A 47872-nucleotide genomic window follows, 5' to 3' on the forward strand; every position below is an offset into this window, starting at 1 on the left:
ATGGGTGTCCGATTCATGAGGACGTCATGGGTGAGGGGTGACGGCGTCTCTGGGCGGCGGACGCGCAGTTCAGCAGGCTTGGAGACATGACAGACGTGGTGCGGCTGAACGCCGTGAGCAAGGTGTACGGGAAGGGCCAGGGCGCGGTCGCCGCCCTGCGTGAAGTCTCCGTGGGGATCCCGCGCGGCACGTTCACCGCCGTGATGGGCCCGTCGGGCTCGGGCAAGAGCACGTTCCTGCACTGCGCCGCCGGGCTCGACGTGCCGTCCGCGGGCTCGGTCCTGCTCGGCGGCACGGAGCTGGCGAACCTGGGCGAGACCGAGCTCACCGAGCTGCGCAGGCAGCGCGTCGGCTTCGTGTTCCAGGCCTTCAACCTGGTCCCCGCACTCGACGTGATCGAGAACGTGACCCTCCCGCTCCGCCTGGCCGGCGCCCGCGTGGACCGGAGCTGGCTGGCGGAGATCCTGCGCAGGGTGGGCCTCGAAGGGCGCGAGGGTCACCGGCCCGGCCAGCTCTCCGGCGGCCAGCAGCAGCGGGTCGCCATCGCCAGGGCACTGGTCACCAGGCCGGAGGTGGTGTTCGGCGACGAGCCGACCGGCGCGCTGGACACCATGACCGCCCGCGACGTGCTGCGCCTGCTGCGCGAGGTGGTGGACGGCATGGGGCAGACGGTGGTCATGGTGACCCATGACCCGCTGGCCGCCTCGTACGCCGACACCGTCCTGTTCCTGGCCGACGGCCGGATCGTGGACTCGATGACCGCCCCGACCCCCGAGAAGATCGCCGAGCGGATGACCGGGCTCGGAGCGTGGAAGTGATGATCGGATTCGCGCTGAAGACCCTGCGCCACCGCAGGGCCGCCTTCGCGGGAGCGTTCGTGGCGCTGCTGTGCGCCGCCGCGCTGGTGTCCGCCTGCCTGATGCTGCTGGAGACGGGGCTGCGCGGCACCGTCGCCCCCGAGCGGTACGCGGGCGCGCCCGCGATCGTGGCGGCCGACCAGTTCGTCCGCGAGAGCGTGGACAAGGGCGACGGTAAGACCAAGACGAAGGCCAAGCCGCTGTCCGAGCGGGCCTGGCTGCCCGCCTCCGTCGTCGCGGCGATCCAGGACACGCCGGGCGTGACGAAGGTGGTCACCGAGGTGACGTTCCCGTTCGGGGAGTACACCGGGCACGGCTGGGAGTCGGCCGCGCTGACCCCGTTCACGATCGCCCGGGGTCGTGAGCCGCGGGCCGACGGCGAGATCGTCGTGGACGCCCGCGCCGGGCTCGACGTGGGGGCGCGGCTGCGCGGCCAGCGGGTCGTGGGCGTCACCGCGCAGGCCCTGCCGAGCCAGGACACCGTGTTCTTCAGCACCGCGCAGGCCCGCCGGCTGGCCGGGCGTCCCGGCCAGGTCAGCGCCGCCGGCGTGTTCCCCGGGCTGGCCGCGGCTCCGCGGGGGGCCGTGCTGTACACCGGTGACGAACGCGGGCGGCTGGAGTTCCTCGACGCCGAGCAGGCGCGGGTCAAGCTGATCAGCATGGGCGGCGCGCTGGCGGGCACCTCGCTGCTGGTCGCGATCCTCGTGGTGGTGGGCACGTTCGCGCTGTCCATCCAGCAGCGCCATCGGGAGATCGCCCTGCTGCGGGCCGTGGCCGCGACGCCCAAGCAGGTCCGCGCGCTGGTCGGCGGGGAGGCACTGCTGGTCGGCGTGGCCGCCGGGGTGCTCGGCTCGGCGGCGGGCCTCGGGCTGGGCCTCTGGCTGCACTCCACGTTCGTGTCCCTGGGCGCGACCCCGGCGAACCTGCGCCTGGTCGTCAGCCCGTTCCCCGCCCTGGTCGCGCTGCCGGCCACGGTGGGCGCGGCCTGGGTCGCGGCGCGCGTCTCCGCCCGCCGCCTCACCCGGATCCGGCCCGTGGAGGCACTCGGCGAGGCCGCGCTGGACCACGGGCGGCTGCCCTGGCCACGGCTGGTGGCCGGGCTGGCGGCAGCCGCGGGCGGCGTGGTGCTCACCATCGTCCTGTCCGGGCTGAACACCGAGGCCGCGGCCACGCCGGTGACCATGCTGACCGCGCTGGTCTGGACGATCGCCCTGTCCCTGCTCGGCCCGCTGGTCGCCAGGGCCGTGGTGCGCGCGATCCCGTCGCGCGGCACCGGGGTGAGCGGCTACCTGGCCGCCAGAAGCCTGCGGGCCGCGCCGAAGGGGCTGGCGGCCGTGCTGTCACCGCTGACCCTGATGGTGGCGATGACGTGCACGATCCTGTTCGCCCAGACCACGGCGGAGCACGCGGCGCAGCAGCAGGCCGACGCGGGCAGCCTGGCCGGCCACGTGCTGCCGGGCGCGCCGCGCACGACCGCCGCCGCCCTCGCGAAGGTGCCCGGGGTCGAGGCCGTCACCCAGGTCCTGCGCACGTCGGTCAGGGTCGGCCTGGACAAGTACGCCGCCCAGGCCATCACCTACGATCCCCGCACCATCGACCTGGGGGTCGTGAGCGGGTCGATGAAGGGGTTCGGCGCGGGCTCGGTCGCGCTCAGCAGGACGGCGGCCGAAGGGCTCGGTCTCCCGGTCGGCGGTCAGGTGCGCCTCACGCTGGGCGACGGCACTCCCGCCACCCTGCGGGTCGCCGCCGTCTACAGCCGCGGCCTCGGCTTCGGCGACGTGACCCTCCCCTACGAGGTCGCCGCCGGCCACGTGGACGACCCCGCGGGCACGCTCCTGGTCGCGGCCCCCACGCTGACCACGGACGCCCTCGCCGCGGCGGCGCCCGGCGCGGTCGTGCTGGACCGGGCCCAGGCCGCCGCCGCCGGCGCCGCGAACCCGCAGGTGACGCTCACGGCTCTCGGACTGATCATCGCCTTCACCGCGATCGCCGTGGTCAACACCCTGGCCATGGCCACGTCGGGCCGGTCGAGGGAGCTGGCCGTGCTGCGCCTGGCGGGCGCCACCCGGCGTCAGATCCTGCGCATGCTGCGCATGGAGACGCTCTGCGCGGTGCTGACCTCCGTCATCGCGGGCACGGCGATCTCGTGGGCGACGCTCTCGGCGTTCGGGGCGGGGATGACGGGCTCGGCCACGCCGTACGTGCCGCCGCTGGCGTACGTCCTGGTGCTGGCCGCGGCGGGTGTCCTGGCGCTGGCCGCCACCGCCCTGCCCGCCCGCCTGGCGCTCAGGACGCGCCCGGCCGACGCCGTCTCAACCTCGTGAGCTCCGGCCGACGCCGTCTCAACCTCGTGAGCCGTCGACGACCCGCTCGTACAGCTCCAGGTAGCGGTCGGCCATCACGGACGGCGAGAAGCGGCGACGGGCCTCGCGGCGGCACTCCTCGGGGTCCAGCTCGTCCACCCGCAGGACCCACTCGGCCAGCTCCTCCTCGGTGTCGGCCAGGAAGCCGGTGCGGCCGTGCTCGATGATCTCCGGCAGGCAGCCGCGGCGCAGGCCCACCGGCGGGACGCCGAGCGCCAGGGCCTCGACGACGGCCGTTCCGCCCGGTTCGTCCCACTGGATCGGGAAGAGGGCGGCGCGGGCCGTGGCGTAGAGGTGGTCGCGGGCCGCGCCGCCCACCGCGCCGACCCACCGGACCAGCTCCTCGTCGAGGTAACGGGACACCTGGTCAAGGTGGTAGCGGACGTCCGGGTGGCTGTGCAGCGGGTGATACGGGTTCTGGGTCACCACGTCCAGCTCAGCGGCGGTGTCGCGGCCGCAGACCGGTCCTGCCAGCACCAGCGGGAGCCCGAGCTTCTGGCAGATCCTGGCCGCGACGTGCTGGCCCTTGAGCCCGCAGATGCGGCCCATGACCACCAGGTGCTCGCCCCGATCGACGCGCAGGTCGCGGTCGGCGAGCGGGGTGGCCAGGTAGACGGCCCCGAGCGAGGCCGCGCGCAGCGCCTCCGGGGCGCGGGCGAGCTGCGACTCCGAGACGCCGTTGACCGCGATCGAGGGCGGGAAGGCGCCGTAGAACTCCGGGTGCTTGTGCAGGTCCCAGTGCAGGGTGTGGAGCACGGGCGGCCCGCCGAGCGCGGACAGGACGCCGGGCCCGACGACCTCCAGGTGGTCGTGGACCAGGTCGATGTCGTCGCGGGAGCGCAGCTCGGCGGCCACGCGGGCCTGGTGCGCATGCGCGATGCCCATGACCTGGTTGTACGGCTTCTGCAGCTCGGTGAACTGACCCTCGTCATAGGCGGTGATCAGCTCGTCCACCTCGAGCGTGCTCGTGCCGACGGAGGCCAGGACCACGCTGACGCCGCGCTCGCGCAGGCACGGCACGAGGGTGGCCACCACGTTCTCGATCCCGCCGTAACCGGGAGGCGGGACCTCCAGCCACGGCCCCGCGTTCACCAGAACTCTCATGCCACGTCCTCCTCAAGCACGAGGGAGGCGAGCGGAGGTCGCTCCGCCACGGCCACGTCCACCAGGTCCGCCCGGCCCTCCAGCCCGAACTGCAGGAGCGTGTGCGCCGGCTGCTCCGAGGCCAGCACGCGGCCCTGGCGTTCGAGGCGGGACCAGGCGGTGAGCATGATCTGCCCAGCCATCCGGCCGAGCGCGGCCACCGATTGGTGGGTGTGCGCACGGTGTCCCAGGTCCACCTGTGCCATCGCGTCCAGCCCGACGAGCTGGAGCAGGTCGACGAGGAGCCCGAACTCCACTCCGTACTCGGTGACGAAGGGCACCTGTTCGAGCGCTGCGCGCCTGGCGGCGTACTCGCCGCCGAGCGGCTGGGCGAAGCCGGCCAGCTCCGGCCAGAACATGTTGAGCAACGGCCTGGCCACCAGCTCCGTCACGCGCCCGCCCGCGCCGCGCCGGACGACCCCGTCCTCGCCGGTGTACGGCCGTTCGTACGTCGCCTTGACGAAGTGGGTGTCACCGTTCACGAGGAGCGGCCCCACCAGGCCCGATATGTAATGCGCGCCGAAACTCCGCAGGTCGGCGTCCACGAACACGACGATGTCGCCGCTGGATGCCGCCAGTCCCTTCCAGAGGGCTTCTCCCTTGCCCGTCAGCGGTGGCAGGTGCGAGAGCACCTCATTCTGTGCCACCACCCGCGCGCCGGCCTCGCGCGCTCGCTCCGCCGTCGCGTCGGTGGAGTTCGAATCGACGACGACGATCTCGTCCACCAGCCCCACGCGCTCGACGAGGTCTCGGCGGATGACGGACACGATGTCGCCCACCGTGCGCTCCTCGTCACGGGCGGGTAGCACAACACTAACCGTCGTGGTGTCCTTTGCCAGCATTAAGGCATCCACCGGCCATTCGGCCGCGGTGCTCGAATGCGGGCCATACCACTCCTGGACCCTGGCCAAGGCTCGCAGATCTGTCTCCATGCAGTCAGCCCCCATCTTTTGAGGTCACGACTTCTGCCCGAATCAGACGCGTATGAACATGTTTGTTTGGTCGCGCCGCTCTGTGGCATATGCCGGGTTGTGTCCCCAATGACCCGTGTCGGCATCATAGGTGCCGGAAATGTCGCCGCCCGCCATGCAGACGTCCTGTCCGGATTCCCCGATGTAGCGATCGCTGGGATCGCCGACACGGATCCCCACAGGGCCGAGGCGCTGGCCTCGAAGCATGACACCCCCGCCTATGGCGGCCATGCAGACCTGCTCGATGCCGGCGGTCTGGATGCTGTCTACGTCTGTGTGCCGCCTTTCGCGCACGGCAACCCGGAACGTGATGTCCTGTCGTGCAACCTCCCGATTTTTGTGGAAAAACCCCTTTCGCTAGACCTCCAAACCGCAGAAATGATCGCGTCCGAAATCGAGCGGAGATCTCTTCCTTCCGCGGTCGGCCACCATTGGCGTTATCTGGACATCGTCCGGCAGGCCCGCGACCTGCTCGACGGCCGTCCCGTACGCCTCGCGCTCGGTCACTGGCTCGACAAGGTGCCCCCGGTCGGCTGGTGGCTCGACCGCACCATGTCCGGCGGCCAGATCGTCGAGCAGGCGGTCCACGTGCTCGACCTGGCGCGGCTCCTGGTGGGCGAGGTCACGATGGTGCACGCCGTACCGGCGGACGATGCGGCGGGCGACGAGGTCGATCGGGCCACGGCGGCGGTCATGCGCTTCGCCGGCGGCACGCCCGGCCTGCTCGCCACCTCCTGCCTGCTCGCCCACAAGCACCGGGTGGGCCTGGAGGTGTGCGCGGACGGCATCGCGCTGGAGCTCAGCGAGACGCGGCTGCTCGTGGACGGCGAACGCGTGATCGAGGACGACGGCCAGGCCAAGACGCGCGTGGACCGGGAGTTCGTCAACGCCGTACAAGGCAAGGACGCCGACGTACGGGTGCCGTACGGTGAGGCTCTGCGGACCCACCGGCTGGCACTGGCGCTCGCCAGGTCCGCCGCGGAGCGGAGGCCGGTGATGCTCGATGGGTGAAGTGCTCAGTATCGAAGGACCGGGAAAGGTCACGCTGGTCGAGGAGAAGCTGCCCGATCTGCCCGACGGCGGGTTCATGGTGGCGACCACGCACAGCGGCGTCTCCGCGGGCACCGAGCTCACCTATGTCAAGGGCACCAACCCCTACCTGACCGCGACCTGGGACCCGTCGCTCGGCCTGTTCACGGAGGGCGCGCCGTCGGTGGACTATCCCGTGCGCGGCATCGGCTACATGCAGGTCGGCCTGGTGGTCGAGACGCGCACGCGCGCGGTGCGGGAGGGCACGCTGGTCGCGATGGCGTACGGCCACCGCACCGCGTACGTGGCGGACCCGATGACCGACAGGTTCGTGGAGCTGCCCGAGGACATCGACCCGATGCTCGGCGTCTACGTGGCCCACATGGGCCCCATCTGCGCCAACGGTCTCCTGCACGCCGCCCACGACCTGCACGGCCCGGCCGTGCGGCACCTGGGCGACGGCGTGCGCGGCCGGCGGGTCGTGATCGTGGGCGCGGGCGTGGTCGGGCTGCTGACGGCCTGCTTCGCCATGTCCTGCGGGGCGGCCGAGGTCGTGGTGGTGGACGAGACGCCGGCCAGGCTCGCGGTCGCCGAGGCGCTCGGCGCCGGCGTCCTGGCCGCCGACGACGACCCCGCGGTGACGCTGAAGCGCCGCTGGCGGCACGGCCTCAACGACCGCGGCGCCGACGTGGTCTTCCAGTGCCGCGGCCAGGCCAGGGCCCTGGGGCTGGGGCTCAAGCTGCTGCGCCCCCAGGGCACGCTGGTCGATCTGGCCTTCTACACGGAGGGCGCGCAGGAGGTGCGGCTCGGCGAGGAGTTCCACCACAACGGGCTGACGCTGCGCTGCGCCCAGATCGGCAGGGTGCCCAGGGGCCTGGCGCACGCCTGGGACAGGGAGCGGCTCTCGCACGAGACGATCACCCTGCTCAGGGAGCGCGGCAGGTCGCTACGCCGGCACCTGATCACTGACCTCGTGGGGTTCGACGAGGCTCCCGGCCTGCTCACCGACCTCGCCACCCGCCGTCGCCAGTCCGTCCAGGCCGTGCTCTGCGATCACGTCGAGGATGAGGGCGGCTGACCAGCTGAAGTCCCGGCAGCCGTGACCGCGCAGCGTGAGCGGGTCGAAGTATTCGCGGAAGCCGGATCGGGTGACCGCGTTGACCATCTCGTTCGCGAGCGGGGCGGCCAGGTCGGGACGGCGCTCCTTGAGCCCGTGCCAGACCAGCCAGGTGAGGTTGATCCAGCTCGGGCCCCGCCAGTAGCGGGCGGGGTCGAACTCGGGGGCGGACGGGGAGAAGCTGGGCAGGATCCCGTCCTTCAGCGCGAAACGGTCGAGCGCGGTCCCGATCAGCGCGTTGACGATCTCGCGGGGCAGGCCCGGCAACATGAGCGGGGTCAGCCCGGCTGCGCTGCTCGATCGGATCAGGCAGCCGCTGAGCACGTCGCGGGCGTGGAAGAGACCGTCCTCGTAGAGGTGCTCGACCATGGCCTCGGTGATCGCGGCCGCTTCGCGCTCGTGCGGCCCGGGGTCGGCGCCGCACACCTCCGCGATCTTGGCGAGGGTGGCCTCCGCGACGCCGTACGCGGCGTTGAACAGCGGATCCTCCACCTGGAACGCGCCGGGCCTGCGGTAACCCGAGTCACGGTAGGCCCGCGCGATCGCCACGTAGCGCTCGTAGTCGCGGTCGGTGGGCCGCTCGTCGGCGCTGACCGTTTCGAGGTCCCTGCGCACGAATCCGGACGTGGCCGGCTGGACCGCCTTGAGCGGCAGGTCCCAGGCGGGGCTGTTGTCCATGCCCGACTCCCACGGATGCAGGATCGAGATCAGGCCCTCCTCCGAGCGCCTGGCCGCGCGCAGGAACGCCTGCTGCGCCACGAGCTTGGGATAGATCCTGCGCAGGAACGCCGGATCCGGCTCGGCCAGATGCGTCTTCCACGCCGCCAGCGCGTGGACGGGGGGCTGCACGATGCCGGAGGTCGCCGAGCCCGATGGCGCGCGCGACTCCCAGAACTCCGGGCCGGGGAAGTAGGCGCCCTCCGGCACCTTGGGGTTGAACACGATGTGCGGGACCCTGCCGTCGCGCCACTGGGCGCCGAACAGGCTGAGCAGCTCCGACCTGGCCCTGCGCGGCGCCCAGCGGGCGTTGCCGATCGCGATGAAGGCGGAGTCCCAGCTCCACTGGTGAGGGTAGAGACGACGGGAGGGAACCGTGTAACTGCCGTCCCAGTTGGCGACCAGGACGCGCACGGCGTCGCGGGGGATCATAGGTATTTCCTGATGAAGGCGGCGGTCTGCGGGAGGACGATCTCGGGCTCGCCGCGGAGCCGGCATTCGAGTGCGAGGTAGTCGTCGAAGCCGACGGCGTCGAGCGTGGCGAGCTGCGCGCCCCAGTCGAGGTGGCCGGTGCCCGGCTGGTTCCTGTTCGACTCGCTGATCTGCATGTGCGCGAGATAGGGGGCGGCCTCGGCCAGCGAGTGGCAGGGGTCGTCCTCCTCGATGTTCATGTGGTAGGTGTCGCCGACGACCCTGATCGAGTCCATGGCGCAGTAGGAGACCGCGTCGGCCAGCGAGTTGACCATGTGGTTCTCGTAGCGGTTGAGCGGCTCCAGCATGATCAGCACGCCGTTGCGCTGCGCGTGCTCGCCGAGGATGCCCAGCGCCTCCGCCAGCACCTCGCGGTCCTCCTCCGCGCTGCGCGGCGGCTCGAACGGCGGCAGCCGGCGCGAGAACTGTCCCCAGGAGGCGGGAGTCATGACGCCGATGCCGCCCAGCTCGGCGATCACCGTGAGCTGCGATCTGAGCTGCTGGATGGCGTCCTTGCGTTTGGCCGGGTCGAAGTCGCCGATGAAGTGCAGCATGTCCACGCAGACCGTCGGCATGACCACGCCGTCGGCGAGCGCCCGCTTGAGCTCGGTCAGGCGGCCCGCGAAGTGGAAATCGCCCTTGCCCCGCAGCTCGATCGCGTCGAACCCGGCGTCGACCGCGAACGCGAACTTCTCCTGCAGCGAGCGCCCTGGCAGAAGCTGCTCCTGTACGGCGAGCTTCACTGTGACTCCTCAAATTGGAAGACGAGTTGAAGTACCTCGGACTGGTGCTTGTCGAGCAGGTCGAATGCCTCCTGTGCCTGCTCGACGGGCATGACGTGCGAGATGAGCCGGCCGGCGTCGACCTCGCCGCGGTGGACGAGCTCCATGAACGTGCGCTGCAGCCGTTCGACGTCCCACCGGTGGGCCAGCCACGAGGCGACGCCGCCGATCTGGGAGGAGACGAGCTGGACCTGGTTGTGGTGGAACTCCTCGCCGAGCCTGAGCCCGATGCCGTCGCCCTGGTAGAAGCCGGCGGCCACGACCCTGCCGCCCTTGCGGACGGTCCTGATCGCCTCGTGCAGGCCGAGGTGGTTGCCGCTCAGCTCGATGACCGTGTCGGCGCCCTCGATGCGCTTGCGGGTGAACTCGGCCACCGAGCCCGAGGTCACGTCGAACGTCTCGGCCGCGCCGAAGTCCCTGGCCAGCTCCAGGCGGTCGGGGATGGCGTCGGCCGCGACCACCCTGGCGCCGCTGAGCACGGCCAGCCGGGTGGCGAGCAGCCCGATGACGCCCTGGCCGAAGATCGCGATCTGGTCGCCCAGATGCACGTCTGCGGCGTGCACGGCGTTGAGCGCGATGGCGCCCACCCGGGCGAAGACGCCGGTCAGGGGATCGGCGCCGGGTGGCAGCACATGGCCGACCAGCTTCTCCGCGGGGACGACCGCCTCGGCGCGGTGGCCCCAGATGCCCCAGACGAGGCTGCCGACGGGCGGATCGGCGACATCGGGCGCCGCCTCCACCACCTCGCCGACCTCCTGATAGCCCCAGCCGGTCAGCGGATAGGCGTGCGTCTGCCTTCGACGAAGAGCCGGCGCTCGGTGTCCCACTTGCTGGCGAGATAGGGATTGGTGCCGCGATAGGCGGTGAGTTCGGTGCCCGCTGAGACTCCGGAGTAGAGCGTACGGATACGTACTGAGCCCGGCACGAGATCTGCGGGCGACTCCAGGCTCACGCGGACTTGGCCTGGCTCTTCGAAGGTGATGACGCGCATTCCCCACACTTACGCTTTTTGATCAAACAAAAGTCAAAGGTTTAGTGCTTGTTTGCACACGATAGTTGCGCTTGAAACACTCTTAAGTCTACGACTTCCGTCGGAGGCGACTGATGGAATTGGGGTTTCTGACAGTGTGTCTTCCGGAAAGCGACCTTACCGGCGTTGCGCACCAGGCCGCGCACCAGGACTTCGCAGCTGTCCGGAGCCGTTCGCTGACGGACTTCGGATGACCGAAATCACATCAGAGTAGATCGTTTCGGCGAAGCCGCGAAGGATCAAGCCGGACGAATTTTCGCGCAGAGCGGACTGACGCTTTCCCCGATCGCTTCCCGCGAGAGCAATCCGCGCCCTCACGGAGGGGTGCAGGTGAACGCTTACCTCAGGCGGGAGCCGCAGCACGGAGTGGGTACAGAGCGGTCTCGGTATCGCCTACCGCACGTTGCGCCAACTGATCGTTGGGTAAGGGCGGGCGTATCCCCATCCAGAGGAGCGTGCCATGCCGAAGAAGGTAACCGCTGTCCTCTCCGTCGCGCTGCTGGCCACCGCCTCATTGGCGGCGTGCGGCGACGACGGTGGCGAGCAACCGTCCGCGAGCAATCAGATCACGGTCTGGACCGAGGAGAACCTCGGCGACCGGATGGCCGTGCAGGAGACGATCGTCGCCGAGTTCACCAAGAAGACCGGGATCCAGGTGAAGCTGGTCGGCGTCGGCGAGGACCAGTTCAGCCAGACGATGACGGCCGCGGCGGCGGCCGACGACCTGCCCGACGTGATCGGGGCGCTGCCGCTGTCGGCGGTGCGCGAGCTGGAGGCCAACGACCTGCTCGACACCGAGACTCCCGGCAAGGTCGTCGATCAGCTCGGGAAGGACACGTTCTCACCGCGTGCCCTGGAGCTCGACACCTCGGGCGGCAAGCTGCTCGGAGTGCCCAGCGACGGGTGGGCGCAGCTCATCCTGTATCGCAAGGACCTGTTCGAGAAGGCCGGGCTGCAGGCGCCGGACACGTACGAGAAGCTTCAGGCGGCCGCGGCGAAGCTGAACACGGGCGGGGTCGCGGGCATCACGCTGGCGATCGCGCCGAAAGACTCGTTCACCGCGCAGAGCTTCGAGCACGTGGCGCTGGCGAACGGGTGCCAGCTAGTCGACAATTCCGGAAATGTCGCCCTTGACTCGCCGCAGTGCGCGAAAGCGTTCGAGTTCTACGCGAACCTCGCGAAGAGCTACTCGGTCAAGGGCAAGCAGGACGTCGACTCCACCAGGGCCACCTACTTCTCCGGCAAGGCCGCCATGACGATCTGGTCCTCGTTCATCCTGGACGAGATGGCGGGGCTGCGTAAGGACGCGCTGCCGAGCTGCCAGGAGTGCCGCGCCGACCCCGAGTGGCTGGCCAAGAACACCGGCGTGGTCACCGCGCTCAAGGGGCCCGACGGGAGCGCGCCCGCACAATACGGCGAGATCGTCTCGTGGGTCGTCACCCGCAACGCCGCCAAGGACCCGGCCGCCAAGTTCGTCGCGTACATGATGAACGAGGGCTACGAGCGCTGGATCGGGATGGCGCCCGAGGGCAAGTTCCCAACCCGCAAGGGCTTCGAGGACAAGTGGAACAAGCTGCCCGCCGGGGTCGACTCCAAGAAGCCGCTGGCCGACGTCTACCCGGCCGACGTGCTCGACGCCCTGCGCAAGAGCCCCGACACGTTCGCCCGCTGGGGCATCCCGCAGGGACAGGGCAAGCTGGTCGGGGCCACGATGGGCGAATTGCCGGTGCCCAAGGCGCTGAGCGCGGTAGCCGACGGCTCACTGACCCCGCAGGCCGCCGCCGCCCAGGCCAAGGCCGACGTCGAGACCATCAAACGCGGGATCCGGCAGTGACCGCATCCGGCAGATCGACCACCACGCCGCCGCGCACGACGGGGCCCTCCTCCCCTGTCGCGCGCAAGCGCACGAGAACGCTGCGCGCGCAGGAGGGCCGCGCCGGGCTGGCGCTCATCTCGCCCACGCTGATCATCACCCTGGTCGTGGTGGTGCTCCCGCTGCTGTGGGCGGTCATGCTGGCGTTCCAGGACGTCCGGCTGATCAACATCCGGCGGGCGGGCGTCTTCGGCCACTACACGCTGGAGAACTTCTCGTACGTCGTCTCCGAGCCCGGCTTCTGGACCGCCCTGGTCAACACGCTCGTCTACACCGTCGCGGGAACGGCGTTGTCGATCGTGATCGGGCTGGTGACGGCGCTGGCGCTGCGCGACAGGTTCAGGGGGCGGACCCTGATCAGGGCCTCGATCCTGATCCCGTACGTGGCCCCGGTCGTGGCGGTGGCGTTCCTCTGGGAGACGATGCTCAACCCCCAGTACGGCATCGTGAACTCCTGGCTCAAGGAGCCGATCGCGTTCCTCACCCAGGCCAAGGGCGAGTTCCTGGGCCTGGAGGTGCCGGTCGCGCTGCTGACGGTGATCGCGTTCGAGGCGTGGCGGTATTTCCCGTTCGCGTTCCTGTTCATCCTGGCCAGGCTCCAGGCGCTGCCGGCGGAGCTGGATGAGGCCGCGGTGGTGGACGGTGCCACGCCGACCCAGCGCTTCCGATACGTGATCATGCCGCAGCTCTGGCGGATCATCGCGCTGCTGTCGGTGCTGCGGTTCGTGTTCACCTTCACCAAGTTCGACGACGTCTACCTGCTGACCGGCGGCGGGGCCGGGACCGAGGTGGTCAGCGTGCGGGTCTACAACTTCCTGACCGCGCGTGACGACATCGGCGCCTCCGCCGCGCAGGCGATCGTACTGGCGATCTTCCTGGTCGTGTTCCTGGCCATCTACCTGCGCTTCTTCGCCGGAGGTGCCGATGAGCAGAGATAGGTTCGAACGCGGGCTGCTCAGGGTGCTCAAGCCGCTGGTGATCCTGTTCCTGTTCCTGATCACCGCGTTCCCGTTCTTCTACATGGTGATGCTGTCCGTACGCGACATCCAGGAGCTCATCCTGGAGCCGGGCTCGCTGTGGCCGCGCAGCTTCACCCTGGACACCTACGTGGACGTGCTGACCAGGCAGGGCTTCCTGACCTTCCTCAAGAACAGCGCGATCATCGCGGTCGCCTCCGTGGCGGTCACGCTGCTGATCTCGATCCCCGGCGCGTACGCGGTCGCGCGGCTGCGCTTCTTCGGCCGGCGGCAGGTGCATTTCCTGTTCCTGGCGGTGTACCTGTTTCCGGCGATCGTGCTGGCCATCCCGTTGTTCGTGCTCTTCACGATGCTCGGGCTGCGCGGCTCTCTGGTCGGCTTGATCCTCGTCTATATCGCGCAAACGGTGCCGGTCACGGTATACATGCTCCGCAACTACTTCGAGACCGTGCCGCAAAGCGTGGAAGAAGCGGCCGCGATCGACGGATGCACGAGACTGTCGACCATCTGGCGCGTGGTGCTGCCGCTGTCCAAGCCCGCCCTGATGGCCACCGGCCTCTACGCGTTCATGATCGCCTGGAACGAGTTCCTGTTCGCCCTGCTCTTCCTCGTGGAGCGGCGGGAGAGCTGGACGGTTTCCCTGGGGCTCTCTCAACTGGCAGGGAGCATCGAGATCCCGACGACGGTCCTGATGGCAGGATCGGTGGTGCTGACGCTGCCCATCGTGATCGTGTTCTTCGCCAGCGAGCGACTGCTGACGGAGGGGCTCACGGCGGGAGCAGAGAAGGGATAGACCATGCTGACGGCAGGGCAGATCCTCCAGCTCATCCGCAATGGCTCCTGCCGTACGCGCAAAGAACTCATCGAGTACACCGGCCTGTCCCGGTCGACGATCACCGACCGGGTCGACCGGCTCATCGACGCCTGCTACATCCACGAGTCCGGCGTCGGCACCTCGGGCGGCGGGCGGCCGCCCTCGGTGCTGGACGTGGACGCCACCAGGCGGCTGCTGCTGGTGGCCGATCTGGGCGCCACGCACGCCAGGGTGGCGCTGACCGACCTGGCCGCCCGGCCGATGGCCGAGGAGAGCACCGAGATGCGCATCGAGCTCGGTCCCGACGCGGTCCTGTCGTGGGTGCGGCAGGCGTTCCAGCGGATGCTGGACCGGGCCGGCCGGCCGGCCTCCGAGGTGTGCGGCATCGGCCTGGACCTGCCCGGCTCGGTGGACCACACCACCGGCCGGGTGATCAGGTCGTTCCTGATGCCCGGGTGGGACGACTATCCGGTGGGCGCGGCGATCGGCAGCACGTACGACGTGCCCATCCTGGTCGAGAACGACGCCAACGCGATGGCGCTGGGCGAGTGGTGGTCGTCCTGGCGGCAGACCGACTCGCTGATCCTGATCAAGGTGTCCACCGGGATCGGCACCGGCATCGTCCTCGACGGGCAGATCTACCGGGGCGTCGAGGAGGCCGCGGGCAACATCGGGCACGTACGCCTGCGCGAGACCGACGACCGGGTCTGCACGTGCGGCTCGCGCGGCTGCGTGGCCTCGCTGGCCAGCGGCCACGCCCTGGCCACCGACCTCGGCCGGGACTCCAGCCGGGACGTGGTGCGCCTCGTCCACGCGGGCGACCCTGGGGCCATCGCCCGCGTCCAGGAGGCGGGCCGCACGCTGGGCATCGTGCTGGCCACGGCGGTCAGCCTGCTCAACCCCGGCGTGCTGGTGCTGGCCGGGGACATGGCGGAGACCCGTGAGCACTATCTGACCGGGATCAGGGAGATCGTCTATCGGCGCAGCCTGCCGTACACGACCAGGAACCTGGAGATCGTCACGACCTCGCTGGGCGGCCGGGCGGGGATCGTGGGGATGGCGGTGATCGTCATGGAGCACGTGCTCTCCCCCGCCTCCGTGGACGCCGCCCTGGCGGACTCGGGGCCGGGCAAACGCACCAAGACCGGCGCGGTCGGATGAGCCGGACCCTCAGCCGAGTGCCTGTCGCAGCAGGGCGGGCGCGTCCACGAGCGAGGGCCCGTACCAGGTGAGCAGCCGCCCGCTCACCAGGGCGCAGGGCAGGCCGGGGAAGGACTCGGGGCCGTCGTCCGGCGCGAAGGCGTAGGGCTCGTCGGGCAGCACCACCAGGTCGGGCCGCCGCTCGACCAGCTCGGCCAGCGGGATCTTGGGGTAGCGCTCCGCGTGCCCGGCGTACAGGTTGTCCACGCCGAGACGCCTGAGCACGTCCCCGGTGAACGTGTCGCGCCCCACGACCATCCAGGGCCGCCGCCAGATCGGGACGATCGCCGTGCGCCGCGGGCCCGCGGCGGGCGCGCGCCACGCCCGCTCGGCCGCGTCCAGCCACTCCGGCCTGCCGGTACGGCACGCGTACGTGAACATCCGCGCCAGCGAGGCGAACGCCTCCTCCAGGGTCTCGATCCTGGTCACCCAGACCGCAACGCCCGCCGCGCGCAGGGCCTCGATGTCGGGCGCGCGGTTCTCCTCGGCGTTGGCCAGGACGACGTCGGGCCTGAGCTTCCTGATCGCGTCGAGGTCGGGGTTCTTGGTGCCCCTGACCCTGGCCACGTCCAGGTCGGCCGGGTGTGAGCACCAGTCCGTCGCCCCGACCAGCGCGGCGGGCATCGTCGCCGCCACCGACTCGGTCAAAGAGGGCACGAGGGACACGATTCGCCGCACGGTCTGGGGAATCTTCACGGGCACACCGGTGTCGTCCACACCAGCAGCCTAGATCGGCGAGTAATCGTGACGGGATGTCGGTATAGATCCGTAGAATCCACAACAAAGATCATCAGTTTGTGATCGGGGGATTGACGGTTGGAGCGAGAGTCACCAGGCTTCGATCCGCGTACACCCAACGTGGCCCGGCTCTACGACTACTATCTCGGCGGTAAAGATCACTTTCCCGCCGATCGCGTGGCGGCGGAGAAGATCCTCAAGGTGGCTCCCGAGTTACGGGCGGCGGCTCGGGCGAACCGGGCGTTTCTGGCGCGGTCCGTGCGCTTCCTCGCCGAGGCCGGCATCACGCAGTTCCTCGATCTCGGCACCGGGCTGCCGGCGCAGGGCAACGTGCACGAGGTCGCCGCGAAGGTGCGTCAGGGCGCGCGGGTGGTCTACGTCGACCGGGATCCGGTGGTGCTGGTGCACGCCAGGGCGATGCTGGCCGGGCAGGGTGACACGACCGTGGTCGAGGGCGACGTCCGCGATCCCCACCAGATCCTGAAAAATCCGGACGTGACGCAGGCCATCGACTTCGGCCGTCCCGTCGGCGTGCTGCTGCTGGCGGTCCTGCACTACCTCAGCGAGTCCGAACGCCCTCAGGAGATCGTCGCGAGCCTACGCGATGCCCTGGCCCCGGGCAGCTACTTGGTCATGTCCCACGGCACCGGCGACGCCGCCCGCGCCGCCGCCGTCCAGAAGGCCACCGAGGTCTACCGGCGGGCCGGCGCCCCTCTCACCCTGCGCGGCCGGGCCGGGATCACGGCCCTGTTCGAGGGATTCGACCTGGTCCGTCCGGGAGTCGTCTGGCTGCCCGAATGGCATCCCGAGCAGGCCGACCTGATCGACTTCGCCGGTGGTCCCGAGTCGTCACTGCTCCTGTGCGGCGTGGGCAGGAGGAGCTGAGCCATGGACCTCGGCCTGGCCGTTCCGCAGTACGGCAGGTTCGCCGCGCTGCCCAGCGTGCTGCGGGTGGCGCGGGAGGCGGAGTCGCTCGGTTTCACGTGCCTGTGGGCGGGCGACCGGCTGATGACGCCGCTGCGCCCGAAGGACCGCTACCCGGGCGGCGACGGCCGGATCCCCGAGGCGCACCGGGTGTTCCTGGACCCGTTCGCGGTGCTGTCGGTGGCCGCCTCCGTGATCTCCACCGCGACCTCCGCCGTGCGGCTGGGCACCAGCGCGCTGAACGCCTGCTGGTACCCGCCGCCCGTGCTGGCCCGCTCGCTCACCACGATCGACCACCTCAGCGGCGGGCGGCTGAACGTGGGGCTCGGGCTGGGCTGGTCCTCCGACGAGTACGCCGCCGCCGGCGTGCCGTGGCGGGATCGGGCCAGGCGTTACGACGCCACCCTCGACGCGCTGGAGGCGATCTGGGGCACCGATCCGGTGGCGTTCGAGCACGAGCTGTGGACGATCGCCCCCAGCCACATCGAGCCCAAACCGGCCCGGCGGCCGCCGCTCTACCTGGCCGGGTTCGCCGAGGACGCGTTGCGGCGGATCGGCCGCAGGGCCGACGGCTGGCTCACGGCCGCGCTGCCGATCCCGGCGCTCACGTCGATGTGGCGGACCGTGGGCGAGAGCGCCGAGCGGGCCGGGCGCGACCCGGGGGCGCTGCGCATGGTCCTGCGCTCCAACCCCGTCGTCACCGGCCAGGGCACTCCGCCGCGCAGCGGGACGGTCGCGCAGATCTGCGCGTACCTGGCCGACGCGGCGGAGGCCGGGGTCCACGAGGTCATCCTGGACCTCCAGCACACCGCCACCGGCGACCAGCACCTGCTGGAGCTGGCCGAGGAGTTCAGGACGACCCTGAACGGGCTTGCCCGAGCTTGAGCGGGCTTGCCCGATCTTGAGCGGGCTTGCCTGAGCCTGAGCGGGCTTGCCCGAGCTTGAGCGGGCTTACTTGAGCGCGGAGAGCGCGCCCTCGTAGTCGGGCTCCTGCGTGATCTCCGGCACCAGCTGGGAGTAGATCACCTTGTTGTCGCCGTCGAGCACCACCACCGCGCGGGCGGCCAGCCCGGCCAGCGGCCCGGACTCCTGCGCCACGCCGTAGTCGCCGAGGAACTCGCGGCCCCGCATGAGCGAGAGCGTGGTCACGTTGTCGAGCCCCTCCGCGCCGCAGAACCGCTTCTGGGCGAAAGGCAGGTCGGCGGAGATGCAGAGCACGGCCACGTCGGGGTGGTCGGCGGCCACCTGGTTGAAGCGGCGCACCGAGGCCGCGCAGACGCCGGTGTCGAGGCTCGGGAAGATGTTGAGCACCTTGGTCGCCTGGCCGTAGTCGTCGAGGGAGCGCTCGGCGAGGTCGGCGCCCACCAGGCGGAACGCGGGCGCGTCGTCCCCGGGCTTCGGGAAGGTGCCGCCCACGGTGATGGGGTTGCCCTTGAAAGTGACGTCAGACATGAAAACCTCCGGATAACGATGTTCCCCAGATCGCGATCCTATCGGCGCGGGCTCACCCGCCCGGCGGGGGCCGGTGCGCGTGTCAGGCCCAGGTTGGCGCTGGGTGCCGGGCCGGTGCGGGTCCGGCGTCCGGCCCGGCGCTCGCGCCCGCGTCAGGCCCAGTCGTGGCGGGCGGCGTGCCAGCCGAGCTGCACGCGCGTACGCACGCCCGCGAGGTCCATCAGCGCACGGAGCCGCCGCTGGAGGGTGCGCAGCGACAGGTCGAGCTGGCCGGCGACGGTCTCGTCGGTCAGCCCGGCCAGCAGCAGGGCGAGGATCTTCCTGTCCAGCTCGGTGACGACCGCCTCCGGTTGCTCGTCGAGCGCGCCCGCGCCGTCCACGCGCAACGGGTAGGCCCGCAGCCACACCGCCTCGAACAGCGCCTCCACGGCGGCGAGCAGGCCGCTGCGGTGCAGGAGCACGGCCGCGGGCTCGCCGGGCTCGGTGGTGAGCGGGACCAGCGCCAGCTCGCCGTCGGCCATCATCAGCTTGATCGGCAGCTTGTCCACCACCCTGACCTGTACGCCCCTGCGCACGGAGTCGATCGTGCCCGCGGCCACCCCCGGCGCGGCCAGCACCTCGCGCTCGACCACCACGCGATACGTCACGCCGCGGTCGACGCCCTGGTTCTCGGCGGTGTTGTCACTCGGCGACACCGCCACGAACGGCACCGTGGAGAACGAGCGCACCTGCTTCGTGGCCGCCCACTGGATCTGCAGGAAGCGTTGCCGTACCGCCTCCACACCGGTGACCACCTCGATGAGATCGCCGACGGCGCGGTCGGTCGCGGCCATCCGGTGCTGCTCGGTCAGCGCCACGATGGCCAGCTCCGCCGTGCGGAGCTCCTCCCTGCGGGCGGTGAGCAGGCCGCCGAGCCCGACCGAGGGCGGTGCGGCGACGTACCGCACGGGGCTGCCGGCCACGCGCGAGACGAGACCGCGGCCGATCAGCGCGAGAAGGTCCTCCTCCACGGAGGGCAGCGGCCGGTCGAGCGCGGCGGCCAGCTCACGGGCGGCGCTGGGCGCGTCAATCAGGAAGCGATAGACGGCCTCCTCACCATCGGTGAGCCCTAACGCCTCCAGCACGGTGCCCGTCTCCCTCTGCTCGGCCGGAACGCCGACCAGTATGGGAGAGAAGACCGGGCCGAAGGCGACATAGCCCCCTTCGGCCCCGAATCGTGACTTCACGGTTATTTAGCTAACTTACGAGACCGACAGCGTCGCCTTGCCGGCCTTGCTCGGCCCGGCCAGCCACTCCTGCGTGGTCGCCGACAGCCCGAGCTTGACGACCGGCCCGAGCACCTTGACGTCGGTCAGCCTTCTGGCGGGTGGTGTGCGGGGCATGGACGGATTTCACCTCTTCCGGCAGGTGGCGGGAAAGATGATCCGGCTGGCGAGAACCCGCCCTGACGCAACTTCGCCAGGCGCGGGCGGCGGGTCCAAGGGGCGGCGGGTCAGGGAGTAAGGCAGGGGTCAGGACGTGAGGCAGGCGGCCAGGGCTGGGCGTAGCTCCGGGTAGGCGAAGGTGTGGCCGGCTTCGCGCAGCCGCGCGGGCACGCAGCGGCGGCCGGTCAGCGCCAGCTCGGGGTCGGTCCGCAGCACCCACGCGCCGGCCCTGGCCAGGAGCGCGGGGGTGGGCGGGGCGACGGGCCGATGCAGGAGGTCGCGCAGGGTGGCCATCAGCTCGCTGTTGCGCACCGGGTTGGGGCTGGTGGCGTGGACGACCCCGGCGAGCCCGGGATCGTCGAGCGCGCGGCGGACGATCGCCAGCAGGTCGGTGATGTGCAGCCAGCTCACCCACTGCCGCCCCGAGGCGATGCGCCCGCCCAGGCCCCAGCGGACCAGCCCGGTGAGGCGGCCGAGCGCCGGCGTGCCGGGGTCGAAGACGACGGCGGTGCGCAGGACGACCGTACGCCCGGCCCGCACCCCGTCCGCGGCCGCCTCCCACGGGCGGGCGACCCCGGCCATCTGCGGCGGCCCGTCCGCCACCGGGTGCGTCTCGTCGATGACGTCCTCGCCGCCGTCGCCGTAGATGGCCAGCGTGCTCATCTGCACCCACACCTCCGGCGGCGCGCCGAGCGTCGCGGCCGCCTCGGCGAGCGCCCTGGTCGGCTGCACCCGCGAGCGCGTGAGCAGCTCGATCCCGGCCCTGGTCGGAGGCCGGTCGACCAGCTCGCCGGCCAGGTTGACGACCGCCGCCCCGGCCAGCTCGCCCGCCCACTCCCCCACGGTGACGCCGTCCCAGGCCACCTGCCGCCAGGGGCTGCCGGGACGCGGCGAGCGGGTCAGGATGACGACCTCGTCTCCCCTCTCCGTCAGATCGGCGGCGATCCGCCTGCCGAGCGCGCCGCTCCCGCCCGCGAGCACGACCTTCATGGCAACCTCCCACGTTTGAGCACCTGCTCAACTAGTTAAGCAGATGCTCAAACTCAGACGTTGCGCCGGTACTGGCCCCCCGCTTCGAACAGGGCCTCGGTGATCTGGCCGAGCGAGCAGACGCGGGCGGCGTCCATGAGCACCTCGAACGCGTTGCCCTCCGACATCGCCGCCTCGCGCAGCCGCGCTAGCTCGGCCGGGGCCTCGGAGCGGTTGCGGTCGTGGAAGGCGTGCAGGCGGTCGAGCTGCGAGCGCTTCTCTTCCTCGGTGCCTCTGGCCAGCTCCAGCTTGTGCGGCTCCGGCTCGTCGTCGCCGCGTGGGTTCCTGAACGTGTTGACGCCGACGATGGGTAGCGACCCGTCGTGCTTGCGCATCTCGTACAGCATGGACTCGTCCTGGATCTTGCCGCGCTGGTAGCCGGTCTCCATCGCGCCCAGCACGCCGCCCCGGTCCGACAGCCGCTCGAACTCGCCCAGCACCGCCTCCTCCACCAGGTCGGTCAGCTCTTCGATGATGAACGAGCCCTGCAGCGGGTTCTCGTTCCTGGCCAGGCCCCACTCGCGGTTGATGATGAGCTGGATCGCCATGGCCCTGCGGACCGAGTCGGCCGACGGGGTGGTCACGGCCTCGTCGAAGGCGTTGGTGTGCAGGCTGTTGCAGTTGTCGTAGACGGCGATCAGGGCCTGGAGGGTGGTGCGGATGTCGTTGAAGTTCATCTCCTGGGCGTGCAGGGACCTGCCCGAGGTCTGGATGTGGTACTTCAGCTTCTGCGAGCGCTCGCCCGCGCCGTACCGCTCCCGCATCGCCACCGCCCAGATGCGGCGGGCCACCCGCCCGAGCACGCTGTACTCGGGGTCCATGCCGTTGGAGAAGAAGAACGACAGGTTGGGCGCGAAGTCGTCGATCTTCATACCCCTGGCCAGGTACGCCTCCACGTACGTGAAGCCGTTGGCGAGGGTGAAGGCGAGCTGGCTGATCGGGTTCGCCCCGGCCTCGGCGATGTGGTAGCCGGAGATCGAGACCGAGTAGAAGTTGCGCACCCCGTTCCTGATGAACCACTCCTGGATGTCGGCCATCATCCGCAACGAGAACTCCGTGGAGAAGATGCAGGTGTTCTGCCCCTGGTCCTCCTTCAGGATGTCCGCCTGCACCGTGCCCCTGACGGTGGCCAGCGTGCGGGCGCGCAGCTCGCCGTCCTCCCGCTCGTCCGGCACGCGGCCGTACTCGGTGTGGAAGCGGTCCCTGGCCTGGTCGAGGGCGGCGTTGAGGTAGAAGGCCAGGATCGTGGGGGCCGGGCCGTTGATCGTCATGGAGACCGACGTGTTGGGCGCGGCCAGGTCGAACCCGCCGTAGAGCACCTTCATGTCGTCCAGCGTGGCGATGGAGACGCCCGAGGTGCCGACCTTGCCGTAGATGTCGGGGCGCAGGTCCGGGTCGTGGCCGTACAGCGTCACGGAGTCGAACGCCGTGGACAGCCGCGTCGCGGGCTGGCCCTCCGACAGCAGCTTGAAGCGCCTGTTGGTGCGGAACGGGTCGCCCTCCCCCGCGAACATCCTGGTCGGGTCCTCGTCGTCGCGCTTGAACGGGAAGACGCCGGCGGTGAAGGGGAAGGCCCCCGGCAGGTTCTCGGCCCGCAGGAACCGCAGGAGGTCGCCGTGGTCGGTGTAGCGGGGCAGGGCGACCCGCGGGATGCGGTTGCCCGAGAGCGTCTCGCGCCAGAGCGGGGTGTGGATCTCGCGGTCGCGGATCTTCACGACCAGCTCGTCGGAGGTGTAGCGCTCCTTGACGGCGGGCCAGGCATCGAGCAGGGCACGGCTCTCGTCGCTGAGCTCGCCGTCCGCCCGCGCGGCCAGCTCCGCCAGCCGCGGGTCCCCGTCCAGCATGGCCTGTACGGCCGTGAGCTGCTGGCGGCGGCGGGCGATCTCCGCCTGGGCCAGCGTCTCCGCGTGGTAGCCGCGGACGGTCTCGGCGATCTCGGCCAGGTAGCGCACCCTGGCGGGCGGGACGATCGCGGCCGACGCCTGCGAGGTGCGGCCCTGGACCTGCGCGAGCAGCCCGGGGCTCTCCCCGGTCGGCAGGAGCCCCTTGAGGTGGTGGTAGAGGGCCGTGACGCCGGCGTCGTTGTAGCGGGCGGCGATGGTGCCGTAGACCGGCATCTCGTCGGGGGACACCCCGAACGCCTCGCGGTTGCGTACGAGCTGGCGGCGTACGTCGCGCAGGGCGTCCTCCGCGCCGCGCCGCTCGTACTTGTTGATCACCACGGCTTCGGCGAAGTCCAGCATGTCGATCTTCTCGAGCTGGGAGGCAGCGCCGAACTCGGGCGTCATCACGTAGATGGGCACGTCCACGTGCGGGACGATGCCGGCGTCGCCCTGGCCGATGCCGGGCGTCTCCACGATCACCAGGTCGTATCCCGCGGCCCGGCAGGCGGCGATCACGTCGTCGAGGCAGGCGGGCACCTCGTTGGGTGCGCCTCTGGTGGCCAGGGAGCGGAAGTAGGTCTGGGAGCCCAGGCTGTTCATCCTGATGCGGTCGCCGAGCAGGGCGCCGCCGCCGCGCCTGCGGGTGGGGTCGATGGCGATGATCGCGATGCGCAGCTTGTCGTCGTTGTCCACGCGGAACCTGCGGACCAGCTCGTCGGTGAGCGAGGACTTGCCTGAGCCGCCCGTACCCGTGATGCCGAGCACGGGCGCGCGGCGCTGCACGGTGCCGCGCAGGCCCTCGACCAGGTCTGCGGGAGCGCGGCCCGACTCGATGAGGGTGATCGCGCGGGCCAGCGCCGTCTGGTCGCCCGAGGCCACGGCCTCCACCGAGGGGGCGTCGCCGAGCTCGACGTCGCAGTCCTCGATGAGCTTGTTGATCATGCCGGGGAGCCCGAACCGCTGGCCGTCCTGCGGCGAGAAGATGCGCGTGACGCCGCGCGAATGCAGCAGCTCGATCTCCTCGGGGACGATCACGCCGCCTCCGCCGCCGTACACCTTGACGTGTCGTGCGCCGCGCTCGCGCAGCAGCTCCACCAGGTAGGAGAAGAACTCCACATGCCCGCCCTGGTACGAGCTGATCGCCACCCCCTGGGCGTCCTCCTGGATGGCGGCCGTGACGATCTCGTCGACCGAACGGTTGTGACCGAGGTGGATCACCTCGGCGCCCTGCGACTGGAGGATTCGCCGCATGATGTTGATCGCCGCGTCATGGCCGTCGAACAAGGCCGCGGCGGTCACGAAACGGACTGGGTGTACCGGAACGTGCACGCCTGTTCACTCCTTCGTGAGGGGCTACTCCTTCCGAAGATACTAGGACGTCCTACTATTTCCCAAGAGCGTCCCGGGTAGAGAGGGGGTTAAGGGGGTGACGGCGATGCGTGCGCTGACGTTCGTGCCGGGCAGCAAGGGGACGCTGGACGTGGAAGAGGTGCCGGATCCGGTGCCGGGCCAGGGCGAATTGCTCGTCCAGGGCCTGGCCTTGGGGATCTGCGGGACCGACAGGGAGCTGGCGGCGGCCGAGTACGGCTGGCCGCCACCCGGCAGGGAACGCCTGATCATCGGCCACGAGTCGCTGGGCCGGGTGCTCGAAGCCCCGGAGGGCTCCGCCTTCTCCCCCGGCGACCTGATCGCGGGCGTGGTCCGCCGGCCCGACCCCGAGCCGTGCGGGGCCTGCGCGCGGGGCGAGTTCGACATGTGCCGCAACGGCCGCTACACCGAGCGCGGCATCAAGGACCTCGACGGGTACGGCAGCGAGCGCTGGGTCATCGAGGCCGGCTACGCCGTACGGCTCGATCCGGCGCTGGAGCGGGTGGGCGTGCTGGTCGAGCCCACGTCCGTGGTCGCCAAGGCCTGGGACCAGATCGAACGGATCGGCTCGCGCGGCTGGTTCGAGCCGCAGACGCTGCTGGTCACGGGGGCGGGGCCGATCGGGCTGCTGGCGGCCCTGCTCGGGCGGCAGCGCGGGCTGGAGGTGCACGTGCTGGACCGGGCTCCCGAAGGGCTCAAGTCGAGCCTGGTGACCGATCTGGGCGGGACCTACCACTCGGGCTCGTCGCTGGCCGAGTTCGCCGGCGCCAAGCCGGACATCATCATCGAGTGCACCGGGGCCGGGGCGCTCGTCATGGAGGCCATGACCACCACGACGCCGGTGGGGATCGTCTGCCTGGCGGGCCTGTCGCCCGGGGGGCGTACGCACCGGGTGGACGCCGGGGTGATCAACCGGGACATCGTGCTGGAGAACGACGTGGTCTTCGGGACGGTCAACGCGAACCTGCGGCACTTCAGGGACGCGGCGGCGGCGCTGGCCCAGGCCGACGCGGGGTGGCTGGAGCGGCTGATCACGCGGCGGGTGCCGTTCACGCGGGCCCTGGAGGCTTTCGAGCCCGGCCACGACGACGTCAAGGTCGTCCTCGACCTGACCACCTGACCCGCCCTCCGTCCCGCCCGCGCTCCGACGGATCGCTCAGTCGGGCTCGTAGGGTTTGCGCCGTGTCGGGGTGGCGTGCTTGGCCGCCGCGTGCGCCGAGCCGGCCGGGACCCGGGTCCTGGCCGGGCGTCCCGGCTGCGCGGGAGCCGGGTGCGGTGGCGACTCGGCGGGCTCCGGAGCCGGGGACTTGTGGCGCGCCGACGTCTTGTCGCGCGCGGAGGCCTTGGCACCGGCCGCGGTCTTGGATCCGGACGCAGCCTGGGAACTGGACGCGGTCTTGGTTCCCGACGCGCTCTTGGTTCCTGACGCCGCCTTGGGCCCTCCGGGCGGTTCGGCGGCTGCGGGGACCTTGGCGTTCGAGGTGCCCGCGGGGGACCTGTCGAGGGGGTCCTGGCCGGTGCGACCGGTGGTTGGCGCGTTCCATGGCCAGGTGAAACGGCGGTGAGTGCCACGGCGGCGGCCCGACACGCGTAAGGAGAGGACGATGGTCATGAGCACCATCGCGGCCAGCAGCGCGGGCGGCGTGCCCAGCACGTCCAAGGGCGACCCGTGCGCGGATTCGTCGCGCGGCGCGGCCACGAACGGCTGCTCGGTCGAGCGGATCTCGTCGAGCTTGCCGGCCTCGGCCTTGACCATGCGCGGCAGGCCGTACCCGACGACCTTGTCCGTCTCCCTGGTCTTGCGCTTGAGCCAGACGCGATCGACGTTCGCCTCAATGGTGTGGATCTTCGTGCCCTCGACGCGCTCCACGACCCCGACATGGTCGATGCCCTTGTAGCTCTTGCCGCCGCCCCAGTCGAAGAAGACCAGGGCCCCGGGCTCGGGCTGTCGCGTCCAGGCGCCCTGCTTGATGAACCAGGCCGCATGGGAGGGTGTCCAGGCGAACTGGCCGACATAGTCGCTGACGCCGGCTTTGTCGGCGGCCCAGGCGATGAACATGTCACACCACGGCGCGTCGCGATACTGGGTGTCTTGGACGCGATCCGCGTACCACTGGCCGAACTTGGTGAACTGGCCGCTCTTCTCCTTATAGCCGAGTTCCTGCCGCACCGTCTTCAGCAGCTCGTCAGCGATCGGGTCCAGGGTGGCTCCTCCCAGAAAACCGACAAATCACGATGGACTGTAGTAGCGCCGTCGCGATTTTGCGCGCATCACCCGGAAAGTGTCTTGTTATGTGCCGAAATTTCGGCTATGTGACCGCTGAGGCTGGTGAGACTTACTATTATCCTGCCTAGGAGCCGGCGCCGACTCGGTAGACGCCCGCGTCTCCCGCGCCGGGCGCGACCACGTCGGCCACGATCACGGTCACGTTGTCGGGCGAGCCACCCTCGTTGGCCAGGTCGATCAGCCGCTGGACGGCCGAGCCGGGGTCTGCGACCGTGGTCAGCACCTCATGCAGGACCTCGGGCCCGAGCACGGTCGTGAGCCCGTCGGAGCAGAGGAGGTAGCGATCATCAGGCTCGGCTTCGCGCAACGCCATGTCAGGCTCGGCCCTGCCCTCGCTGCCCAGCACGCGGAGCACCATCGACCGCCGGGGGTGCACAGCGGCCTGATCCTCCGTTATCCGTCCTTCGTCCACCATCGACTGCACAAGTGTGTGATCCTTGGTCATCTGGTAGAGAGCACCATCGCGCAGCAGATATCCGCGGGAGTCACCGAGATGAGCCAGGGCGAACTGGTAGCCGTCCCACAGCATGGCGGTCACCGTGGTCCCCATCCCCCTGCGCGCGGGGTCGATGTCGGCCAGCTCGACCAGTCTGCGCGCCGCCTCGTGCACGGCGCCCTCCAGCGCCGCCTCCAGGTCGGAGCCGGTCTCGGGAAGCGTGGCATCCAGCTCGCGCATGACGGCGATCGCCGCCGAGCTCGCCAGCTCGCCGGCCGCGTGTCCGCCCATTCCGTCAGCCACCACGAGCAACCGGCCACTCGCGTAGCCAGAATCCTCGTTCTGCTCCCTGCGGCGGCCAACGTCTGATCCGGCGGCATAGCGGATGTTGTGCTTCATACCCTGCAGTAAATCATTGGTTGAAAGACTTCACAAGCAGATGCGCTGAAGACTCTTGTGAACTACTGTGGGCTTCATGAGCCACGACCCGACCGTCAACGCCGGGGACATCGCCCGGCTCGCCGGTGTCGGGCGTGCCGCGGTGAGCAACTGGCGCCGTCGCCACGACGACTTCCCCCAACCCGTTGGCGGCACCGCCAACCAGCCGCTGTTCTCGCTGCGCCAGGTCGAGTCCTGGCTGCGGCGCTATGGGAAGTCCTACCAGGTCTCGCTGGGAGATCGGGTATGGCAACGCCTGAAAGCGGCGGGTGATTTGCGCCTGGGTGAGCTGGTTGCCCAGGCCGGCGTCCTGCTGACGCGCCTCGCGGAAACCCGCGGCGCCGACCCCGCCACCGGCGAAGCCGCCCCCGGCGCCCGCCCCGGCGACGCCGCGCCCAGCGTCGGCGCGAACCCCTCGGCCTCCGACGACCTCCCGGGCGTGGCGGGTCGCCATGCCACGGCCGCTCCGAGCGCAGGTGTTCCCGGCTCGGGCCGAACGGGCGCTCCAGGGGTACGGCGCGCCGCCGAGGGCCACCCCCAGTCGTCCGGCAGCACTTCCGACGCGGCCGGCGACGGTTCCGGTGTGGCAGGCGGCGGTTCCGGCATGATGGGTGAGGGCTCGGATGAGCTGGATCCCGAGCTGGTCGCGCTCGTCACCGAGCTGGCCGAGGAGCACGATCCGCTGACCGCGTACGAGTTCCTCTGCGAGCGTTATCTCGAGGCGCACTCCAGGCAGCTCTCCGTCACCCGCGACGACGTGGCCGAGCTGATGGTCCGGCTGGTGAGCGCCGACGGCGCGACCATCCTCGACCCGGCCTGCGGAGTCGGCACGCTGCTCCTCGCGCCCGCCCCGACGACCGGCCGGACGGGCAACCCGGCGACCGGCCAGACGAGCGGCCAGACGAGCGGTCCGGCGAGCCGGACGGCGGCCAGCCAGACGGGTAGTCCTGCGGGCGGCCAGGCGAGTGGCCCGGCGAGCCGGTCGGCAGTCGGCCGGACAGGCGGGTCGGCAGCCGGCCAGACGGGTGCTCCGGCGAGCGGGCCGGCAGTCGGCCAGACAGGCGGTCAGGCAAGTGGCCTGGCGGGCAGCCAGGCGGCTGGCCCGGCAGGCGGTCAGACGGCTGGCTCGGCGGGCGGCCAGACGGCTGGCTCGGCGGGCGGCCAGACGGGTGGCCAAGCGGGCAGCCAGATGAGCGGTCCAGCGGGCGGTCAGCCCGGCGGCCAAGCGGGCGGCCAGATGAGCGGTCCGACAGGCGGCCAGCCCGGCGGCCCCGCGGGCGGTCAGATGAGCGGTCAGGCCGGCGGCCCGGCGGGCGGTCAGGTAGACGCTCCGGTGGGCGGGCAGCTGGGCGGTTCGGCGGCGGGTGGCCCGGTGGGGAGCCTGGCCGGAGAGCTGGCGGGTGGGGCGGGTGTGCGGATGCTGGGGCAGGATCTCAGCGAGACCTCGGCCATCATCACCGCCTCCCGGCTGCGCCTGCGCGGCATCGCGGCCGAGGTCGTGGCCGGTGACTCGATGCGCAACGACGGCTTCCCCAATGAGAAGGCCGACGCCGTGGTGTGCGATCCGCCGTTCAACGAACGCGCCTGGGGCTATGAGGAGCTGACCGGCGACCCGCGCTGGGAGCACGGCCTGCCGCCGCGCGGCGAGCCCGAGCTGGCCTGGGTGCAGCACTGCCTCACCCACGTCAAGCCGCGCGGCCTGGTCGCCATCCTCATGCCGCCAGCCGCCGCCAGCCGCAAGGCGGGCCGCCGCATCAGGGCCAACCTGCTGCGCGCAGGCGCGCTGCGGGCCGTCGTGGCGCTGCCCGGTTCGGACCTGTGGCTGCTGCGCCGCCCGGCGCCCGGTGAGCGCCCGCCGTCCGACGTGCTGATCATCGACGCCACCGCGGACCTGTCGGCGGTCGAGCCGGCCTGGCAGGCGTACCTGGAGGATCGTTCGGACCAGACGGTGCGCATCATCGACCTGCTGGCCGACGAGGTCGACATGACCCCGGCCCGCCACGAGCGCCGCGACGACGTGGGCAGGGCGTTCGCCGAGGCCCGTGACCGGTTCCTGGCGGCCGCCGCGGTCCCGCCCGACCTCCAGGTCCTGGAGCAGCCGCTCGACCAGCCCGCCACCACGCTCGGCGACCTGATCAAGGAGGGGTTGGTGGCCACCTCGCAGGCCCCGCCCAAGATGTCGGCCGACGGCGGCGACGTGCCCGTGCTCACCACCGACGACGTGCTCAACGGCACGCCGCCGTCCGGCTTCACCACCATGCAGCAGGGCCTGGTCGCCATCCGGCCGGGCGACGTGGTGGCCTCCTACTCCAGCGTGCGCGTCGTGGCCGACGGCGGCGCGGTGCTGGGCCCGCATCTGACCCTCTACCGGGTGGACGCCCGCAGGCTCGACCCCGACTTCCTGGCCGGCTTCCTGCGGGCCGCGGGCGGGCGGGTGACCACCGGCTCCAGCAGGTTCGACGTGCGCCGCACCCGCCTGCCCAGGCTGTCGCTGAAGGAACAGAAAGCGTACGGCGAGTCCTTCAGGCAGCTCGCCGTCCTCGAAGACGCCATCCGCGAGACCTCGACGCTGGGGCAGGCGCTGATCCGGCTGGGGCTCGACGGCCTCGCCGACGGCCACCTGCACCCGCAGTCCTGACGGTGTAGTTTTTCCCGAAAGGCTGCGTGGAGGGGCGAATGGTCATCGGCGACCGCTATGAGCTCGACGACCTCCCTCTGGGCCAGGGAGGCATGGGCGCGGTCTACGCGGGCCATGACCGCCACCTGGACCGCCGGGTCGCGGTCAAGCTGCTCAGGCTGCCCAGCGGGCCCGATCAGGAGCTGGAACGCCGGTTCATCCGCGAGGCCCGCATCCTGGCCAGGCTGGAGCATCCCGGCGCCCCCGTGCTCTACGACTTCGGCACCTATGAGCAGCGGCTCTACCAGGTGATGCAGTTCATCGAGGGCGTCACGGTGGCCGACGTGGTCAGCGAGCACGGCCCGCTGCCCGTGCCGTGGGCGGCGGCGATCGCGGCCCAGGCGTGTGCCGTGCTGTCGGCGGCCCACGCCCTGTCGATCTGCCATCGCGACCTCAAGCCGACGAACCTCATGCTCTGCCCGGACGGCAGCGTGAAGGTGCTCGACTTCGGGCTGGCCATGCTGCGCGACACGGAGGTCACCACGTTCACCAGGATCGGGCAGATCCTGGGCACGCCCGCGTACATGGCCCCCGAGCAGATCCAGCACGGCGTGGCCGAGTCGCGCAGCGACCTGTACTCGCTCGGCTGCGTCCTGCACGAGATGCTGACCGGCCACCAGCTCTTCACCGGCCCCACCGACTACGTGGTCTTCGAGAAGCAGGTCAAGGAGCGCCCGCCGGCCATTCCCGGCCTCCCGGGCGAGCTGGGCGCGCTGCTGGCCCAGCTGCTGGAGAAGAAGCCGGACGCCCGGCCCGCCGACGCCGACGAGCTGTACGAGCGGCTCGACCCGTTCGCCGTCGACCTGCCCATGCTGCCCGGATTCCTCACCGAGGACCCGAGTCCCGGCCGCATGTACGCCAGGATGGCCGGCCGCGCGCTCAGCGCGTAAACACTGCCCCCGTTTCTGAACGCGCTCTCTCGATAACGCCGATCGTTATTTAACACCCGTTGACAGAGCGGTGTGAGCCCCTGGAATCTGTCGAGAGAGCGCTCTCTCACATCCCCCTAGCTCCGAACCCAGGAGGGTTTCCATGACCCCTCGCATCCGGCGGCTCGGCCTGCCTTTGCTCACCGCGTCCGTACTCGCTCTTGCGACGGCGTGCGGCGGTGGTGGCGGTGGAGACACCGCCACGAAGGCGAGCGCCACGCCAGGAGAGAAGATCAAGCTGACCGTCGGCCTCTTCGGCGACTTCGGCTTCAAGCCGCTCTACGCGGAATACAAGAAGACCCACCCCAACGTCGAGATCGTCGAGAACGTCGCGCAGTTCAACGACCACCACAGCAACCTGGTCAAGCGGCTCGCGACGAACGCCGGCGCGGCCGACATCGAGGCCGTCGAGGTCGGCTACGTCAGCACCTTCACCGCCCAGCCGGCCAAGTTCACCGACCTCAAGCAGTTCGGCCTGGACAAGCGGCAGGCCGACTACCTCGACTGGAAGTGGCAGCAGGGCCTGAGCAAGGACGGCTCGCAGGTGCTCGGGCTCGGCACCGACGTGGGCGGCCTGGCCATGTGCTACCGCAAGGACCTGTTCAAGAAGGCCGGCCTGCCGACCGACCGGGCCGAGGTGGCCGCGCTCTGGCCGACCTGGGAGCAGTACATCGCGACCGGCAAGAAGTTCGCCGGAGCGAGCGTGGCCGGCGCCAAGTTCGTGGACAGCCCCGGTGAGATCCTCCGCGCCATGGTCAACCAGGCGCCGATCGGCCTGTACGACGCCCAGGACCAGATCATCGTGGAGTCGAACCCCGAGGTGAAGAAGGCCTGGGACCTGTCGAACCAGCTCACCCAGGAGGGCCTGACCGCCAAGCTGGCGGCCTTCTCGCCCCCGTGGAACACCGGGTTCGCCAAGGGCTCGTTCGCCACGATCATCTGCCCGGCCTGGATGACCGGCTTCATCCAGGAGCAGGCCAAGGACGCGACCGGCAAGTGGGACATCGCGACCGTGCCCGGCGGCTCGGGCAACAGCGGCGGCTCGCACCTGATGGTGCCCAAGCAGAGCAAGCACCCGAAGGAGGCGGCCGAGCTGATCGACTTCCTCACCTCCAAGGACAACCAGGCCAAGGTGTTCAAGGAGGAGGGCACGTTCCCGTCGATCCCGGCGCTCTATGACGACCCGTCGATCCAGAACTTCACCAAGCCGTTCTTCGGCGACGCCCCCATCGGCAAGATCTACTCCGAGGCCGCCAAGGCGCTCAAGCCGCAGCACCTCGGTCCCAAGGAGGCGGACGTCCGCACCGCCATCGGCAACGGCCTCGGCCGGGTCGAGCAGGGCAAGCAGACGCCGGACGAGGCATGGGCGCAGGTGCTCGAGGACGTCAAGAAGATCAAATGAGCACTCTTCCCCTCGCGGTCGTGCGACGGCGTAGGCGCAATGTGCGGCACACCCTCGACGTGAGGGTGTCGCCGTACGCCTACGTGGCGCCGTTCTTCCTGCTGTTCTGTGCCTTCGGGCTGTTCCCGCTGGCCTACACGGCGTGGGTGAGCCTGCACGAGTGGACGCTGCTGTCGGAGACCCAGACGTTCGTCGGTCTGGACAACTTCACCACGCTGCTGGCCGACGGATATTTCTGGAACGCGACGTTCAACACCCTGTCCATCGGCTTCCTCTCGACCGTGCCGCAGCTCGCGCTGGCCATCTGGCTGGCGCACCTGCTCAACCGGCGGCTGCGGTTCCAGACGATGTTCAGGGTCGCGCTGCTGCTGCCGAACGTCACCAGCGTGGTGGCGGTGGTGGTGATCTTCAGCCAGCTCTTCGGCCGGGACTTCGGGATGATCAACTGGGTTCTCTCCTGGTTCGGGGCCGGCAACATCGACTGGGCGGCGGGCACCGCGACCTCGCACATCGCCCTGTCGACCATGATCATGTGGCGCTGGACCGGCTACAACGCGCTGATCTTCCTGGCCGCCATGCAGGCCGTGCCGCGCGAGCTGTACGAGGCCGCCACGATCGACGGCGCGAGCAACGTCACGCAGCTGCGCAGGATCACGATGCCGATGATCCGGCCGACGATCGTCTTCGTGGTCATCGTCTCCACGATCGGCGCCATGCAGATCATCGCCGAGCCCATGCTGTTCGGGCAGAGCAGCGGCGCGGGCGGCGGCGTCGCCACCGGCGGGCCAGACCGGCAGTTCCAGACGCTGGCGCTGTTCGTCTACGAGCAGGGCTTCGGGAACTCCACGTTCGACTTCGGCTACGCCTCGGCCGCGTCCTGGCTGATGTTCGTGGCCGTGGTGATCGTGGCCGGGATCAACTTCCTGATCAGCCGCAGGGTGAAGGGCGGGCTGCTGTGAGGCTGCGTTATCTGACCCTGACCGCGGTGGCCTTCTTCTCGGCCTTCCCGCTCTACTACAGCGTCGTGGTGGCCTCCAGGCACAACTCGGCGCTGGCCGAGGTGCCGCCGCCGCTGCTGCCGGGCGGGAACTTCTTCGCCAACGTCGCCAGGGTCTTCGACACCGTCCCCTTCGGGCTGGCGCTGGCCAACTCGGTCATCGTGGCCGGGTCGATCTCGGTCGCGGTGATGTTCTTCTCGACGCTGGCCGGGTTCGCCTTCGCCAAGCTGCGGTTCAGGGGCAGGAACGCCATGCTCGTGATCACCATCGCGACCATGATGGTCCCGGCCCAGCTCGGCATCATCCCGCTCTACATGCTCATGGTGAAGCTGGAGTGGACCGGCACCAACTACGCGCTCATCGTGCCCGCGCTGGTCAACGCGTTCGGCGTGTTCTTCATGACGCAGTACCTGTCGCGCGCCCTGCCGGGCGAGCTGCTGGAGGCGGGGCGGGTGGACGGGTGCACGACGTGGGGCCTGTTCTGGCACGTCGTGCTGCCCACCGCGCGGCCGGCGGCGGCGGTGCTGGGCATGCTGACGTTCATGTCGGCCTGGAACGACTACTTCTGGCCGCTGGTCGTCCTCAGCCCGGACAATCCGACCGTCCAGGTGGCCCTGTCGACACTCGCCAGCGGGTACGTCAACGACTACGTGCTGGGCCTGGCCGGAACCGCGATCGGAACCCTGCCGCTCGTGGCCGTCTTCGCCCTGTTCGGCAAGCAAATCATCGGCGGAATCATGCAAGGAGCTGTTAAGGGATGATCTTTCCCGAGGACTTCGTCTGGGGCGCCGCGACGGCCTCCTACCAGATCGAGGGGGCGGTCAAGGAGGACGGGCGGGGCCAGTCGATCTGGGACACCTTCTCCCACACCCCCGGGAACGTGGCGGACGGCGACACCGGAGACGTGGCCTGCGACCACTACCACCGCTACAAGGACGACATCGGGCTGATGGGCGAGCTGGGGCTGGCGGCCTACCGGTTCTCGATCGCCTGGCCGCGCATCCAGCCCGACGGCGAGGGGTCGATCAACCCGCGCGGGCTGGCGTTCTACGACAGGCTCGTGGATGAGCTACTTGCCGCCAAAATTTCGCCCTATGTCACGCTTTATCACTGGGATCTACCCCAAGGGCTCGAAGACCGTGGTGGTTGGACAAATCGCGATACGGCCTATCGGTTCGCCGACTACGCGCAGGCCGTGCACGACCGGCTCGGCGACCGCGTCAGCGACTGGACGACGCTGAACGAGCCGTGGGTGGCGGCGTTCCTCGGCTACGGCAACGGCGTGCACGCGCCGGGCCGCCGCGACCCGGGCGACGCCATGCGCTCGGCGCACCACATGCTGCTCGGCCACGGCCTGGCCACGCGGGCGCTGCGCGCGGGCGGCGCGCAGCGCATCATGCTGGTCGTGAACTCCTCGCCTGTGCTCACCCCCGCCCAGGTCAACGACCCCTCGGCGGTGCCGAGCGAGGCGGACGCGGCCGTCGCCCACCGCATCCACGCGCTGCTGACCAGGCAGTTCCTCGACCCTGCGGTGTACGGGACGTACCCGGAGGAGGTCATCGCGGCGGCGGAGCGCAACGGCGGCACCGGCCACATCCAGGACGGCGACCTCGCGCTGATCAACGCGCCGATCGACCTGATCGGCGTGAACTACTACAACCCGTGCGTGGTCGAGGCGGGCCCCGGGCTGCCGGCCGACGCCGCGTGGCCGGGGTCGGAGGACGTCAAGTTCGCCACGGCGGACGCGCCGACTACCGCGATGGGCTGGCCGATCGTGCCCGACGGCCTGTCCAGGCTGCTCGTCCGGCTCTCCGAGGACTATCCGCAGGTCGGCCTCATGGTCACGGAGAACGGCGCGGCCTTCGAGGACGTGCTGGAGAACGGCAGGGTGCACGACGCGCAGCGGGTCGCGTACCTGGACGGGCATCTGCGCGAGGTGGGGCGGGCCATCGAAGCGGGCGCCGACCTGCGCGGATACCTCGTCTGGTCGCTGCTCGACAACTTCGAGTGGGCGGAGGGCTACCGGCGGCGGTTCGGCATCGTCCATGTGGACTACGGGACACTCACCAGGGTGCCCAAGGACAGCGCGCTATGGTACCGGGACGTGATCCGCAGGAACGGCCTGTAGATTTTTTCCGTGCTCTCCCTCTTGGTGCAGTCATGAGACGCCCGACCCTCGAAGCGGTCGCCGCCCGCGCGGGGGTCTCGCGCGCCACCGCCTCCCGGGTCGTCAACGGCCAGACGACGGTGGCCCCGCATATCCGCGACGCCGTCCAGCGCGCGATCGACGAGCTGGGCTACGTGCCCAACTCGGCGGCGCGCAGCCTGGTCACCCAGCGCACCGACTCCGTGGCCCTGGTCGTCAGCGAGCCCGGCACGCGGGTCTTCTCCGACGACCCGATGTTCTCCACCGCGATCAGGTCGGCGTCGATGGAGCTGGAGGCGGTGAACAAACAGGTCGTCCTGATGCTGGCCTCCTCCGCCAAGAGCCACGCGCGGGTGGAGCGTTACATCTCGGGCGGTCACGTGGACGGCGTCATGCTCATCTCCATGCATGGCGCCGACCCGCTGCCGGCCGCGCTGTCGCGCCTGCGCGTCCCCGTGGTCTCGTACGGGCGCCCTGCCGTGCCGGTGAACATCCCGTTCGTCGACAACGACAACGTGGGCGGCGCGGAGGCCGGGGTCAGGCACCTGGTGGAGTCCGGGCGGCGCAGGATCGCCACCATCGCGGGCCCCCAGGACATGATCGCCGGCCAGGACCGGCTGGCCGGCTACCGCAACGTGCTGCGCGACTCCGACCGCCGCTCGATCGTCGCGGTGGGCGACTTCACGCGGGAGGCGGGCGCGGTGGCGATGCGCCAGCTCCTCGGCGACGACCCTGGGCTGGACGCGGTCTTCGTGGCCAACGACCTGATGGCGATCGGCGCCCTGCAGTCGCTGCGCCAGGCCGGTCGCCGCGTCCCCGACGACGTGGCCGTGGTGGGCTTCGACGACATCGAGGCGGCGAAATACACCGAGCCGCCGCTGACGACGCTCAGGCATCCGGTGGCCGAGCAGGCGGCGGCCATGGTGGGGCTGCTGCTCAACCTGTTCGAGGGCGGCCCGACCGACCCGGTGATCATGCCGACCGAGCTGGTGATCCGGGAGTCGGCATGACCTCGGGCCACGCCGTGCGGGTGGCCGTCTCGCTGGCGCAGGAGCACGGGATCACGGTGCGGGAGCCCGTGGTGCTCAACGACTCGTTCAACCTGCGGATCCACCTGCGGCCCGCGCCGATCGTGGCGCGGGTCCCCACCGTCACCGCCCTCGGGCGCGAGCGGCCCGAGCAGGCGCTCCTGCGCGAGCTGCAGGTCGTGTCTTTTCTGTACGGCCTGGGCGCGCCGGTGGTGCCGCCGAGCGCGCTGCTGCCTCCCGGGCCGCACGTCCGGGACGGGGTGGCGGTGTCCTTCCATGCCTACGCCGAGCACGACCCGGCGTACGCGGTGACGCCGGACGCGGCCGGGAAGGTGCTCGCCGAGCTGCACGCGGGCCTGCGGGAGTTCCCCGGGGAGCTGCGGTATCTCGGGCCGGTGCTCGACGAGCCCGTGCGGCTGCTGGAGCTGCTCGACGGCGAGGTGGAGCCGGACGCGCTGGCCGGCTGCGAGACGCGCACGCGGAGCTGGTCTCGCGGCTCGGCCGGGCTCCCCAGGGCCGGGCGCAGGCCGTCCATGGGGACGCGCATCCGGGCAATCTGCTCGCCACCCCCGCCGGGCTGCTGTGGAACGACTTCGAGGAGTGCATGACCGCGCCCGTGGGCTGGGACCTGGCCTGCCTGCTGCGCACGACCCGGCTGGACGGGCGGGCGGCCGTACGCGCTTATGGGGCGGATCCGGACGATCCGGAGCTGCGGGCGTTCCTGGCGGCGCGCGGGCTGCAGGGGACGTTGTGGATGCTCGTCAGGGCGCTGCGCCTCCCGTCGGAGTCCGCGGCCGCGCGGGCGGCACTCGCGGCCTGGCTGCGCGACCCGAGCGGCGCCACCCGCTAGACCGCCACCCCTTAGACCGCCACCCCTTAGACCGCCATCCGTCAGACGCGGAAGACGCGGAGCTGGAGTGCGAGCGTCGTGTAGTAGCCGACCAGCGTGGTCAGCTCGAACAGCGCCCGCTCCCCCAGCACCGCGTACTCCTCGTCGTCCAGGTCCCCCTTGGCCACCAGGGCGCGGGCCACGGCGACCACCGCGGCCTCCGCGGGGTCGGCGAGTGCCGGGGGCGAGCCGGCACGCAAGGTCTGGAGCTGCTCCTCCGTGACACCCAGGTCCCGGGCGATCGGCTCGTGCGCCGCCTGCTCGAACGCGCTGTCCTGGTGGCCCGCGACGACCAGGATCGCCAGCTCCCGCGCGCGGTCGGTCAGCGAGGAGCGGTAGCGGATGGCGGCCCCGAGCTCCTGCAGCGGGTCGCCGACCGGCGGGCTGAGCAGCATCGCGTTGAACGGGCCCGTCAGCCCGCCCGCCGGATCGACCATGAACCTGCCGCGCGGGCCGGACGTGATCTTCTCGTAGAGAGCGCGGGCCTCCGGGGAGAGCTGGTGCGGAGGCGTTCTGCGGAGCCTGGCCATCCCGTGATCGTAACGCTAGACGGGCACCACGCCGCCGCTCGGGCCGAGGAAGTAGCCGCCGGACGCGTCCAGCACCTGGCCGGTGGTCCAGCCGGAGTCCGCGCTGGTCAGCAGGGCCACGGCGGCGGCGATGTCGGCGGGCCGCCCGATCCGGCCCAGTGCGGTGACCTCGGTGACGCGGCGTTCCGCAGTGCCGTCGTGGTCCTCGCGGAGCCAGGCGTTCATGTCGGTCTCCGTGACGCCTGGGGAGACGGTGTTCACCGTGATGCCCCTGGCGCCGAGCAGGGGCGCCAGGCTGAAGGTGAGCGTGTCGAGCGCGCCCTTGGACATCGAGTAGACGAGGTCGGGAAGCGCGATCCGGACGACGGCCGAGGAGATGTTGATGATCCGGCCGCCGTCGTTCATGAGCGGCAGGGCCCGCTCGACGATGAAGTACGGCGCCCGTACGTTCACCGCGAAGACCCGGTCGAACTGCTCCTCACTCACCGTGCCCAGCACCCCGCCCAGGATGGCGGCGTTGTTCACCACGATGTCCAGGCGCTCGTCCCCGATCCCCGCGAACAGGTCGTCCACGCCGTCCTCGAACGCCGCCCGCACCGCGTACGCCCGGCCGCCCCCGCGCTCGATCTCCGCGACCGTCTCCTTGGCCAGGTCGTCGTTCCTGGCGTAGTGGACGATCACGCGGGCGCCGTCGGCGGCCAGGCGTACGGCGATCGCCCGTCCGATGCCGCGTGAGGCCCCCGTGACCAGCGCGGTCTTGCCTGACAAGTCGTTCATGGCGTTGCCTCTCAGGTCGTCGGAGCTCCATCGTGTGGCCCGGCTCCCGCGCCCGTCCAAGACCCGCTGTTATAGCTTTTTGCTATGGATGCCCATATTCGGGATCTGCGGTATTTCGTGGCGGTCGCGGAGGAGCTGAGCTTCACCCGGGCCGCCGCCGAGCGGCTGTTCATCTCGCAGCCCTCGCTGAGCAGGCAGATCAGGCAGCTGGAGCTGTCCATGCGGGCCAAGCTGTTCGAGCGCGACCGGCGTACGGTGTCGCTGACCGCGGCGGGGGCGGCGCTGCTCCCTGAGGCCCGGCGGATCATCGAGCAGTGGGAGGGCGCCCAGCGGGCCGTCGCGGCGGCGCGCGAGGACCGGATCCTGGTCGTCGGGTTCCAGACGCGGATCGGGCGCGGCCTCGTGCCCTCCATGGCCGGGGCGCTGCCCGGGTGGGACCTGCGCTTCCGCCAGGTGCCGTGGAGCGACCCGACCGTGGGGCTCGGCGACGGGCACGTGGACGTGGCCATCGCCTGGCTGCCCGTGCCCGGCGGCGGCGACTACTCCTGGACGGTGGTGAGCACGGAGGAGCGGCAGGTGGCGCTGCCGGCCGGGCACCGGCTGGCCTCCCGCGCCGAGATCGAGCTCGCCGACCTGGAGGCGGAGCCGTTCGTGGCGCTGCCGCGCTCCGCCGGGCCCATGCGGGACTTCTGGCTGGCCGCCGAGCAGCGGACGGGCCCGGCCGTGGTGGGGGCCGAGGCGGAGACGGCCGAGGAGGCGTTCGAGCTGGTCGCCGCCGGGCGGGCGGTGGTGCTGGTGTCGGCGGGGAACGCCGAGCTGTACCGGCGGGACGACGTGGTCTGCCTGCCGGTCGCGGGCCTGCCGCCGAGCCTGCTGGCGGTCGTCTGGCGGCGCGACGACCGGCGGCGGGCCGTGCGGACGCTGGTGGCGGAGTTCGTGCGCTGCATGTGCGGCTGAAGTCAGTCCTCTTCCGCCGCTCTCGTGATCGTCTCCTGGACGGTGATGGAGAGGATCTCGTCTTCCTCGGGCGTCAGGATGCGGGTGTGGCGGAGCTCGGTGCGGACCATCCGGATGATCATGTCGGTGGGCGGCTTGGTCGTGCGTTTCCGCAGGTCCCCGTAGACGGTCCAGCCCAGTGCGGCGACGCTGACGATGAGGGAGGCCAGGGAGACGGGGTCCAGGTACTGGTCGGGCTTGCGGTCCTGGGTCTCGCGGACGTGCAGGGCCACTTCGACCTCGGTGATCAGGGAGGGGCCGTGGCGGGGGGCGAGGCGGCGGGCGATGGCTCGCGCGGCCTCGGCTACGGAGTCGGTCACGGGCTGGGCTCCTCATCGTCGGGTTGCTGAACGAAGTCACCGATGGAGGGCTGGGAGGGGTTGCCGGGTGGCCTCCAGCTGCCGATCGATCATCGGCCCGGCTCGCTTCCAGGCTAGACAAGCGGCTCGGCCTCCGTGCGGGATTCGCCGCCTGAGCATGAAGGTTGACACCGTAAACAATGCTTGTTTACGGTGTATACATGAAACGGGGAGAATTACCAGAAAAGCTCGTGGCGCCGGCCGTCTCGGCGGTGCTGTTCTTCTTCGGCACCGGGTTGGCGCCGATCCCGGCGCTGACCTGGATCGCGCCGCTGCCGGTGCTGTGGGCCGCCACGCGCGTCAGCGGCCGGGCCGCGTTCCTCGGTGGTTTCTTGGCCTATCTGCTGGGACTGGCGAGCCAGTTCGAGTTCTTCTGGCGGACCCCGTCGGTGCCGCGGCCGATCGGGATGCTGATCCTGGTGGGCAGCTCGCTGCTGTTCGCCGTGGTGACGCTGCTGTTCCGCGCGCTCGTGCGGCGGGGGTGGCCGCTCCTGGGGGCATGCGCGGCGCCGGCCGCCTGGGTGGGCGCCATGCATCTGATCACGCTGGTCAACCCGTCCGGGATCATCTGGCCGCTGGCCACGAATCAGGCCGAGGTGCCGATCGTCACCCAGATCGCCTCGGTGACGGGGGCGTGGGGCGTGGAGTTCCTGGTCCTGCTGGTGCCGGCCGCCGTCGCGGCGCTGCTGTCACCGGGGGTCGCCGGGCGGGCGCGGCTGCGTACCGGGGCGGTGGCCGCGGTGATCTGCGCTCTCACGCTGGGCTTCGGGGCGTGGCGGCTGGCCGGCGCGCCGGCCGGCGACCCCGCGCTGCGGGTGGCGGTGCTCTCGGCCACGCGTCACCAGTGGGCGCCCGACGCGGCGAGCGCGGGCGGGCGGGCCCTGGTCGCGGCGTACGCCGGGCAGATCGCGGCGCTGCCCGCCGGGGTGCGGACGGCGGTGCTGCCCGAGGGCACGTTCGGGACCGACGAGAGCAGCCTGCCGTCGGTGGTCGGGCCGCTCACGGAGGCCGGGCGCGGGCGGGGCATCGACGTGGTGGTCGGGGTCGTCCACACGACGCCGGCCGTCAAGTACAACTACTCCGTACAGCTTCCCGCCGACGGGTCCGCGCCCGTCTTCTACACGAAGTGGCACTTCGCCCCTGGCGAGCCCTTCAAGAAGGGTACGGAGCTGGGCTTCGCCCGCGGGCACGCGGATCGTGTCGGGCTGGCCAACTGCATGGACCTCAACTTCGCCACGCCCAGCAGGGACTACGGGCGGGCCGGGACGCGGTTGCTGGCCGTGCCGGCGGCGGACGAGTTCGGCAACGGGTGGCAGCACAGCCGCATGGGCCTGTTGCGCGGGGTGGAGAGCGGGTTCACGGTGGCGTGGGCGGCGCAGTGGGGCACGCCGATGATCTCCGATCCGTGGGGGCGGGTGCTCGGCGGGACGGACACGGAGGGCACCAGAGCGCCGTTCGTCGTGGCGGTGGCCGACGTTCCCGCCGGAGCGGGGACCACCCTGTACGCGCGCTTCGGTGACTGGTTCGGGTGGATGTGCGTGGTCCTGGCGGCGGCCGGGCTGCTCCCGTTCCTCCGCCGGAACCCGCGGCCCGGCACCGCACGGCCCGCCGAGCAGCCCCGAGCGGCGCTCGGGGTGTGAAGCTCCCCGTAGCGCCCCGAAGCGCCCCGTAACGCCCTGAAGCGCCCCGAGCGGCGCGAAGCCGCTCGGGGCGTGAGCCCTCAGCTCGTCGCCGTCAGCCACACCGTGGTGTCGGGGGGCAGGACCCCGTCCTCCAGGTGGCCGCTGGCCAGCGCCACCGCCCCGGGCGGCAGCGGCAGCGGCTCCGCGCCGAGGTTCGTGACGCAGGTCAGGCCCGAGTCCCTGGTGAAGGCCAGCACGTCCGGGCCCAGCGCGAGCCAGGTCAGCGTGCCGTCCCCGAGCAGTTCCCGGCGCAGGGCGAGACCCGTGCGGTACAGGTTGAGCATCGAGCCCAGGTCCGTCCGCTGGGCCTCCACGGTCAGCTTGCGCCAGGTCTCCGGCTGCGGCAGCCACGGCGTGCCCGCGCCGAACCCGTACGGCGGCTCCTCCCCCGACCACGGCAGCGGGATGCGGCAGCCGTCGCGCCCCGGGTTCGTGCCGCCCGACCTGGCGTACATCGGGTCCTGGCGCAGCTCGTCCTTCAGGTCCTCCACCTCGGGCAGGCCCAGCTCCTCGCCCTGGTAGACGTAGACCGAGCCGGGCAGCGCCATGGCCAGCAGGGCCGCCGCCCGCGCCCGGCGGTAGCCGAGCTCCAGGTCGGACGGGCTGCCGTGGAGCGCGCCGCCGTGGGCGAACGAGGAGTCCGCCCGGCCGTAGCGGGTGACCGGCCTGGTCACGTCGTGGTTCGACAGGACCCAGGTGGGCGGCGCGCCGATGGGCGTGTGGGTGGTGAGGGTCAGGTCGATGACCCTGCGCAGCTCCGCCGGGTCCCACGGGCAGGCCAGGAAGTCGAAGTTGAAGGCCGTGTGCAGCTCGTCGGGCCGCAGGTAGCGGGCGAAACGCTCCTGATCGGGAAGCCAGACTTCCCCGATCAGGATGCGCTCGCCATACTCGTCGGCCACCTCGCGCCACCGGCGGTAGACGTCATGGACCTCGTCGAGGTCTTCGTAACCGGTGTCGGACTTGATCAGCAGCGCGGCGGAGTCGATGCGGACGCCGTCCACGCCCCGGTCGAGCCAGAAGCGCAGGACGTCCTCGAACTCCTGGTGCACCTCCGGATTCGTCCAGTTGAAGTCCGGCTGCTCCGGCGCGAACAGGTGCAGGTACCACTGGCCGTCGGGCACCTGGGTCCACGCCGAGCCGCCGAAGATGGACTGCCAGTCGTTGCGCGGCTCGTCACTGAACCAGAAGCGGTCCCTGGCGGCCGGGTCGGCCAGCGCGTCCTTGAACCAGGCGCTCTCGGTGGAGCTGTGGTTCGGCACCACGTCGATGATGATCTTGATGTCCAGCTCGTGCGCCTCGGCGATGAACTTCTCCGCCTCCGCTAGCGTGCCGAACACCGGCTCGATGTCCCGGTAGTCGGCCACGTCGTAGCCACCGTCGGCCATCGGCGACGGATACCAGGGGTTGAGCCAGATGGCGTCGATTCCCAAGTCCTTCAGGTACGGCAGGCGGGAGCGCAGGCCGGCGAGGTCGCCCACGCCGTCGCCGTTCCCGTCGGCGAAGCTACGCAGGTAGACCTGGTAGATCGCGGCCCCCCGCCACCACGTTTGCGACATGCGCTATCCCTTAATGCTTCCGGCGGTGAGACCCGCCATGATGTGCCGTTGGAAGATGAAGAAAACGATGAGCATGGGGATGCTGGTGATCAGCAGACCGCCCATGACCTGGTTCTGGGTGACGGCCCCGGCCGTCTGCGACAGGCCGACGCTGATCGTCATCTTGTCGCTGTCGGTCATGACGAGCAGCGGCCAGACGAAGTCCTTGAACGAGGTGACGATCGTGAAGATGGACACCACGCCCAGGATGGGCCTGGAGATCGGCAGGATGACCGAGCGCAGGGTGCGCACCGCTCCGGCCCCGTCGATCTGTGCGGCCTCGATCAGCTCCCGGGGTATCGAGTCGAAGAAGCGTTTGAGCAGGAAGATGTTGAATCCGTTGGCCGCCGCGGGCAGCCACAGCGCCCACGGGTTGTTGAGCAGGCCCAGGTCCACGACCGTGACGTACAGCGGGATCAGGATGACCATCGCCGGGATCATCAGCGTCGCCAGCATCATGCCGAGGATGACGTTGCCGAACATCGGCCGCAGCTTCGACAGCGCGTACGCCGCCGAGACGTCCACGGCCATGCAGACGATCCAGCCGCCCAGCGCGTAGTAGCCGGTGTTCGCCAGGAGCGTGCCGATGTCGAACAGGTCCCACGCCTCGAAGAAGGCGTCGGGCGTCGGATCGGCCGGGACGAACGTCGGCGGCATCTGCGCGAGCTCTTCCGGCGTCTTGAGCGCGCCGGTGACCATCCAGTAGAGCGGGAAGACGAACGCCAGCGTGAAGAGCACGAGGACCGAGACCAGCAGGGACCAGTAGATCCGCCGGCCCCATCTGCTGTTGAGCTGGTGAGGGGAGACGATCGTACGGAACTGCACCTCGATCGGCTTCGGCGACCTCTTCCTGCCCCGCTTCCCCCCGGTCGCGGCCCGGGCTCCGACGGAGATCACGCCTTGTCCTCCCTGGTCAGCCGGAGCTGGAAGGCCGCGAAGACGAGCAGCACGATCATGAGCATCATGCCGAGCGCCCCGGCCGAGCCGTAGTCCTGCAGCGTGAACGCGTTCTGGAACATCAGGTACGCGATGGTGACCGTGGAGTTCTCCGGGCCGCCGCCGGTGAGCATGTACGGCTCGATGAACACCTGCATAGTCGCCACGATCTGCAACATCAGCATGAGCAGCAGGATCAGCCGCGTCTGCGGGATCGTGACGTGCCTGATCCGTTTGAAGATGCCGGCCCCGTCCAGCTCCGCCGCCTCGTACAGCTCCGGCGGGATGTTCTGCAGCGCGGCCAGGTAGATCAGGGTCGCGCTGCCCATGTTCATCCAGGTCGAGACGATGACCAGCGAGATCAGCGCGGTGGAGGAGCTGTCCAGCCAGGCCAGCGGCGGCAGGCCGAAGGTGTCGAGCACCTGGTTGAACAGCCCGGGCCCCGGATCGTAGAACCACCTGAACAGCAGCACCGCGACGATCGGCGGCAGCATGACCGGCAGGTAGACCACGAACCGCAGGTAGGCCCGGGCGTGGCGCAACTCGTTCAGCACGAGCGCGACGACGAACGGCACGGCATAGCCGCACAGCAACGCGAGGAGCGTGAACTCCAGGGTGTTCAGCCAGGCCTCACTGAAGGCGGGGTCCTGGAACGCGGTCATGAAGTTATCCAGACCCACCCAGATCGGCTCATTGATCAGGTCGGTCTTCTGGAAGCTCAGGATGAACTCCCTGACCATCGGATACCAGGCGAACACCGTGAAGCAGAGCAGCGCCGCGCACAAGAACCCGTAGGCCGTCAGATTGCGCCTCAGAATTTGCATTGAGGTCAGCCCTTGGCCGCCAGCATCGAGTTGGCCTTGGTCTCCGCGTCCGTGAGGAGCTGGTCGACGTTGGCTTCCTTACGGCTCAGCACGCCCGACATGGGGACGTCGAGGATGGCGTACAGCTCCTGCGCGTGCAGCGGCTCGGCCTTCGGCGGGATCGTGCCGGCGGCCTGGACGTAGGAGTCGTAGTTCGCGACCGGCAGCGAGGCGTTCTTCACGCGGTCGGCCTGGATGGCCTGGCCGGTGGGCGAGTCACCGAAGACGGCGTTGTCCGGCACGCCCACGGGGTTGCCGATGCTCTTGCCGCGGGCGAAGTCCCAGCGGCCCTTGCCGACGGTGTTGAAGCGGAAGTCGATCCACTCCAGCGCGGCCTTCGCCTCCTCGGGCGTGGCCTTCGGGTTGATCATGAAGGCTTCGCCGCCGCTCAGGGAGGCCTTGGCCTCGGGGAAGCCGGTGATGCCGTAGTCGGCCACGTTGCCCTTGAACTTGTTGACCACGTCGGTGACCACGTCGGGCGCGCCGAGCATCATGCCGACCTTGCCGCTGCCCATGGCGACCATGAGCGACTCCCAGCCGACCAGGAGCTTGGAGCCCATGCTGTTGTCGACCCAGCGCATGTCGTGCAGGTTCTGCAGCACGGCCTTGCCCTCGGGCGAGTTGAACGCGGCCTTCTTGTCGTCGGGGGTCAGGATGCTGCCGCCGCGACCGTAGATGGACTGCGTGAAGTGCCAGCCGCCGGTGTTGCCGCCGGAGTACTCGCCGAAGCCGACGTAGCCCTGGCCGATGGCGGCGATCTTCTTGGCCGCCTCGCGAACCTCGGTCCAGGTCTTGGGCGGGCTGTCGGGGTTGAGCCCGGCCTTGGTGAACAGGGCGCGGTTGTAGACCAGGCCCACGCTGTAGTGCACATTCGGGACGCCGTAGACCTTGCCGTCCTTGGTGACCAGCTCCTTGTGGTCGGCACGCAAGTCGTTCCAGGTCTTGATGGCGCCGGTCTGCTGCGTGATGTCCATGGCCTGGCCCTTGGAGATCACGTCGTTGTAGTTGGTCACGGGGACCACGAAGGCCGTCTCCATCTGGCCGCCCGCCAGCTTGGGGCCGAAGGTCTTGGGATCGAAGCACGGCTGCTGGTCCGTGCTCTTCACCGTCACCCCGGGGTGCGCCTTCGTGAACGCGGCCACGTCGTCGTCCCAGGCCTGCCGCTCCTTCGGCGCGGACTTGGCGGGCTGGCAGGCCACCGTGATCGTCACGGCCTTGGCGCCACCGCCGGCGGATGGGGTGGCCGGCTCACCTGAGCCGCAAGCCGTGGCCGTGAGCCCGAGCACGGTTACGAGCAAGAGTCCGGTGGATCTCTGCATGGTCTGACCCTTCTGATGCGAGGTGCCCACACCATAGGATCGCGAACCGAAGTGCGCAATATTTCGACGGACTATTGCAAGATAACGACTGCGTTACGAGCGACGTCGGCCCTGTGCGGGCCGGTTGCGCCGGCCCCGCGCGGGCCGTCGCGTCAGCCCCGCGCGCGGGCCGTGGAGGCCCGGACGACCAGCTCCGGCTCGAACAGCAGCTCGTCCGCCGGCACGACCGCCTTGTCGATCTGCGCGACCAGCAGGTCCACCGCGGCCCGGCCCATGGCGTCGATCGGCTGGCGGACGGTCGTCAGCGGCGGCTCGGTGCAGTTCATCAGCGCGGAGTCGTCGAAGCCGATGACCGAGATGTCGGCCGGCACGGTGAGCCCGGCCCGGCGGGCGGCCCTGACCGTGCCGAGCGCGAGCAGGTCGCTGGCGCAGATGACGCCGGTCACCCCGCGCTTGACCAGCCTGGCGGCGGCCGCGTGCCCGCCTTCGAGGGAGAACATGGTGTGCTCGACCAGCTCGGGGTCGCCGCCCTCGGCCTGAAACGTCTCCAGCTTGCGCCGCGAGGGCATGTGGTCCTTGGGCCCGAGCACCATGCCGACCCGCTCGTGGCCGAGCGCGCGCAGGTGGGCCAGCGCCATCTCGGCGGCCACCACGTCGTCGCAGGAGACCTGCGGGAAGTCGAGGTGCTGGACGGCGGCGTTGACCAGGACGGTCGGCAGCTTGCGCTCGTGCAGCAGCTCGTAGTGCCCATGGGAGGCGTCGGCCTGCGCGTACAGGCCGCCGGCGAAGACCACGCCGCTGACCTGCTGCTGGAGCAACAGGTCCACGTAGTCGGCCTCGGAGACGCCGCCCACCGTCCTGGTGCACAGCACCGAGGTGAACCCCTGCTGGGCCAGGGCGCCGCCGACCACCTCCGCGAAGGCGGGAAAGATCGGGTTCTGCAGTTCGGGGAGCACCAGGCCGACCAGCCTGGCCCGGTCACCGCGCAACTGGGTGGGGCGCTCGTAGCCGAGCACGTCGAGCGCGGTCAGCACCGCCTCGCGGGTCGCGTCGGAGACCCCCGGCTTCCCGTTGAGCACGCGGCTCACGGTCGCCTCGCTCACCCCGACCTTCTTGGCCACCTCTGCGAGTCGTCGTGTCATGCGCAAACTATACGGCCTGGAGCGCAAGCGCTTGCAACGGCTTACGTAGATCGGACGTCGGGCCTTGCACGGCGTCCACAGCGGACTTCCTGCCGGTTCCCGCTCTCTGACCAGGGTTTTAGGGCCGCACGATGCGACTTCTGTCAGTCAAATGTTTGCGAAATCTCGTCGAAATATTGCGGGAATCTGCGCGACATCCTATGGTTCGGCCAACCGCCTGACCCGAAGGGCCACCCCCATGCGAGCAGTCTTAGCCGCCCTTACGCTCCTCCTCGCCACCC

41 protein-coding genes and 2 pseudogenes are annotated in these 47872 nt (G+C 70.5%); 21 read left to right on the plus strand and 22 right to left on the minus strand.

The genetic code is table 11. The features are described from left to right. Positions 1 to 86 precede the first annotated feature (86 nt). Together ABEA43_RS36500 and ABEA43_RS36505 are read left to right on the plus strand one after the other, a co-directional pair. A complete protein-coding gene (locus ABEA43_RS36500) occupies positions 87 to 818 on the plus strand; it encodes an ABC transporter ATP-binding protein (protein WP_345569158.1) in 732 nt (243 codons plus the stop codon). Then, entirely contained in the window at positions 818 to 3181 is a 2364-nt protein-coding gene (locus tag ABEA43_RS36505) for an ABC transporter permease (protein ID WP_345569160.1), read from the plus strand. Before ABEA43_RS36500 ends, ABEA43_RS36505 begins: the two co-directional genes overlap by 1 nt. 18 nt (positions 3182 to 3199) lie before the next feature. Here ABEA43_RS36505 and ABEA43_RS36510 read toward each other — a convergent pair whose 3' ends face one another. Together ABEA43_RS36510 and ABEA43_RS36515 are read right to left on the minus strand one after the other, a co-directional pair. Next, complete coding sequence (locus tag ABEA43_RS36510) at positions 3200 to 4324, minus strand: glycosyltransferase (RefSeq protein WP_345569161.1); 1125 nt, start codon at positions 4322 to 4324, stop codon at positions 3200 to 3202. Further along, a complete protein-coding gene (locus tag ABEA43_RS36515) occupies positions 4321 to 5295 on the minus strand; it encodes a glucosyl-3-phosphoglycerate synthase (protein WP_345569163.1) in 975 nt (324 codons plus the stop codon). Before ABEA43_RS36515 ends, ABEA43_RS36510 begins: the two co-directional genes overlap by 4 nt. 108 nt (positions 5296 to 5403) lie before the next feature. Here ABEA43_RS36515 and ABEA43_RS36520 point away from each other — a divergent pair, with 108 nt between their 5' ends. Both ABEA43_RS36520 and ABEA43_RS36525 read left to right on the plus strand, forming a co-directional pair. Beyond that, positions 5404 to 6345, plus strand: a complete 942-nt coding sequence (locus ABEA43_RS36520; protein WP_345569165.1) for a Gfo/Idh/MocA family protein — start codon at positions 5404 to 5406, stop codon at positions 6343 to 6345. Continuing rightward, positions 6338 to 7441, plus strand: coding sequence for a zinc-dependent alcohol dehydrogenase (locus ABEA43_RS36525; RefSeq protein WP_345569166.1), 1104 nt, complete (start codon positions 6338 to 6340; stop codon positions 7439 to 7441). Before ABEA43_RS36520 ends, ABEA43_RS36525 begins: the two co-directional genes overlap by 8 nt. A gap of 9 nt (positions 7442 to 7450) precedes the next feature. Here the strand turns inward: ABEA43_RS36525 and ABEA43_RS68275 are convergent. The 4 genes and pseudogenes from ABEA43_RS68275 to ABEA43_RS36540 all read right to left on the minus strand — a co-directional run. Continuing rightward, positions 7451 to 8695: pseudogene (locus tag ABEA43_RS68275) on the minus strand (MGH1-like glycoside hydrolase domain-containing protein); the annotation flags it as partial. Then, positions 8626 to 9411, minus strand: coding sequence for a sugar phosphate isomerase/epimerase family protein (locus ABEA43_RS36530; RefSeq protein WP_345569168.1), 786 nt, complete (start codon positions 9409 to 9411; stop codon positions 8626 to 8628). The pseudogene ABEA43_RS68275 and the gene ABEA43_RS36530, both read right to left, overlap by 70 nt. Continuing rightward, positions 9408 to 10277: a zinc-dependent alcohol dehydrogenase gene (locus ABEA43_RS36535; RefSeq protein ID WP_345569170.1), complete on the minus strand. Its 870-nt coding sequence runs from the start codon at positions 10275 to 10277 to the stop codon at positions 9408 to 9410. The genes ABEA43_RS36530 and ABEA43_RS36535 overlap by 4 nt, the downstream gene beginning before the upstream one ends. Next, positions 10223 to 10441: a hypothetical protein gene (locus ABEA43_RS36540; RefSeq protein ID WP_345569172.1), complete on the minus strand. Its 219-nt coding sequence runs from the start codon at positions 10439 to 10441 to the stop codon at positions 10223 to 10225. Before ABEA43_RS36540 ends, ABEA43_RS36535 begins: the two co-directional genes overlap by 55 nt. A 499-nt stretch (positions 10442 to 10940) precedes the next feature. On the opposite strand from ABEA43_RS36540, the gene ABEA43_RS36545 reads away from it, so the two are divergent. Genes ABEA43_RS36545 through ABEA43_RS36560 form a run of 4 tightly spaced genes read left to right on the plus strand, consistent with a single transcriptional unit; the run spans position 10941 to position 15305 of the window. Next, entirely contained in the window at positions 10941 to 12314 is a 1374-nt protein-coding gene (locus ABEA43_RS36545) for an ABC transporter substrate-binding protein (RefSeq protein WP_345569174.1), read from the plus strand. Then, positions 12311 to 13291 (plus strand): carbohydrate ABC transporter permease, encoded by a 981-nt coding sequence (locus ABEA43_RS36550; RefSeq protein WP_345569176.1) that lies wholly within the window; start codon positions 12311 to 12313, stop codon positions 13289 to 13291. The genes ABEA43_RS36545 and ABEA43_RS36550 overlap by 4 nt, the downstream gene beginning before the upstream one ends. Beyond that, positions 13278 to 14123 (plus strand): carbohydrate ABC transporter permease, encoded by an 846-nt coding sequence (locus tag ABEA43_RS36555; protein WP_345569178.1) that lies wholly within the window; start codon positions 13278 to 13280, stop codon positions 14121 to 14123. The genes ABEA43_RS36550 and ABEA43_RS36555 overlap by 14 nt, the downstream gene beginning before the upstream one ends. A gap of 3 nt (positions 14124 to 14126) precedes the next feature. Next, complete coding sequence (locus tag ABEA43_RS36560) at positions 14127 to 15305, plus strand: ROK family transcriptional regulator (RefSeq protein WP_345569180.1); 1179 nt, start codon at positions 14127 to 14129, stop codon at positions 15303 to 15305. A gap of 9 nt (positions 15306 to 15314) precedes the next feature. On the opposite strand, the gene ABEA43_RS36565 is transcribed toward ABEA43_RS36560, so the two are convergent. Further along, entirely contained in the window at positions 15315 to 16061 is a 747-nt protein-coding gene (locus tag ABEA43_RS36565; protein ID WP_345569182.1) for a helical backbone metal receptor, read from the minus strand. A 99-nt stretch (positions 16062 to 16160) separates the two neighbouring features. Here ABEA43_RS36565 and ABEA43_RS36570 point away from each other — a divergent pair, with 99 nt between their 5' ends. Both ABEA43_RS36570 and ABEA43_RS36575 read left to right on the plus strand, forming a co-directional pair. Then, the gene (locus ABEA43_RS36570; RefSeq protein WP_345569184.1) at positions 16161 to 16967 is read left to right on the plus strand and encodes an SAM-dependent methyltransferase; all 807 of its coding nucleotides are present in this window, start codon (positions 16161 to 16163) and stop codon (positions 16965 to 16967) included. A gap of 3 nt (positions 16968 to 16970) precedes the next feature. Beyond that, positions 16971 to 17891 carry a TIGR03619 family F420-dependent LLM class oxidoreductase gene (locus ABEA43_RS36575; RefSeq protein WP_345569186.1) on the plus strand — a complete coding sequence of 307 codons (921 nt, stop codon included), beginning with the start codon at positions 16971 to 16973 and terminating at the stop codon, positions 17889 to 17891. Positions 17892 to 17957: 66 nt separating this feature from the next. On the opposite strand, the gene tpx is transcribed toward ABEA43_RS36575, so the two are convergent. The 5 genes from tpx to icmF form a co-directional block, all read right to left on the minus strand. Then, positions 17958 to 18458, minus strand: coding sequence for a thiol peroxidase (gene tpx / locus ABEA43_RS36580; RefSeq protein WP_345569188.1), 501 nt, complete (start codon positions 18456 to 18458; stop codon positions 17958 to 17960). 152 nt (positions 18459 to 18610) lie between these two features. After that, complete coding sequence (locus ABEA43_RS36585) at positions 18611 to 19684, minus strand: helix-turn-helix domain-containing protein (RefSeq protein ID WP_345569189.1); 1074 nt, start codon at positions 19682 to 19684, stop codon at positions 18611 to 18613. A 15-nt stretch (positions 19685 to 19699) separates the two neighbouring features. Further along, a complete protein-coding gene (locus ABEA43_RS36590; RefSeq protein ID WP_345569191.1) occupies positions 19700 to 19840 on the minus strand; it encodes a hypothetical protein in 141 nt (46 codons plus the stop codon). A 129-nt stretch (positions 19841 to 19969) separates the two neighbouring features. Next, positions 19970 to 20872, minus strand: a complete 903-nt coding sequence (locus ABEA43_RS36595; RefSeq protein ID WP_345569193.1) for a TIGR01777 family oxidoreductase — start codon at positions 20870 to 20872, stop codon at positions 19970 to 19972. A gap of 53 nt (positions 20873 to 20925) precedes the next feature. Beyond that, on the minus strand, positions 20926 to 24123 hold the full coding sequence (gene icmF / locus ABEA43_RS36600) for a fused isobutyryl-CoA mutase/GTPase IcmF (RefSeq protein WP_345569194.1): 3198 nt from the start codon (positions 24121 to 24123) through the stop codon (positions 20926 to 20928). A gap of 106 nt (positions 24124 to 24229) precedes the next feature. On the opposite strand from icmF, the gene ABEA43_RS36605 reads away from it, so the two are divergent. Further along, positions 24230 to 25282: a glucose 1-dehydrogenase gene (locus ABEA43_RS36605; RefSeq protein WP_345569195.1), complete on the plus strand. Its 1053-nt coding sequence runs from the start codon at positions 24230 to 24232 to the stop codon at positions 25280 to 25282. Between the two features lie 36 nt (positions 25283 to 25318). On the opposite strand, the gene ABEA43_RS36610 is transcribed toward ABEA43_RS36605, so the two are convergent. Further along, complete coding sequence (locus tag ABEA43_RS36610) at positions 25319 to 26332, minus strand: CHAP domain-containing protein (RefSeq protein ID WP_345569197.1); 1014 nt, start codon at positions 26330 to 26332, stop codon at positions 25319 to 25321. Positions 26333 to 26513: 181 nt separating this feature from the next. Next, positions 26514 to 27284 carry a PP2C family protein-serine/threonine phosphatase gene (locus ABEA43_RS36615; protein ID WP_345569199.1) on the minus strand — a complete coding sequence of 257 codons (771 nt, stop codon included), beginning with the start codon at positions 27282 to 27284 and terminating at the stop codon, positions 26514 to 26516. A gap of 76 nt (positions 27285 to 27360) precedes the next feature. Here ABEA43_RS36615 and ABEA43_RS36620 point away from each other — a divergent pair, with 76 nt between their 5' ends. From ABEA43_RS36620 to ABEA43_RS36655, 8 genes and pseudogenes are all read left to right on the plus strand, one after another. Continuing rightward, the gene (locus tag ABEA43_RS36620) at positions 27361 to 29961 is read left to right on the plus strand and encodes an N-6 DNA methylase (RefSeq protein ID WP_345569201.1); all 2601 of its coding nucleotides are present in this window, start codon (positions 27361 to 27363) and stop codon (positions 29959 to 29961) included. Between the two features lie 38 nt (positions 29962 to 29999). Further along, the gene (locus ABEA43_RS36625; protein WP_345569203.1) at positions 30000 to 30890 is read left to right on the plus strand and encodes a serine/threonine-protein kinase; all 891 of its coding nucleotides are present in this window, start codon (positions 30000 to 30002) and stop codon (positions 30888 to 30890) included. Positions 30891 to 31032: 142 nt separating this feature from the next. Then, positions 31033 to 32331 (plus strand): ABC transporter substrate-binding protein, encoded by a 1299-nt coding sequence (locus tag ABEA43_RS36630; protein ID WP_345569205.1) that lies wholly within the window; start codon positions 31033 to 31035, stop codon positions 32329 to 32331. Further along, on the plus strand, positions 32328 to 33290 hold the full coding sequence (locus tag ABEA43_RS36635; RefSeq protein WP_345569207.1) for a carbohydrate ABC transporter permease: 963 nt from the start codon (positions 32328 to 32330) through the stop codon (positions 33288 to 33290). Before ABEA43_RS36630 ends, ABEA43_RS36635 begins: the two co-directional genes overlap by 4 nt. Next, positions 33287 to 34090, plus strand: coding sequence for a carbohydrate ABC transporter permease (locus tag ABEA43_RS36640; RefSeq protein ID WP_345569209.1), 804 nt, complete (start codon positions 33287 to 33289; stop codon positions 34088 to 34090). Before ABEA43_RS36635 ends, ABEA43_RS36640 begins: the two co-directional genes overlap by 4 nt. After that, positions 34087 to 35457 carry a GH1 family beta-glucosidase gene (locus tag ABEA43_RS36645; protein ID WP_345569211.1) on the plus strand — a complete coding sequence of 457 codons (1371 nt, stop codon included), beginning with the start codon at positions 34087 to 34089 and terminating at the stop codon, positions 35455 to 35457. The genes ABEA43_RS36640 and ABEA43_RS36645 overlap by 4 nt, the downstream gene beginning before the upstream one ends. A gap of 32 nt (positions 35458 to 35489) precedes the next feature. After that, a complete protein-coding gene (locus ABEA43_RS36650) occupies positions 35490 to 36485 on the plus strand; it encodes a LacI family DNA-binding transcriptional regulator (RefSeq protein WP_345569213.1) in 996 nt (331 codons plus the stop codon). Positions 36486 to 36720: 235 nt separating this feature from the next. Continuing rightward, positions 36721 to 37353 (plus strand): annotated as a pseudogene (locus ABEA43_RS36655) (phosphotransferase family protein); the annotation flags it as partial. 41 nt (positions 37354 to 37394) lie between these two features. Here the strand turns inward: ABEA43_RS36655 and ABEA43_RS36660 are convergent. Together ABEA43_RS36660 and ABEA43_RS36665 are read right to left on the minus strand one after the other, a co-directional pair. Then, the gene (locus tag ABEA43_RS36660) at positions 37395 to 37922 is read right to left on the minus strand and encodes a carboxymuconolactone decarboxylase family protein (RefSeq protein ID WP_345569215.1); all 528 of its coding nucleotides are present in this window, start codon (positions 37920 to 37922) and stop codon (positions 37395 to 37397) included. Positions 37923 to 37937: 15 nt separating this feature from the next. Beyond that, entirely contained in the window at positions 37938 to 38699 is a 762-nt protein-coding gene (locus ABEA43_RS36665) for an SDR family NAD(P)-dependent oxidoreductase (RefSeq protein ID WP_345569216.1), read from the minus strand. 84 nt (positions 38700 to 38783) lie between these two features. Between ABEA43_RS36665 and ABEA43_RS36670 the strand changes: the two genes are divergently transcribed. Next, on the plus strand, positions 38784 to 39656 hold the full coding sequence (locus ABEA43_RS36670) for a LysR family transcriptional regulator (RefSeq protein ID WP_345569218.1): 873 nt from the start codon (positions 38784 to 38786) through the stop codon (positions 39654 to 39656). 2 nt (positions 39657 to 39658) lie between these two features. Here ABEA43_RS36670 and ABEA43_RS36675 read toward each other — a convergent pair whose 3' ends face one another. Beyond that, positions 39659 to 40015 (minus strand): hypothetical protein, encoded by a 357-nt coding sequence (locus ABEA43_RS36675; RefSeq protein WP_345569219.1) that lies wholly within the window; start codon positions 40013 to 40015, stop codon positions 39659 to 39661. A 200-nt stretch (positions 40016 to 40215) separates the two neighbouring features. On the opposite strand from ABEA43_RS36675, the gene ABEA43_RS36680 reads away from it, so the two are divergent. After that, a complete protein-coding gene (locus tag ABEA43_RS36680; protein ID WP_345569221.1) occupies positions 40216 to 41694 on the plus strand; it encodes a nitrilase-related carbon-nitrogen hydrolase in 1479 nt (492 codons plus the stop codon). Positions 41695 to 41774: 80 nt separating this feature from the next. Here the strand turns inward: ABEA43_RS36680 and ABEA43_RS36685 are convergent, their stop codons facing one another. The 5 genes from ABEA43_RS36685 to ABEA43_RS36705 all read right to left on the minus strand — a co-directional run bounded on the left by ABEA43_RS36685 (position 41775) and on the right by ABEA43_RS36705 (position 47591). Beyond that, positions 41775 to 43292, minus strand: a complete 1518-nt coding sequence (locus tag ABEA43_RS36685; protein WP_345569223.1) for a glycoside hydrolase family 13 protein — start codon at positions 43290 to 43292, stop codon at positions 41775 to 41777. 3 nt (positions 43293 to 43295) lie between these two features. Beyond that, entirely contained in the window at positions 43296 to 44228 is a 933-nt protein-coding gene (locus ABEA43_RS36690; RefSeq protein WP_345569225.1) for a carbohydrate ABC transporter permease, read from the minus strand. Further along, positions 44225 to 45091 carry a carbohydrate ABC transporter permease gene (locus ABEA43_RS36695; protein ID WP_345569227.1) on the minus strand — a complete coding sequence of 289 codons (867 nt, stop codon included), beginning with the start codon at positions 45089 to 45091 and terminating at the stop codon, positions 44225 to 44227. The genes ABEA43_RS36690 and ABEA43_RS36695 overlap by 4 nt, the downstream gene beginning before the upstream one ends. 5 nt (positions 45092 to 45096) lie before the next feature. After that, positions 45097 to 46449 carry an ABC transporter substrate-binding protein gene (locus tag ABEA43_RS36700; protein WP_345569229.1) on the minus strand — a complete coding sequence of 451 codons (1353 nt, stop codon included), beginning with the start codon at positions 46447 to 46449 and terminating at the stop codon, positions 45097 to 45099. A gap of 152 nt (positions 46450 to 46601) precedes the next feature. Then, positions 46602 to 47591 (minus strand): LacI family DNA-binding transcriptional regulator, encoded by a 990-nt coding sequence (locus ABEA43_RS36705; protein ID WP_345569230.1) that lies wholly within the window; start codon positions 47589 to 47591, stop codon positions 46602 to 46604. Between the last annotated feature and the right edge of the window lie 281 nt (positions 47592 to 47872).

The sequence above is a fragment of the Nonomuraea rosea genome, assembly GCF_039539705.1.
GTDB lineage: Bacteria > Actinomycetota > Actinomycetes > Streptosporangiales > Streptosporangiaceae > Nonomuraea > Nonomuraea rosea.

What these genes read in the sequence shown, in the direction of transcription:
- ABEA43_RS36500 (WP_345569158.1), top strand. Translation starts at nt 87, where the DNA reads ATGACAGACGTGGTGCGGCTGAACGCCGTGAGCAAGGTGTACGGGAAG.
- ABEA43_RS36505 (WP_345569160.1), top strand. Translation starts at nt 818, where the DNA reads ATGATCGGATTCGCGCTGAAGACCCTGCGCCACCGCAGGGCCGCCTTC.
- ABEA43_RS36510 (WP_345569161.1), bottom strand. Translation starts at nt 4,324, where the DNA reads ATGAGAGTTCTGGTGAACGCGGGGCCGTGGCTGGAGGTCCCGCCTCCC.
- ABEA43_RS36515 (WP_345569163.1), bottom strand. Translation starts at nt 5,295, where the DNA reads ATGGAGACAGATCTGCGAGCCTTGGCCAGGGTCCAGGAGTGGTATGGC.
- ABEA43_RS36520 (WP_345569165.1), top strand. Translation starts at nt 5,404, where the DNA reads ATGACCCGTGTCGGCATCATAGGTGCCGGAAATGTCGCCGCCCGCCAT.
- ABEA43_RS36525 (WP_345569166.1), top strand. Translation starts at nt 6,338, where the DNA reads ATGGGTGAAGTGCTCAGTATCGAAGGACCGGGAAAGGTCACGCTGGTC.
- ABEA43_RS36540 (WP_345569172.1), bottom strand. Translation starts at nt 10,441, where the DNA reads ATGCGCGTCATCACCTTCGAAGAGCCAGGCCAAGTCCGCGTGAGCCTG.
- ABEA43_RS36545 (WP_345569174.1), top strand. Translation starts at nt 10,941, where the DNA reads ATGCCGAAGAAGGTAACCGCTGTCCTCTCCGTCGCGCTGCTGGCCACC.
- ABEA43_RS36555 (WP_345569178.1), top strand. Translation starts at nt 13,278, where the DNA reads ATGAGCAGAGATAGGTTCGAACGCGGGCTGCTCAGGGTGCTCAAGCCG.
- ABEA43_RS36560 (WP_345569180.1), top strand. Translation starts at nt 14,127, where the DNA reads ATGCTGACGGCAGGGCAGATCCTCCAGCTCATCCGCAATGGCTCCTGC.
- ABEA43_RS36575 (WP_345569186.1), top strand. Translation starts at nt 16,971, where the DNA reads ATGGACCTCGGCCTGGCCGTTCCGCAGTACGGCAGGTTCGCCGCGCTG.
- tpx (WP_345569188.1), bottom strand. Translation starts at nt 18,458, where the DNA reads ATGTCTGACGTCACTTTCAAGGGCAACCCCATCACCGTGGGCGGCACC.
- ABEA43_RS36590 (WP_345569191.1), bottom strand. Translation starts at nt 19,840, where the DNA reads ATGCCCCGCACACCACCCGCCAGAAGGCTGACCGACGTCAAGGTGCTC.
- ABEA43_RS36595 (WP_345569193.1), bottom strand. Translation starts at nt 20,872, where the DNA reads ATGAAGGTCGTGCTCGCGGGCGGGAGCGGCGCGCTCGGCAGGCGGATC.
- ABEA43_RS36605 (WP_345569195.1), top strand. Translation starts at nt 24,230, where the DNA reads ATGCGTGCGCTGACGTTCGTGCCGGGCAGCAAGGGGACGCTGGACGTG.
- ABEA43_RS36615 (WP_345569199.1), bottom strand. Translation starts at nt 27,284, where the DNA reads ATGAAGCACAACATCCGCTATGCCGCCGGATCAGACGTTGGCCGCCGC.
- ABEA43_RS36620 (WP_345569201.1), top strand. Translation starts at nt 27,361, where the DNA reads ATGAGCCACGACCCGACCGTCAACGCCGGGGACATCGCCCGGCTCGCC.
- ABEA43_RS36625 (WP_345569203.1), top strand. Translation starts at nt 30,000, where the DNA reads ATGGTCATCGGCGACCGCTATGAGCTCGACGACCTCCCTCTGGGCCAG.
- ABEA43_RS36630 (WP_345569205.1), top strand. Translation starts at nt 31,033, where the DNA reads ATGACCCCTCGCATCCGGCGGCTCGGCCTGCCTTTGCTCACCGCGTCC.
- ABEA43_RS36635 (WP_345569207.1), top strand. Translation starts at nt 32,328, where the DNA reads ATGAGCACTCTTCCCCTCGCGGTCGTGCGACGGCGTAGGCGCAATGTG.
- ABEA43_RS36645 (WP_345569211.1), top strand. Translation starts at nt 34,087, where the DNA reads ATGATCTTTCCCGAGGACTTCGTCTGGGGCGCCGCGACGGCCTCCTAC.
- ABEA43_RS36650 (WP_345569213.1), top strand. Translation starts at nt 35,490, where the DNA reads ATGAGACGCCCGACCCTCGAAGCGGTCGCCGCCCGCGCGGGGGTCTCG.
- ABEA43_RS36660 (WP_345569215.1), bottom strand. Translation starts at nt 37,922, where the DNA reads ATGGCCAGGCTCCGCAGAACGCCTCCGCACCAGCTCTCCCCGGAGGCC.
- ABEA43_RS36665 (WP_345569216.1), bottom strand. Translation starts at nt 38,699, where the DNA reads ATGAACGACTTGTCAGGCAAGACCGCGCTGGTCACGGGGGCCTCACGC.
- ABEA43_RS36670 (WP_345569218.1), top strand. Translation starts at nt 38,784, where the DNA reads ATGGATGCCCATATTCGGGATCTGCGGTATTTCGTGGCGGTCGCGGAG.
- ABEA43_RS36680 (WP_345569221.1), top strand. Translation starts at nt 40,216, where the DNA reads ATGAAACGGGGAGAATTACCAGAAAAGCTCGTGGCGCCGGCCGTCTCG.
- ABEA43_RS36685 (WP_345569223.1), bottom strand. Translation starts at nt 43,292, where the DNA reads ATGTCGCAAACGTGGTGGCGGGGGGCCGCGATCTACCAGGTCTACCTG.
- ABEA43_RS36695 (WP_345569227.1), bottom strand. Translation starts at nt 45,091, where the DNA reads ATGCAAATTCTGAGGCGCAATCTGACGGCCTACGGGTTCTTGTGCGCG.
- ABEA43_RS36700 (WP_345569229.1), bottom strand. Translation starts at nt 46,449, where the DNA reads ATGCAGAGATCCACCGGACTCTTGCTCGTAACCGTGCTCGGGCTCACG.
- ABEA43_RS36705 (WP_345569230.1), bottom strand. Translation starts at nt 47,591, where the DNA reads ATGACACGACGACTCGCAGAGGTGGCCAAGAAGGTCGGGGTGAGCGAG.